Genomic DNA, 57,671 nt, shown 5'->3' with positions numbered 1-57,671 from the left:
CGAGTTTGGCGAGGGCCTGGACGGCGTGCTGCGCGAGCGTTCGTACGCTCTGCAGGGTATCCTCAACGGCATTGACGTTGTGGGTTTTGATCCGGCGACCGACAAGCGCATTGCCGCCAACTACACGGTTGATGACCGTGCGGGGAAGGCCGCATGCAAGGCAAAGCTGCAGGAGGAGTTGGGGCTCGAGATTCGCGACGACCGCCCGCTTATGGTGATGGTCACGCGCCTGACGCGACAGAAGGGCATGGACCTGGTCATGTACGCGCTCGACCGCATCCTGTCCGGTGGCGTTCAGGTGGCCGTGCTGGGTACCGGCGACCGCGACTACGAGGACGGCCTGCGCTACTTCCAGGGCAAATACCCCGGCACCATGGCGGCGCGTATCGAGTTTGACCCGGCGCTTTCGCAGCGCATGTACGCCGCCGCCGATATGTTCCTGATGCCCTCGAAGTTTGAGCCCTGTGGCCTGTCGCAGATCATCGCCATGCGCTACGGCACCCTGCCCATTGTGCGCGAGACCGGTGGTCTGAAGGACACCGTGCAACCGTACAACGAGTTTACCGGCGAGGGCACGGGCTTCTCATTTAGTCACTTTAACGGCGACGAGATGGGCGACGCGGTGTTCCGCGCGGCTCGCCTGTTCTGGGATAACCACGAGGCCTGGAATCAGCTGGTCACGCAGGCCATGAGCCAGGACTTTAGCTGGACACGTTCGGCCGATAAGTATCTGGACCTGTACTTCTTTATGCACCCGGAGATTGAGAGGCCGGTGGCAGTAGAGGCTGCTGCGGCTGTGGAGGAGCCGGTTGCCGCCGAGGCCGAGCCTGCGGCACCCGTTAAGGAGCCCGCTGCCGCTGAGGCCGAGCCTGCGGCACCCGTTAAGGAGCCCGCTGCTGCCGAGGAGCCCAAGGCCGAGGAGAAGCCGGCTGACGACGGCGAGGTAAAGCCCACGGCGAAGCCTGCCGCCAAGAAGACGACGACCCGCAAGACGACGGCTAAGAAGGCCACGACCACGAAGGCCGCTACGAGCAAGACCACCGCTGCCAAGGCAACCACCACGCGTAAGCGTACGACCGCCGCTGCCAAGAAGGCCGTCGAAGCCGAGGCCGCTCCCGAGGTAAAGGCCGAGGCCACCGCTGAGGCTACCACTGCCGAGGCTAAGACCGCGGCAAAGGCTCCGGCCAAGACCGCTGCCAAGAAGACGACCGCGACCAAGACCGCGACCGCCAAGAAGGCCACGGCTACGAAGTCGCCGGCGACCAAGGCTGCTACGACGAAGGCCTCCGCGAAGACGGCCCCGAAGGCTGCTGCAAAGCCCGCCGTCAAGGTCGAGGAGGCGCCCTCCGAGACCAAGGCCGAGGCAACGGTCGAGGCAAAGCCGGCCGCCAAGACCACCACACGCAAGCGCGCCACGACAACGGCCAAAAAGGCTACGACCAAGACAGCCGCTCCCAAGGCAGAGGCTAATGCCAAGGACAAACCCGCAGTAAAGGCCGAGCCGGAACCGAAGGCCGCCGAGGTCAAGACCGCTCCAAAGGCTTCGGCAAAGACCGAACCCGCCAAGAAGGCCCCGGTCTCCCCCGCCGCTCCAGCCGAGGAAAAGGCTCCGACCAAGAAGACCTCCGTCCGCAAGGCAACGGCCACCCGTAAGCGCCGCTAGCCCACAGACGATCTAAAACCTAATAAAAACCCTAAACAAGGGGCGCTCCAACCGGGCGCCCCTTCTCTGTAGATAGTTGGTAAAACGATTTTCTAGGACAACCGTTCGCCGATAGTGAGCGACTGTAGTTTATACAACTAAAGTGCAACGGATATACTTATGCACTGTGCGTTAAGCCCATGACCCGCTGGCCATGATTGTATAGAACTGGACCGTACTATGAGATTGATACACAACAGCCGCCTGACGCAGTTTCGCACTCCTTTTGGCGCTGTGAGCACTGGAACTTCCGTTTCGCTTTCGGTGATTTTGGAGGATGCCGACCCCAACCAGGCAACGCTCACCCTGCGCACCTGGGTTGACGGCATCGGAGAGACCTTGATCCCCATGGAGCACAAGGGCGATGGCATCTTTACCGGTGAGCTCAACTGCGCCGAGCCCTGTCTTGTATGGTACAGCTTTATATGCAATATCGAAGGCCAGTCCGAGGTCCGCTTGGGTGCACCGCAGGGTCGCACCGGCGGCGAGGGCGTTGTATACAACTACGCCGAGGTTCCGTCCTTCCAGATTACCGTCTACAAGCACCGCGAGAACCGTCCCACCTGGTACGAGCACGGCATGGTCTACCAGATCTTCCCCGACCGCTACGCCCGCGACGAAAACTGGCGCGAACGCACGCTGGCCGAGGTCGAAAAACCGCGTAAGGGAATCCAGCGTCGCATGGTCGAGGACTGGAACGAGCCGCCCGTGTACGAGCGTGCCGAGGACGGATCCATCAAGACCTGGGATTTTTACGGCGGCTCTCTCAAGGGTATCCAAAATGACCTGCCCCGCATCGCCGAGCTGGGCTTTACGGTCATCTACCTCAACCCGATCTTTGAGGCCGCGAGCAACCACCGCTACGACACAGCCGATTACACCAAGATCGACCCGATTCTGGGAACCGAGCAAGACTTTACGGAGCTATGCGAGGCGGCCGAGAAGCTCGGCATTTCCATCATCCTGGACGGCGTCTTCAACCATACGGGCGACGACTCAATCTACTTTAACCGCTACGGCAACTATCCCGGCGTCGGCGCGTGGCAGAGCGAGGACTCCCCGTGGCGCGATGCGTTTACCTTCCACGAGGACGGTTCGTATGACTGCTGGTGGGGCGTGAGCAATATGCCCGCCCTCAACGAGAATTCCGAGCTCGTGCGTAAAAAGCTTCTGGGCAAGGACGGCGTCATTCGCAAGTGGCTGCGCGCCGGTGCCCACGGCTGGCGACTCGATGTGGCCGACGAGCTTTCCGATGACTTCCTGGCCGATATCAAGGCCGCCGTGCTCGAAGAGAAGCCCGATGCGCTGCTGCTCGGCGAAGTCTGGGAGGACGCCTCCAACAAGATCAGCTATGGCCATCTGCGCCGTTATCTGCAGGGCTCCGAACTCGATTCCGCCATGGACTACCCCTTCCGCGACATGGTCATCGGCTTTTTGATGGGCTACAGAGATGCCTATCAGGCTGCCGAGGACATCGAGACACTGCACGAGAACTACCCGCGCGAGGCACTGGCCTGCGCGCTCAATCTGCTTTCGAGCCACGACCGTCCGCGCATTATCTCGGTGCTCGGCGGTGGTCCCGACGAGTCGCAGCTACCCGAGAGCGAGCGTAGCAAATGGCGCTTGGACGAGAACTCTATGGACCTGGCCAAGAGGCGCTTTTGGTTGGCGACGCTCATGCAGATGACCTTCCCCGGCGTGCCCTCGATCTATTATGGCGATGAGTACGGCCTGGAGGGCCTCACCGATCCGGGCAACCGCCGTACCCTGCCGACAAAGGACCAGCTCCACGATTTCGATACGTTGGCCATCGTGAAGAACGCATCCGCCCTGCGCCGCGCGTTGCCGTTTATGGTTGACGGCGAGATCAAGGCCTTCGCGCTTAACGACGACGTCCTAGCCTACACCCGCACGGGCAAAGACGGCGAGGCTGCGACTGTTATCGTCAATCGCAGCCTGCGCAATTCGCACCGCGTGACGATTCCGGCGCTCGGTGAATGCGCGAGTGACGTGATCAGCGGCCACGAGTGCGAGATCCACAACGGTACGGTCACGCTCGACCTGTACCCGCTGGGCTCTTCGATCATCTATCACCATGCCGAGAGGCGCCTGCAGGAGCCGCTCGATCATGGCGCGGGCGTCGTGTGCCACATTACCTCGGTGCCGACTGACGATGGCAAGCCGGGTACGATCGGCGCGCCCACGCGCCGCTTTATCGACCACCTGGCCGCCATGGGCATGCGCTACTGGCAGGTCCTGCCCGTCAACCCGACGGATTTCTTCCGCTCCCCCTATGCCGGACCCTCGGCTTTTGCGGGTAACATCGACCTGCTGCCCGAAAGTCACGAGGAGCTGGCCGCCGACTTCGCTTCTTGGAAGGCCCACGGTGGCGAAGATGCCGACCCGCTGTACACCGCGTTTAAACATCGCAATGCCGATTGGCTCGAGAAGTACTGCGTCTACATGGCCGTTAAGAAATATTTTGAGGGCGAGTCGCGCCACAATTGGCCGGCAGATGTCGCGCGCTACAACGAGCATCTGATCGACGACAAGCGCTTCCACGACGAGGCCGAGCTTCAGGCCTACATGCAGTACCGCTTTGACCTGGCTTGGTGCGAGCTCATGAACTATGCGCACAAGAAGGGCATCGAGGTCATCGGCGATATCCCGATGTATGTGTCGGACGATTCGGCAGATGCGTGGAGCGAGCCCGAGAACTTCTGGCTGTCCGATACCGGCAAGGCAATCGAGATCTCCGGTGCGCCACCCGACAACTTTGCGCCCGAAGGTCAGGTGTGGGGAAACCCCACCTTCCGCTGGGATCACATGAAGGAGACCGGCTATCGCTGGTGGCTCGATCGCCTGCGCCGAGCGTTCGCGCTCTACGACCGCGTGCGCCTGGACCACTTCCTGGGCTTCCACAACTACTTTAGCATTCCCGCTGGCAAAGCCTGTGCCGACGGCCGCTGGCTTGCTGGTCCGGGCAAGGACCTGTTCCAGACCGCCTACGACGAGCTGGGTCCCCTCAATTTTATTGCCGAGGATCTGGGCTATCTGACGCCTGGCGTTCGCGCTATGGCTTCGACCTGCGGTTTTCCTGGCATGGACGTACTGGAGTTTAGTGACTACGACGTTCGCTGCGGAATTCATCCCACGCCGGACAAAATCCTGTACACCTCGACGCACGACACTTCGACGCTCGCTGGCTGGTGCACGCGCTCCTTTGCAGGCGGCGACGAGCCGAGCGGTGCTGAGGTGGCGGCCAAGCTGATGGGCGACGCGCTCGCAAGCGACGCCCCCCTGGTGATGATGCCGCTGCAGGATGTGCTGGGGCTGGGCGATGACGCACGTATGAACGTACCGGGTGTAGCCACAGGCAACTGGACGTGGCAGGCACAAGAGGCAGACGTTGCGGAGGCCGAAGAGAAAACTGCGAAGCTCCTGCGCAGCACCCATAGATTCTGGGGCGAAGCGTGATAAAACCCCCGATATGGGGTACAGTTACAGCTGTTTGAATTTTTGCGGGCAGAGCGATCTGCCCGCTTTGTGCTGAAAAGGAAGTATTATGGCGCGCTACGAATATAAGTGCACGAGCTGCGGCAACGTTTTTGAGGTTGAGCACCCCATGTCCGAGACTCCCGAGGTTGTATGCCCCAGCTGCGGCGCCCCGGCATCCAAGACGTTCTCGGCCAGCGGCATTAAGTTCGACGGCAGCGGTTTCTACAACACCGACCAGCGCAGTGGCGGGTCCAGCACCAGCGCCACAAGCGGTTGCTGCGCCGACTGCCCACATAACCACTAGCGACAAGCGACCCCGCGTTCAAGCCCGATCGCGGGGTCGAATTTTTCAGGAATGTCCCACGCCCCGGCGACTGGTCTGGGGTTGCGCCACGAAAACGGCCTATCTACTACGTTTGACCCGTATGGTCCGAGCACACCTGCGTTTTTACAAAATCGACGAGCCGTCTACCTGCGGTTTTGATTTCGCTAAATTTGGCATGGTTGAGGGTAATGGGTTTAATGTAGTAGATAGGCCCATTTCGTGGCGGGCAGGTCATCTTGAAACGTAGGGTAGCTAATTTGGGACGGGGCTTTTTTAGCTGCCCCAGCTGATAACGCAAATGTTTGGCCGACTGGCGGCCAGGGCAGCTAAAAAAGCCCCGTCCCAAATTAGCTACCCTTGGAATCCGTTTTACTTGCGGACCAGTCTGGCGCAGAAGTGGCCGTCGTAGGAGTCCGCATTAACGGGCACACTTTGGAAGAGGCCTCGAGCGTTTTGGCGCAGGGTGACGAGGCTCTTGGCATGATCGTACTCGGGGAGCTGCAGAATCTGGGCTTCGGAGAGCGGCGCCACGGTAAAGCCGGCGCCCTCGGGAGAGGCTAGGAAGGCATCAACGACCTGCGTGTTCTCCTCATCGAAGACCGAGCAGGTGGCATAGATAAGCTCAGCGCCGGCAGCCACGCGCGCGGCTGCTTCCTTGAGCATCGACAGCTGCAGGCGGGGCAACTCAGTCGTAACGTCGTTCTCGGTCAGACGCCAGGGAATCTCGGGATGACGGCGCATGGTGCCGGTGCCCGAGCACGGAGCATCGATAAACACCGTGTCGAACAGGACAGGCTCGCCAAGCATCGCGTCAAAGGACGCGAGCACCTCATTGAGCTCGCAGGCATCGCCCGACACCGTACGAACACCCGTAATACCCGCCTTATGCAGACGCGCGAGATTCTGGTCGCACTTGCGGTCGTGCAAATCGAGTGCGGTGTGCTGACGGTCGTAACCGGCACGTTTGGCCTGGCACATCATCACATAGGTCTTGGTGCCACGACCGGCGCCAATCTCTAGACAACGCCCGGGACGGGTCGCCGCAGTAGCGATGAGCTGGGCGTTAAGGTCCGAGGCCACGGCAGCTGCGCGCTCAAACACACCCGACGCAACCGTGGCCTGCGCGTCGACCGGCGCATGGCAACCCGGGAACACGGGTGCCACAAGCTGCGAAATGTACGGATCGGGTTTTGTTGCAAAGGCATTCTCGTGCAAAGCCAGCGGCGCGGGCGCCAGATTGCCGGCAAAGCCGAGCGCGCCCTCGGGTGTATCGAACGACGCCATAATGCGAGCGCACAGCCAGCGCGGCATGCCCATCAGGCGAGATAGGCGAACCAAACGACGCTCGGACTCATCGGCATCCGCCGCAGTGGCAAAGTCCTCGACGTTGTCCGCAACCTTATGCAGCACGGCGTTCGCCAGGCCGGCGGCAGACTTAGCACCGCTGCGCACGAGCTCAACGCCCTGACTCACCGCAACGCGACCCGGGGTATGCAGGTAGAGCATCTCGAAGGCCGAGATACGAAGTGCCATGCGCACACGAGGCGCGACCTTTTTGGGCTTATCGAGAAACTGGTCGAGCAGCTCATCCAAAATGCCCTGGGTGGCTGCAACGCCCAGTGCCAAACGAGCGGCTAAAGCAGAATCGCGCTGGTCAATGGCCTTGGCCGAGGCGCGGGACGAGAGCACGTCACGCGCGTACATGCCGCGGCGATCGGCCTCCATCAAAACATCAAGCGCGAGCTTGCGCGCGGGGGAAAGCTTACTCATGACAAAACACCCCACGAAAGATCCGCACCCTGCAGGCCAGCAGCCCAGGCAGAAGCAGCCATAGCACGCTTACCATCGGGCTTAACCTCAAGCAGTTCGACCGCGCCATCGGACAGGCCCAGGTAAACGCGCTTGGCCTGAACGGCGACGAGCCCCTCGCCAAGCGATACATCTGCCGGCGCGGCATCGAGCACGCGCACGGTCTTGCCGGCAATCACACAGCGAGCGGGAGCGGTGTCGGAAGAGGCAAGCACATGACGCACGCAATCAAGCGCCCCCATCTGCGGATCCAGACGCATCTCCTGCTTGGAAATCTTGGCAGCATGCGTGACAAGGAACTCATCCTGCTCAGTCCAAACAGCCGAGCCATCGGCAAGCGAGGGAAGCGTATCGGCAAGCAACTTACCGCCCAGCTCACCAAGCTCCATGGTCAATGCCTCGGCATGTTTACCGGCAACCGAGGTCGACACCTGCGCGCAATAAGCGCCCGTATCCACGCCATGCCCAATGCGCATAATGGAAACGCCAGCAACCTCGTCACCAGCAAGAATGGCACGCTGAATGGGAGCAGCGCCACGCCAACGGGGCAGCAGCGAAGCATGAACATTCACAATACCGAGCGGCGCCATATGCAGCACCTCATCGGGCAAAATGCAGCCATAGGCAGCCACACAGAAAATATCGGCATCAGCAGCCTTAAGCCGATCAATAACATCCGGCGTCATACGATTTGTCTCAACAACGGGCAGACCAAGCTCAAGCGCCTTGGCCTTAACAGGAGACGGCTCCAGCTTTTTACCACGCCCGCGAACAGCATCGGGACGCGTAATTACCAGCGTAATCTCATTCCCAGCCTCAACAAGCGAAGAAAGCGACGGCACCGCGAAATCGGGCGTACCCATAAACACAATACGCATAAAGAACGTCTCCCCTCAAACAAAACCGAGACGGCTCCAAATAACAGCGGAAAGCCAAGTCGCCAGCCCATCCGCAATAACAATTCAACAAGAACAAATATACCCAAAACCAAAGAAAGAGCCGCAATAAAAGCAGCTCTTCCAACAAAGCAATTATCAGCGAAGACGCCCCTCCCTGGCCCAATGGCACCCGGGCGAAAAGGAGCACGAAAACGCAGTCCCCTTCCGCCGCAGGGCTTAGGTTGTTGCTCCACGCGCAGTTCCGCACGAGCCGAAGAGCACTTAATGTGCTCTTCGTGCGAGCAGGACTGTTTGAGCATGGAGCAAAACCTAAGCCCTGCGGCGGAAGGGGACGGTGGGACCTACTCCGTCTCGCCCGGTCGAGCGCCGCGGGCCAGGGCGTCCTGGTACTCCTTGACGGCCTTGATGCGCTGCATCGGCTTGAGTCGCTCGAACATGGTGTTGCCGTGCAGGTGATCGATCTCGTGCTGCAGGCACACGCAGAACAGGTCGCCCGAGGCCTCATAGCGAATAAGGTTGGCGTCCAAATCGTATGCCTCGACAACGACATGGTCGGGACGCTCGATCTCGCAGCTAATGCCAGGGATGGAAAGGCAGCCCTCGCTAAACGGCACCAGATGGTCACTCTGCTCAACAATGACAGGGTTGATGAGCACGTAGGGATCGTAGTCGTTCTTGTCGGTGTAGTCGCAGTCGATGGTGACGAGCTGGATGAGCTCGCCGATCTGCGGGGCGGCCAGGCCGCAACCGCCGTTGTCGAACATCATCTTCTTCATCTTCTCGGCAAGCGCCTCGATCGCCGGGGTGACCTCCTCGATGACGGCGCACTCCTGGCGCAAACGAGGGTCGGGCGAAAGTACGATTCCGTTGGCTTCCATGGCCATCCTTTCGGGTTGTTACATCAAATCATAAGCGTCGACGTCAACGCTCACGCTCACGCCGCGCACGGAGCCCACCTCTTTGAGGCAGGCGTCGATATCATCAGAGACATGGTACCCTACCGGCGACTTGACAAGCAGATGGAAGCGATAACGGTCTTTGGCTCTCTCGATTACACACGAAGCCGGGCCCAGCACCTGCGGCACGACACTTCCGGCCCGCAAAAAGTCAGGCGCGGCGGCATGCCAGCGGCGCTTGAGAAGCTTTGCGATGTGCCCAATGTAGTCCTGCGCGTCATCCGCGTTCGTCGACCATACCAAGATGTTGGCCAGGCGCACGAACGGCGGATACAGGGCGTCTCGGCGCTGGTCCAAGTCGTAGTCGGTAAAGATCGAACGATCGTGCTCTGCGACGGCGCGAATGACCGGGTCCTCGGGCAGATACGTCTGGATGATAACCTCGCCGGGACGATCGCCGCGACCGGCGCGGCCGGCGACCTGTTCCAGCAAATCGTAGGCGCGCTCCCCCGCCCTAAAATCGGGCAGCTTTAACGCAAAGTCGGCATTGACCACGCCCACGAGCGTGACCTCGGGAAAATCGAGGCCCTTGGCAATCATCTGGGTACCCAGCAGCACCGCGCAATCGGCGGCATCGAACTGCTCGAGTAGTTTTTTGTGCGCATCCTTGCCGCGTGTGGAATCGGCGTCCATGCGAATGATGGCGACATCCTCGGGCAGTATCTGGTGTAGGGCGTCCTCGATCTGCTGCGTACCCAGCCCCATTTTTGCCAGGTAGCGGCTGCCGCACTTGGGACAACGACTCGTGGGCGCCGGATAGGGCTGCACGCGCCAAGACGATCCGCAGGTGTGGCACTGCAGCGTGTGCGTGCGCTCGTGGTACGTGAGCGCGGTAGAACAGTGGTTGCAGGTGGGGACGCAGCCGCACTCACGGCACATCAAAAACGGCGCAAAACCGCGGCGGTTGTGCAGCAGTACGGCCTTCTCGCGGCGCTCGACCACACGCTCCAGGCCTTCCATCAGCGGTTTAGAGAACATGGAGCGGCTACCGTGCGCGAACTCGCGGCGCAGATCGGCAATGCGGACCGTGGGCAGCACGGCGTGTCCCGGGCGCTCGGGCATCTCGACACGCGTCCAGGTGGCACCGTTGTACATACCGCGGCGACAGCGGTCGAGAGCCTCGGCCGAGGGCGTGGCGGAGCCCAACACGAGCGGGCACCGATAGCGGCGCGCCATCTCGGCAGCCACCTCGCGCGCATGGTAGCGCGGGCTGGAGCCCTGCTTGTAGCTGGTCTCGTGCTCCTCGTCGATGATGATGAGACCAAGATCGCTGAGCGGGCAAAAGAGCGCCGAGCGGGCGCCCACGACCACGCGCGCGGCACCGCTGGCAACCATATCCCACTGGTCCAGACGCTCGCCGGCCGAAAGACGCGAGTGGAAGACCGCGACCGTCTCGCCAAAGCGCGAGCGAAAGCGGCCGACGGTCTGGGCCGTCAGCGAAATCTCGGGCACGAGCACGCAGGCCGAACGGCCGGCCGCCAGCACGCGCTCAATCGCCGAGAGGTAAACCTCGGTTTTACCGGAACCGGTGACGCCATCGACAAGGACCACGTCGCCATGGGCATCAAGGCGGGCGCGTTCAATCTGCGCGAGCGCCTGCTGCTGGCCGTTGGTGAGAGAGACCGGCGCCTTGCCGCTTGCCGAGGACAACGTGGTCTGCTCGCTGCACCCACGCCAGGCGCGGCGCTCCTCCACCACCACGACGCCGCGTTTTTCGAGCGCTTTAATGGTTGCCGACATGCTGTTGTAGAGCAGGTTGAGGTCGCGCGTCGTGACCGGGCCGCATTGGAGCGCGTCGATGAGCTGACGCTGACGGACCGCTGTCTTAGGCGGCGTGTAGTCGAAACCCTCGGGCGTGAGCATGACCCAACGGTTTTGGATGGGTTTTACGGCGGGGCGCTCAACGGTCCACACGCCGTCATCGCCCTTCACGACACGCGGGCTGCCGCCCGGAGGCAAGAACAGACGCAGGCACTCGGAAAGCGTCGCGACGTACTCGTGGCTCATCCAGCGCGCAATGCGTGCAGCCTCGGCGGTAAAGAGCGGCTTGCTGAGGATGGCCTCGATGGGCTTGATGCGCAAGGGGTCGAGGGTGTCGTTGCCTTGCAGGTCGCCCAGCTCGGGCGCGATATCGACAATATAGCCCGCGGCCGCACGGTTGCCAAAGTGGACCAGGACCGTGGATCCGATCTGGGCATCGTTGGCAAGGGACTGCGGGATGCCGTAGTCGAAGGGCTCGGAGAGCGCACGAGTCGGGATGTCGAGGACCACGCTCGCGTAGGCGGTGACGGGTTCGGGTGCGGGCTCGGGCTGCGCCGGGGCGGCGGCAGGGACCGCGGACTTCGGAGCTTCATCCGGTTCCGGCGAACCAAACAGCGACAGTTGCTCGGCCATGGTCTCTGTACCTCCCATCCCATACGTCTTTAGAAACAAGAGCCCCGCTCGGGTGAACGGGGCTCGGATACATGCGTTTACGCAGCTGCTACAGCGCCATCGTGCGGGCGCGGTCGATACGCGCCAGGCAGTCGTCGCGGCCGACGAGCGCCATGGTCTCGCCCAGCGGGGGGCTCACCATGTTACCGCAGACGGCGACGCGCACAGCCTGGAACACCACGCGCTTCTTGAGGTCCATCTGCTCGGGCAGCGGCTCAAGCGCGACGTCGATGTTGGCAGCCGTCCACTCATCCACGCCCTCGAGCGCGGCCTTGGCGGCATCCAGAATGGCGCCCATGCCTTCCTTGGCCAGACCCTTGTTGACAGACTTCTCGTCATACTCGAGCGTCTCGGCCGTGGCAAAGATGGGAGCGGCGACGGTCACGGCGTCGGCCGGCATCTTGGTGCGCGGCTTGACGATGGCGGCAAGCGCGTCGATCCAGTCCTCGCCGTACTCGATGTTACCCTCGATCATACCGGCCTCGTGCAGCTCGGGGACCATGATCTCGTCGGCAAACTGGGCGTCGGACATGTTGTTGATGTACTCGGCATTGACCCAGTCGAGCTTTTTGGGGTCGAAGGTCGCCGGGTTCTTGGAAATGCGGTCGAGCGAGAACTTACGGGCCAGGACATCGCGCGGGATGATCGTGGTCTCGCCGTCGAGCGACCAGCCGAGCAGCGCCAGGTAGTTAACGAACGCGTCGGACAGGTAGCCGGCGTCGCGGTACTCCTCCACCGAGGTGGCGCCGTGGCGTTTAGAGAGCTTCTTGCCGTCGGCACCCAAGATCATGGAGATGTGGGCGAACGTGGGAACGGGCGCGCCGAGGGCCTCGTAAACCATGACCTGGCGCGGGGTGTTGGACAGATGGTCATCGCCGCGGATGACATGGGTGATCTTCATCATGGCGTCGTCGACGACAGTCGCGAAGTTATACGTGGGCGTGCCATCGGAGCGGAAGATGACAAAGTCGTCGAGCTCCTTGGCGTCGAAGGTCACCTCGCCGTGGACGGCGTCGTGAATGACGACATCGCCGCGGTCCTCGGGCACCTTGATGCGAAGGACGTAGGGCTCGCCGGCCTCGATGCGGCGGCGTGCCTCCTCGGGATCGAGATCGCGACAGCGGCGCTGATAGCCCTGGAAGGGGTCTTTACGCTCCTGGGCGGCCTTACGGTCGGCCTCGAGCTGCTCCTTGGTGCAGAAGCAGGGATAGGCCTTGCCCTCGTCCCAAAGCTTCTGGGCGGCCTGCTTGTACAGGTCCAGGCGCTCGGTCTGGGCATAGGGGCCAAAGTCGCCGCCAACCTCGGGGCCCTCGTCCCAGTCCAGGCCCAGCCAACGCATAGCGCGCAGAATGATCTGCGTGTTCTCGTCGGTAGAGCGGGTGGGATCGGTGTCGTCGATGCGCAGGATGAACGTGCCACCGTTTGCGCGGGCAAAAGCCCAGTTATAGATAGCGGTGCGGGCGCCGCCGATGTGCAGCTTGCCCGTCGGTGAGGGTGCAAAGCGGACGCGAACGTCTGATGCCATGGAAATCTCCTCGATTGCAGGATGGATGTCTAACCGCACCAGTATAAAGCAACAATGCCCACCTCCGCACAAAGGGCACCGACCCAGTCATCGAAGCCGGGTAGCTAATATGGTAGCTAATTTGGGACGGGGCTTTTTTAGCTACCCCGGCTGATTGTCTGCTGGTTTAGCCGATAGCCTGCCGGGGTAGCTAAAAAAGCCCCGTCCCAAATTAGCTACCTAATGAGTAGGTGCGGAAAGGGTGTGAATGTTGGATTTACGCGCTATGATGTGCCCCTGCATAGAGAGCCCAGCGGAATGGTAACGGTCGCTGGGACACGTTATTCGAAAGGACAATCATGTCAGAAGAGCTTCGTTCCATCCCGCCCCAGCAGGGGTCTTTTGTGTTTACGTCGGAGTCGGTGACCGAAGGCCATCCCGATAAGATCGCCGACCAGATCAGCGATGCCGTCCTCGACGCAATCCTCGCCAAAGAAATAGAGCTGCAGGAGCAGGGCTATATTGCGCCCAACGGCGTGCCCGCCAACGTTGAAAACGTCCGCTGCGCCTGCGAGACCCTCGTGACCACCGGCACCGTCATCGTCGCCGGAGAGATTCGCACCCAGGCATACGTCGACGTGCAGGAAATCGCCCGTGGCGTCATCCGCCGCATCGGCTACAACCGCGCCAAGTTTGGCTTTGACTGCGATACCTGCGGCGTCATGAGCCTCATCCACGAGCAGTCCCCCGATATCGCCCAGGGCGTCGACGAGTCATTTGAGACCCAGACCGGCGCCACCACCGACCCGATCGACCTGATCGGTGCCGGCGACCAGGGCATGATGTTTGGCTACGCCTCCAACGAGACCAAGACCCTCATGCCCATGCCGCACTACCTGGCAAGCCGCCTGGCGGAACGCCTGTCCGCCGTGCGCCACGACGGAACCCTGCCCTATCTGCGCCCCGACGGCAAGACCCAGGTCACCGTGCGCTACGAGGACGGAAAGCCCGTGGAGGTCACAACCATCGTCATCTCCACGCAGCACGCTGCCGAAGTTGAGGACATGGGCAAGATCAAGGCCGACCTCATCGAGCATGTCATCGCACCAGTCATGGATGCCGAGAACATGCCGTGGAATGGCGCCGATATCTATGTGAACCCCACCGGACGCTTTGTCGTGGGCGGCCCCATGGGCGACACGGGCCTGACCGGCCGCAAGATCATCGTCGACACCTACGGCGGCTACGGCCGTCACGGCGGCGGCGCCTTTAGCGGCAAGGACTGCACCAAGGTCGACCGCTCTGCCGCGTACGCCGCTCGCTGGGTCGCCAAGAACGTAGTCGCCGCCAGCCTGGCCGATCGCTGCGAGGTCGAGCTGGCCTACGCCATCGGCGTGTCCAAGCCGCTGTCGATTATGGTCGACACCTTTGGCACCGCGCATGTTGCCGAGGACAAGATCGTCGAGGCCGTGGAGAAGACCTTTGACCTGCGCCCGGGCGCAATCATCCGCGACCTGGACCTGCGTCGCCCCATCTATGAAAAGACGGCAGCCTACGGTCACTTTGGCCGCGAAGACGCCGACTTTACCTGGGAGAAAACGGACCGCATCGACGAACTCAAAGCAGCCTGCGGCCTGTAAGCTAACGAGAAAAGCCACAGCCAAATAAAAACGCACCAAAAAGAGGTACCGGAACAACCGGTACCTCTTTTTTATTAACCGGTGGTGAAGATATTTCGTTATGCAATGCATGACGCATCACCAGCTAATGAATTTTGCGCACGCGCACTTCTACCATGTATCCTTAGTCCCGAGGGGCGGGGCATAAGGTCGATCGCGAGTTCCGCACGAGCCGGAGAGCACTTAATGTGCTCTCCGTGCGAGCAGGACTGTCCGAGCAGGCGACCTTATGCCCCGCCCCTCGGGACGACAGGATAGGAAAGGAGCAGCCATGGCAGGCAAGCCGCAAACACTAGCTACGACCTCGGCATTCGAGATCTTGGGCCCCATCATGGTCGGCCCCAGTTCATCGCACACCGCCGGCGCCCTGCGTTGCGCCCAAGTTGCCGCCAGTCTGCTGGAAGGCCGCATCACCAAGGTCACCTTTGGCCTGTGGAACTCCTTTGCCCACACCTACCGCGGCCATGGCACCGACCGCGCACTCGTCGCGGGCATCTTGGGCCTCGACACCGACGACGAGAACATCAAGCAGGCCTTTGACCTCGCGCGCGAGCAGGGCCTCAGCTATCACTTTGACATTAAGGGCGACGACGCCTCCATCCACCCCAACACCGTCGACATCGACATGGTCGATGACACGGGCGCCACGGCGCAGGTCCGCGGCGAGAGCCTTGGCGGCGGCAAAATGCGCATCAGCCGCATCAACGGCGTCGGCGTCGATATCTCGGGCATGTATTCCACCCTGTTTGTGGCGCACCAAGACGTCCCCGGCGTTCTCGCCGCGCTCACGAACCAGCTCGCCTACGCACACGTAAACATTGCCTTCTGCCGCACCTACCGCACCGAGGTAGGCGGCCAAGCTTATTCCGTATTTGAGACCGACGGCACCCCCGATGACATCGTCGTTCCCATGCTACGCATGCTCGACCATGTCGATTATGCCACCTTCATTGAGCTTCCCGGCTCGGCCTCATCGCTCTCCCCCGGCGTTTCCGCCAAGGAAATCTTCGACGATGGCGAACAGCTCCTCGACGCCTGCGCCGAACTGGGCCTCAACATTGGCGCCGTCATGGCCGTACGCGAAGCCCGCCTGACCGGCGAGCAGCACGCCATCGCCGCCATGCGCCGCGTACTCGAGGTCATGCGCGAGGAGACAACGGCGCCCATCGCCGCACCGCAGCGCTCGCTCGGCGGGCTTATCGGCGGCGAGGCAAAACTCGTCGACGCCACACGCCGCAACGATCTGAGCACAAACCTGATGGGCGCCGTCCAAACCGAAGCCGTAGCCCGCGCCATGGCTGTGCTTGAGCGCTCTGCCACCATGGGCGTCATCGTCGCCGCCCCCACGGCCGGCTCTGCGGGCGTCGTGCCCGGCTGCGTGTTGGCGCTCGCCGACCATCTACAGCTCGATGACGAACAGGTCATGGACGCACTCTACTGCTCTGCCGCGATTGGTCTCAACCTCACCACAAGTGCCTGCGTCGCCGGTGCCGAAGGCGGATGTCAGGCTGAGGTGGGCAGCGCCGCCGCCATGGCCGCTGCCGCGTTAGTCCAGATGCTGGGCGGCACGCCCGAGCAGGCACTCGACGCTAGCTCTATCGCACTGAGCAATCTGCTTGGTCTTGTATGCGATCCCGTGGGCGGCCTTGTCGAAGTGCCATGCCAAAACCGCAACGCGATCGGCGTGGCGGCCGCATTTAGCTCGGCGCAGCTCGCCCTTGCAGGTATCAAAAGCCTTGTGCCCTTCGACCAGATGGCACACGTCATGCTCTCGGTGGGCCACGCGTTGCCGGCCACGCTGCGCGAGACGGCAAAGGGCGGCATCGCGCAGGCTCCGGCCGCGCTTTCGGCTTGCGCTAAATGCGGCGTGTGCGGATAAAGAACAGTCCAAAACAAGAGGTGGGACAAATGTCCAACCTCTTGCCAATGCCACCGTTTCAATACCACAAACAACAGGGTAATCGCTATAATGCAAGCCCAGTAAAAACACGATGAGCCGCAAGGCGAAATTCGAAGGATATGCATACGATGTCGCAAAACGACCGCACCCAACTGATTCCCGATCCTAAACAGCCTTCTAGGCCTACCGACGGCATCCAGTCGCCGCGCCCCATTACGCCAACGCGTAGCACAAAGCATGGTTCGGGAAACACCTCACAGCGCCAGAACCCCCATGCGTATCAGCAGCGTCAGAGCAATAAAGCGACTAAGCACGCGCCTTCACACACGCAAAACCATCACAAGGGCCCCCGTGGGTCAGAGAACCACGCCAACGGAAAAAAATCCGGGGCCAAAATGACCCTTTTCGTTGCTCTGGGCCTCATTGTTGTCGTTTACATTGTTGGCGTTGTCGCATTTTCGCAGGTAGCCTACCCCAACACCACCATTGCCGGCGTCGACGTCTCGTTCTCCAACGCTTCGTCTGCTGCCACTAAGGTCAACTCGGCATGGAAGCACTATAAGCTCACGGTGACAGGCGATGACTTTAACTGGAGCTATCAGCCCGAGTCCGATGAACCCATCGTCGACGGCGAAGCTGCCGCAAAAGAAATCATCAGCCGCAACGAAGCCTTTATATGGCCGGTCCGCCTTGTGGAATCCTTAAGCGGCAAGACCAAAACAATCGCTACCTCCAACGAAGTCGATCTTGAACAAGACGTCGACCTGTCCATGCTCTCTGACACCTTTGACCAAAAGAAGTTTGAGGAGGATCTGGGCGCCGCCATTGACGAGTTTAACGAGGGCCGTTCGGGTACGTTCGAGGCCAATAGCTCCTATGACGAGCAAGCCGGCAAGTTTACCGTCGAGAAGGCGCGCTCCAACGAAAAACTCAACCGCGAGCATGTCATTAAGTATGCCGAGCTCGAGCTTGCCTCGCTGGCCGAGACCGTAGATCTTTCCAAGCTCGGCAACGATGCCTATGAGCCGCTCAATGAAACGCTGACCAATGATCAAATTCAGGCCGCATGCGATGCCGCCAACAACTTCTTGGGCGTCAACGTGACCCTCAAGCTCAACGGCGAGGATGCCGGCAAGGTCGACGGCAGCTCCGTGTTGCAGTGGATCAGCTTTGCCGATCCGGCCAACCCCACACTCGATACGTCGCAGATCGGTAGCTGGGCAGCCGAGCTCGCCAATAGCTTTAATACCGTGGGCACTACCCGCTGGTGGACGCGTGCCGATGGCAAAGAATGTGCCGTCGAGGGCGGTGACTTTGGCTGGTCCGTCGATAGCGACGCACTCGCCAAGCAGGTCGAGGACGCCATTAACAACAAGCAGACCGGCGAAATCGAGATTAAGTACTCCCAGAAGGCCGACACCTATACCGCAAAGGGAGAGCCCGACTGGAAGGCGTATATCGACGTCGACCTGTCCGAGCAGCACGCGCGCTACTATGACGAGAACGGTAATATCGTTTGGGAAGCCAACTTTATCTCGGGCAAACCGGGAGAGGATGCCACCCCCGAGGGCGTTTGGCAGATCAATAGCAATGACGGCGGCAGCACCCTGATCGGAGCCAAGGACCCCGAGACCGGTAAGCCCAAATACGAGAGCCCGGTGAGCTACTGGATGCCTTTCGAGGGCAATATGATCGGCTTCCACGACGCTACATGGCAAAACGACAAGAGCTTCGATAATGCAGAGTCGTACAAGTGGTGCGGCAGCCACGGTTGCATCAACCTGCGCCTGGCCGACGCCAAGGCACTCCACGACTGCATCAGCGTCGGCCTGTGCGTGGTCGTGCACTCGTAGGGAAACACGCCTTCGCACAACGGGGAACTGACGCTCCAATCTAACAGTTCCGAAAGAATCCGCCATATGCGCCCGCTTCTCGCGACGGGCGCATATACTTATCGAAGAACTTTCTATAAAGGATACGCTATGTCGAATGTCCCCACCATCACCCCGAGACCGAATGATACCGAGCGAGCGCCCGAGGGTGCCACCGAAACGCTTCCCCTCATAACAAACGTGCGCGCCACACAGCAAAACGGCAGCACAAGCGATGCAACCGAGATTTCTGACGAAGAGGCCTACGCCAAGCTCAAGGCGAAGCGTGCCGAGCGTCGGCGCAAAAAGCTCATCCGACGCGGCATTGCGGCCGGCGTCGTTGCCGCCACTGTGCTCATCGCCGTAGTCGTAACCTTCGTCATCAACGCACGGCCCGCAGGTACCAACGGGCCGGTGACCGACATGGTCACCGAGGGTACATTTACGACCACCGTCGAGGCTAAAGGCCAGCTCAAGCCTATCTCGGCTTCGGTGGTCTCCCCTTCTGTCGACGGCACGGTGGCATCGATCAACGTATCAGCCGGCCAGTCCGTTAACGAGGGCGATGTGCTCATGACCATTAAAAATGACGAGCTCGATCGCAACGTTGCCGAGGCGCAGCGCGCGGTGGCGGCGGCACAGGAAGACCTCGCCAACGCGCAGAAAGCGGTAGCTGCCGCCCAAGCCGCTCCGGCGACTGACACAGATGCGGCAGGCGCAAGTGGCGCCAGCGGCGGCGCCGACACGAGTGCCGACACGAGTGCCGACACGAGCGCCATCTCGAGCGCCCAACGTAACCTGGCCTCGGCCCAGGCGACCCTGGACCAGGCCAACGCCAAAGCCGCCGAGCGCACCGTGACCGCGCCCAGCTCGGGCAGCATCGTCGAGCTCAACGCCAAGGTCGGCGCCACGGTGACGGGCGGCATGATTATGGGCGAAGGCGATACGACCGGCGGCAAGCAGTGCATGCAGATCGCTGACCTCTCCAAGATGAAGGTCACCGTTCAGGTGGGCGAAAAGGATATCGCCAAGATCGCAGTGGGCCAGAGCGCCAACGTTACCTATCCGGCCTTTCCCGATATCGTGAGCCAGGGAACGGTCACGACAATCGCATCGGTGGCAAACTCCGACTCCACCTACGGTGGCGGCGCTAGCGTGACCTATAACGTCGATATTTTGATCGACGCGCCCGACGCGCGCCTCAAGCCGGGCATGACCGCCGAGGTCTCGGTGGTAACCGAGCAGCTCGACGATGTGGTGATGGTGCCGACCATGGCGCTCATGACCGAGGATGGCGAGCACTATTACGTCAACGTGGCAACCGACGGTGAAGGCAAGGAGATGCGCCGCGTGAAGGTGACCATTGTGACGCAAAACGATAACGACGCCGTGGTCGGCAAGACGCAGGTCAAGCGCGACGACCAGGGCAATGAGATCAACGCAGACGTACCGGTTACCAAGCTGCGCGACGGCGACACCCTCATCGTGGACACCGGCGCAGGCATGACGGCCGACGGCGACGACTCTGGCAGCATGTCTGCCGACGAGGGCTTGTAATGCGTCCCGTCATCAACATCCGCAACGTGCATCGCATTTTTGAGAGCGAAGCCGGCTGCGCCCATATCCTGCATAACGTGAGCCTGGCAGTGAATCCCGGCGAATTCGTGGCCATTACCGGCCCTTCTGGCTCGGGCAAGTCAACGCTCATGAACATCCTGGGCTGCCTGGACAAGCCAACGGCAGGCGATTATTACCTGCAGGGCCTCAACGTGGCGGAGCTCGACGATGACGAGCTCACCGAAGTCCGTGCCCTGAGCATCGGCTTTGTCTTTCAGAGCTTTAACCTGCTGCCGCGCCTATCGGTCATCGAAAACGTCATGCTGCCGCTGTCGTACACCAACGTGCCGCTGGCTCAGCGTGAGATGCGCGCCGTTCATGCGCTGCAAGCCGTCACGCTGCCGGTCGACCACTGGGACCACCGCATCTCCGAGCTCTCAGGCGGACAGATGCAGAGGGTTGCCATCGCGCGCGCCCTCGTCAACGACCCGCCCATCATCCTGGCGGACGAGCCGACGGGAAACCTGGACTCCACAACCGGGGCGCTCGTCATGGAAACCTTCCACAAGCTCCAAGAGAGTGGCAAGACCATCGTGCTCATCACGCATGATCCCGGTATCGCCGCCGAGGCCGACCGTGCCGTAACCATTCGCGACGGCCGAATCCACGACGGCGCGTACATCGCGCACGCACCGCAGACCCTGCACGGCGCCATTGATAACCTGCCCATGATTTCCGCACACGCCAATCCGACGAAAGGAGTGAAGGCATGAGCACGCGCGACCTTATCCAAGAAGCCCTTCACTCCCTCGAGGCCAACAAGGGACGCAGCCTACTCACCATCCTGGGCATTGTTATTGGCATCGCCTCCGTCATTGCCATGACCTCGCTTATCGGCGGTATCCAAAACAGCCTGGTCAACAGCCTGGGCCTCAACGCCGCGCGTATGGTGCAGATTTATTCGTCGCAAGAGCTCACCGAGTCGGACGTTGAGAAGCTTCGCAAGATGGTGCCGCAGATCGAGCAAATCGGTATCGTGGACAGTGCCTATACCGAGTACAAGGCCGGTGACAAAAGCTATAACGTCATGGCGCAGGGCGTCGATAGCGACATGCTCGACGCAGTGGGCGCCAGCAAGCTCGTCGCGGGGCGCACCTATACCCAGGCTGAGTCCCAATCTGGCGCACGCGTGGCGCTCATCAGCCGCGGCGGCGCGGACCAGCTGTGCGGCAACGAACAGGACGCGCTCGGCAAGACCATCAAGGTGTCGAACGGCGAGGTGCAGATTATCGGCGTTATCGACGGCGGCAGCGACTCCATGGGCTCACTCACGCTCTACATGCCGCGCGAGACCATCTCGGGCCTCTTTGGCGACGAGAACCCGTCTTTTCCCAGCGTAACGGCGCTCACCGTCGAGGGTACGGACATGGATGAGCTGTGCAAGACGATTGAATCCAAGGTGCGCAGCATGAAGGACATCGCGGATGACGACGAATATAACAGCGTGTCGGCGACCTCAATGAAAAGCGCCATCGACGCCCTCAACTCCTTTATGGGCGCGTTTTCGCTCATCATGGGCGCCGTTGCCAGCATTTCGCTGCTCGTGGGCGGTATCGGCATCATGAACATGATGCTCACCAATGTGACCGAACGCATCCGCGAGATCGGTATTCGTCGAGCCTTGGGTGCCAGCCGTCGCGATATCACCGCACAGTTTTTGGCCGAGTCTTCGGCGTTGTGCATCACCGGCGGTCTGCTAGGTGTCCTGATTGGCTACCTGCTTGCCTGGGGCCTAGCGATGTTCGCCGCGGGTTCCGGCGTGCTTGGCGAACTCGGTGCCAGCGGTACCATAACGCCGAGTTTTTCGATCGCCACGGTGCTGCTGGCCTTTGCGGTCTCCGTCGGCATCGGCGTAATCTTTGGCTTCTACCCCGCCCGCCGGGCCGCAAAACTCGACCCCGTGGAGTGCCTGCGCTACCAGTAATGCAATCCCCCCCCCTGAGTTGCGGTGAAATAGGGAGTGTTTTAGCCGTTAAAAGGCCTATTCAGTCCTTATTTCACCGCAACTCGGAGGGGATAAGGCGCTAGTGCTATTCGAAACGAGATTCCAGACTCGATAGCCCGTTCAACGTCAGATTGTTAGCGACCTCCGAAATGCGCTCGATGGGCACCGAGCCATCGGAGAGTGCCCACGTGCGGTAAATGCCGATAATGCCCGAAAGCAAAAACGCCAGATAATAGTCGAACAGCTCGTCCTTTAAGCCATCGGGCAGCAGGTCGCGCTCGGCAATCTCGTGCTCGAGCGGCACACGCAAGCGCGTCATAAAGTCGTCGAGCGGAATGTTTTCAATCAGCTGGCGGTTGAGCACCAAATTGTTACACAGCGCCTCGTTAACGGTTTTGAAGAAGGTCGCCGCCGCTCCGAGTGCGCGCTCGTTGGTGTTACCGCCCATAGAGGAAAGCGTCTTCTCGACTGAGTCGACAATCATCTCGACCACATCCACGGCAATGGCATCGAGCAAGCCGTCCACCGTGCCAAAGTGCACGTAGAAGGTCTTACGGTCGACATTTGCCTCGCGCGCGATGGCGCTCACCGTAATATCGGCGAGGGGCTTTTCCATCAGCAGTCGCTCGAATGCCGAAAGAATCGCATTGCGACTGCGAACGATGCGGCGGTCAAGGCGCGGTTTAGTGGTGGCCATAGACGTGTCCCCTTCATGTCAACTGCCCACCTATAGCTCCTGTACAAGTGGGAGATAATCAACGTAAGAGGATTATCCTACATCTAGCATCGCAATGACGAGCATCATTAAGAACGCACGACTCACCAACTGGGCTCTAGGGCCGCTTCTTTTTATTGAGCGCCGCAGGGGAAACGCGGATACCGTCGCCAGTCTGACGAACATAGGTCTTCCGTGCCGGTTTAGAGGCCACAGCAGTCTTTTGAGCATGCTGATTGGGGTCCACGGTAACCTGCTGAGAGGCTGGATGTGCCTTAACGGACGCAGAAGGCTTCTGAGGAGTGCGCCCGAGCTTGCACATCATACGGTCCCAGCGTGCATGGATACTCTCGTTATGAGCGCTCTTAAGGCCCAAAAGAGGGGCGGCCAAAATGGTCGGCGCGATAAAGGTGATCAGACGCCAAAGCAGATAGCCGGCAGTCGCTGCCGTGCCAAAAAAGTGACCCAGGAACAGCGCGAAGCCGCCCTCGGCACCACCGGTGCCGCCAGGCAGCGGGACGGCGGAACTCAACAGCTGTACAAAAGCACTCGCCGCCATGACCGAGAAAAAGTCAACGTCGTACTGACCAAAGGCAAGCATCAAAAAATACGGAACCAGGTAGAAAAACGCCAGCTGCAACATGGTGATGACGACCGTGAGCAGCATGGACGAAAAATGGCCGGCAGAGAGTTTGAATTTCTCGGAAAACGAGTAGATCTCGCCATCGACAAAGGTACGCCAGCCCTCGATCTTAGTAGCGGAAACGCCCATGCGCTCGAGCCAATTGATAATACAATGTGCGACGCGCGTGACGGTCTTGGGCATCAACGCCACGGCAAAGATGCCGAGAAGAATGCAGCAGTGGCCGCCAAAACTAAAGACGCAAAGCAGCGTCATGTCGCCATAGCGCTCGGCGAAAAACGGCATGCGGGCGAGCAGCAGAATGGCACCCCATGCCACCAAACCAAACTGGTACACGATAAAGCGGGTGAACTGCGTGGCACCCGCTTCGCCCACATTTTGGCCGGCTTTGGTCAGGCGATAAATCTGGGCAGGCGTGGAGCCCATCATCATGGGCGTCAGGTTGCCAAAGAAGATGCCGCTCGCCTCGACCGAAATGAGGTCGCGGATGCCGACAGGCGAATTGGGATCGAGCCATACGGCAATCGCGTACGCCACGATGCCAAAAAACAAGTATAGGAACATGCAGAAGCACGCGGCAGCGAGCCACGGCGCCTGAACGCTAGCCATGGCGGCCCAGAACTGACCCATCTGACCGGTCACGACCAAATAGACGATATAGCCCACCAGCACAATGCCAATAAAGATGGCACCACGACGTGCGCTCTTGTTGTCATCGCCGCCCGAAACATCGACTTGAGGCTTTGGGGTATGCTGAGAGGACTCCGTCATGAGGCTCCTTCTGACCGTCAATGTATCTGGCCTATTGTACCCGTCCGGGAGATAAGCAAAACGTAAAGCTATGGGGCAAATGGGATTAACAGACAAGCCCGCATGTAATATAAAACCCGACCTTCGAAAAGAAGGTCGGGTATCCAAAACTTGGTAGCCCGTACCAGATTCGAACTGGTGATCTCCGCCTTGAGAGGGCGGCGTCCTAAACCGCTAGACGAACGGGCCATAAGCCTCAGCAGAAAAGAAGTGGTAGCCCGTACCAGATTCGAACTGGTGATCTCCGCCTTGAGAGGGCGGCGTCCTAAACCGCTAGACGAACGGGCCACATGACATCTGCACTGCCGTGCTGCGAGGACATATATTACGGGACAAAAAACGCGAGCGCAAGAAGAAATTCCAAATTGGCCAAATTTTGTCGTGAGGTTATGGAACACACAGGTCAACCTGGTAGCTAATTTGGGACGGGGCTTTTTTAGCTACCCCTGCCAGAATCACGATTGTTCGTCCTATTGACAGCGGGGGTAGCTAAAAAAGCCCCGTCCCAAAAGAGCTACCCCAGGTTGAGGTGGGCCAGAAGGGCTTCGCGGGTATTGGGGACGTTGTCTTCGATCACGGCGTCGAGGGCAACGTTGAGAAGCTGTCCCAGCTCAGGCCCCGGTTTGACGCCGGCGCGAATCAGGTCCCCTCCGTTGATGCCAAGCATCTTAAGCGTATAGGGCTCCCCAGCTTCCAACAGTTCGTGGGCGAGCGAACGCATCTCCTCGATCGTCTCGACGTAATAGAAGCACGACGGTGCCTTACCCAGCGTATCGGCACGCTTAAGGTCCATAAGCTCGTCAATCAAACGCGGTGTGTCGACGCCCTCACCCGAAAGCGAGCGCATCATATTGAGCAAACAGGAGCGTTCGGGGCGCAACGGCTTATCGTGATACCTGATAAGCAGACACACGTCGCGAACCAAATCGTGCGAAAGCGCCAAGCGATCCATAATAGCGCGCGCTTTCTTGGCACCAAGCTCAGGATGACCGTAAAAGTGGCCGCTGCCCGCATGATCGACCGTAAAGCAATCGGGCTTGGAGACATCGTGCAAAAACGCTGCCCACATTAAGCTCGACGAAGGCGCCACGCCGTCACACAGCGCCAGCTCCCCCGCTACCGTCAAAACGCGAGCGATATGCTCGTAGACATTAAAGGCGTGGTAGACGCTGCGCTGGTCAAACCCACGAGCCGGCGCAAGCTCGGGCACGGCGGCGCAAACAAGCTCGGGATAGCGTAGCATCGCGTCTCCCCCATGTCCGGTCGATAGAATCCCCTCGAGCTCAATGCCCACGCGTTCGCGTGCCACGGCATCGAGCAGCGGCGAGCACTCGGCAAGCGCCTGTTTGGTCTTAGGCTCGATCATAAAATCCAGACGGCAGGCAAAACGCACGGCGCGCAGCATGCGAAGCGCATCCTCGTTAAAGCGACGCTTGGGATCTCCGACGGCACGAATCAGCTTACGCTCCAGGTCGCCCTGGCCATCATAACGGTCGACAAGACCTCGCTGGGGATGCCAAGCCATGGCGTTAACGGTAAAGTCACGACGTGCCAGATCGTCCTCAAGCGACGCCGCACGCTCCACACTCTGGGGATGGCGACCATCGGTGTAAAAACCGTCCAGGCGATACGTCGTGACCTCAATACGCTCATCGTCACAAAGGGCGGTAATGCCGCCAAATTTTATGCCCGACTCAACTACCGCAATGCCGGCTGCCTCGAGCGCCGCCTTGGACTCTTGCCACAGGCCGCTACAGCACATGTCAACATCGTGGCTGGGACGTCCCATCAGGGCGTCACGCACCCAACCGCCTACGAACCAGGCCTCGAGACCGGCGTCCTCAAGCGCACGTAGCACACGCAGGGAGGCATCTGTGGGCTGCGCACCGTTGAGCGAAACATTACACATACCTATGGCCTCCTACGCTTGCGAGTGTTAACGATGGTTCTCAAGCAGTCTAGCAAGAAACAACCGTGAGCGCACATGAAATCACATCGTCGATTCGCGCGAACGAGACAGTAGAGCCCATGCGGCCAACAGATAAAAACACCCGCCTCGGAGATCCAAAGCGGGTGTTCGGCAACGATGTGTCTAAACGGTTAGCAGACCTGGCGAACGTCGATGAGCTTCTTATATTCGTCCACCTTGGCAAAATCGCCCAAACCAGGGCACTCGACCACGTTGGCACCGGTTGCCATCGAGAGGCGCAGGGCATCCTCGACGCACTCGGGGGCATCGTGCCACACGGACAGGAAGGCGGCAAGCGAGGAATCGCCGGCGCAGACCGTCGAGAGCAGCTTGACCTCAAAGGTGCGTTTGGCAAACCAAATGTGCTCGCCGTTGGAGAAGTACGCGCCGTCGCCACCAAGGGTCAGCAGCACATTCTTAGCGCCCTTGGCGTGCAGCTCAGCCATAGCGCACTTAACGGACTCGTCGTCGCCACCGCTCACCTTAATGCCAAAGATGTCGAGCAGCTCGTCGTCGTTGGGCTTAATGAGCAACGGCTCCATGGCAATGAGATCGGCCAGCTGATGGCTCGAAATATCGAGCACGAACTCGGCACCCTTTGCCTTAACACGGCGAAGAACCTCGGCCAGGAAACCCTCGGAGGTGTTGGGGGGCAGCGAGCCGCTAATGACCAGGCAGGTCATGTCGTCGAGCGAGTCGATGAGCTCAAACATCTCCTGCTCGTTGGCAGCATTGATGGCAGCGCCTGCATTGACCATGTTGTACTCGGTATCGGGACCGGCGTTGAGGAAAACGTTGACGCGCGTGATGCCGTCAGTCCACACGGGCTTGACGGGCACACCCAGGGCCTCGGCGCCCTTGACGATATACTCGCCTGAGAAGCCGGCAAAAAAGCCCAGGATCGTGGTGTCGACACCGTAGTGATCGAGGGTGAACGAGACGTTGAGACCCTTGCCATTGGGCGTATAGACCGCGTTGCGCGTGCGGGTGACGGTGTTGGCGGAAAGTCCGTCGCAGGAAATGTTGTAATCAATGGCGGGATTTGCAGTGAGCGTGTAAATCATGAATGTTCCTTTCATAAAGCAACGTGATAATGAAAGTATATTCCACGTCTTGTGAAAAGACCATAGCAACTCGGCGAACGGTGTAGAACGCGTGCAGGTCGACAGAAAAGCAGCAAGGCGGGGCAAAAAAATCAGGAGTGCTTGCCCTGAAGCTCATTTGCAATTTACAAATAAGCGCCCCGGCTTAAACCGGGGCGCCATATAGCCACGAATATGTAGCGTTTCGCTTACTTGCGATCGAGCTTGCGGACAGCAACGCGCTTACTATACTCATCGACGTGACCGAAGTCGCCGATGCCCACGGACTCGGCAACGTTGGCGCCGGTGGCCATAGCGAGCTTCATGGCCTCCTCGACGTTATCGCGATCCCTGTACCACTTGTGCAGGAACGCAGCGAGAGTGCAGTCGCCGGCGCAGACGGAAGAGACCAGCTTGATGTTGAACTCACGCTTAGCGTACCAGATGTCCTCGCCGTTGGAGAAGTAAGCGTCGCCGCGGCTACCACGGGTGAGCAGCACGTTCTGGACGCCGGCATCGTGAGCCATCTTCATAGCAACGCGGACCTCGTCGTCGGTGTCGACCGGCACGCCAAAGATGGCCTTCATCTCGTGATGGTTCGGCTTGATGAGCAGCGGCTTCTTGTGAGCGAGCTCCTTGAGCTTGTCGGAAGACAGGTCCAGGACGACGTCGGCGCCACGAGCCTGAGCGTGATCCATGACCTGAGCCAGGAAGTCGGGCGTAGCTTTGGGAGGCACGGAGCCGGAGACGATCAGGCACTCAAGATCGCCCGCGGTGTCCAGGATGTTGTAGAGCTCCTTCTGGTGCTCCGGCGTAATCGGGGCGCCGGGGTTAAGGATGCCGTACTCGTGCTGGCCATCGTTGACATAGGTGTTGATACGCGTGATGCCGTCGGTCCAGACCGGGCGGCACAGGCAACCCAGGTTCATGACCTCCTCGACGATGAACTTGCCCGTGAAGCCGGCGAAGAAGCCGAGCGCGACGGTGTCGACGCCCATCTTCTTAAAGGCGAAGGACACGTCGAGGCCCTTGCCGTTAGCCGTGTAGCTGGCCGAGCCGGTGCGGACGTTCTCGTCGGGCTCGAGCGGAGAGCTCGAAACCGTCATGTCGACAGCCGGGTTAGCGGTTAGCGTGTAGAACATTTACAGTACCCCCTGTATATTTGAGGGCCGCGCGGCCAGCCCATTCCAACCACGCGGTTACCTCTGATACCAAATTAGCGAGCGGCAGCCTCAAGCAGCGCCTTGACCTCTTCGGCAGTGTTGCAGGCGAGCGCCTTCTCGGCGAGATCGTCGCACTCGGCCTTGGTCCACTGGCTGATGGTCTTGCGGGCGCGAAGGATAGACGGAGCGCTCATCGAGAACTCCTCGAGGCCCCAGCTGATCAGCAGCGGCTCAAGCAGCGGATCGGCAGCGGCCTCGCCGCACATACCGACCATGATGCCAGCCTTGACGCCGCTCTCGATGATGTTCTTGAGCGAGCGAAGCACGGCGGGATAGTACACCTGGTACAGGTTAGAAATGGTGTCGTTACCACGGTCGGCACACATGGTGTAGCCGATCAGGTCGTTGGTGCCGATCGAGAAGAAGTCGGCGACCTCGGCCAGGCGGTCAGCGAGCAGCGATGCGGCAGGCGTCTCGACCATAATGCCGACCTCGATGTTCTCGTTGAACTTGCGGCCCTCTTCGGTCAGCTCGGACTTGCACTCCTCGACGAGCTCCTTAACGGCCAAGACCTCCTCGACGCAAGTGACGAGCGGGATCATGATCTTGATATCACCGAAGGCGCTGGCGCGCAGCAGAGCGCGGAGCTGTACCTTGTACTGGTCGGGGTTGGCCAGGCAGTAACGCACGGCACGGAAGCCCATGAAGGGGTTCTCTTCCTTGACCATGTGCAGGTACGGGATCTCTTTGTCGCCACCCACGTCGAGCGTGCGGATGATGACCGGAGCGCCATTGAGCGCGCTGGCAACCTTACGATAGGCGTTGAACTGCTCCTCCTCGGAAGGAAGCTCGGCGGAGTCCATGAACAGGAACTCGGAGCGGAACAGGCCAATGGCCTCGGCGTCGTGATCGAGCGCATTGGGCACGTCATCGGGGTTACCGATGTTGCAGGCAATGATCTTCTTGATGCCATCGGCAGTCACGGACGGCTTGCCACGGAAAGCCTCGAGGGCTGCCTTCTCGGCAGCGAAAGCCTCGGCCTTAGCGGTATAGGCGGCGAGCGTCTCCTCGTCGGGATCGGCCTCGACGATACCCTTGCCACCGTCGACGACAACGGTCATGCCGTTGCGCAGCGCGGTGCAGCTGTTGGCAACCGAAAGGACAGCCGGAATCTCGAGGGCGCGAGCGATGATCGCGGAGTGCGACGTGCGGCCACCGGTCTCGGTGACGATACCGGCAACGTGAGCCTTATCGATCGTGGCGGTCATGGACGGCGTAAGGTCGTGCACGACAACGACAGTGTTTTCGGGCAGGACGGAGAGATCGACGACCTCCTTGCCCAAAAGCTCGGCCAGAATACCGGTGCGGATGTCAGCGATGTCTGCCGCGCGCAGGCGGAACATCTCATCGTCCATGGACAGGAACATGTTCTCAAACATGGTCGAGGTGTCCATGAGCGCCTGCTCGGCGCAGGTGCCGCCGTCAATGGCGGCGTTGATGGCGTCGGTCATGCCCGGGTCCTGAGCCAGGACAATGTGTCCGCTCATGATCTCGGCCTCGGCCTCGCCCACCGTCTCCTTCATGTGGTCGGCCTGAGCCTGGGTCTTCTCGCAGAAGACCGAAAGAGCGGTCTGGTAGCGCTCCTTCTCTGCTGCAGAATCAGCAACCTCGTGCGGCTCAAACGTCAAGTCGGGTTCGACGGCAACCATGACGGTGCCGATACCGATGCCCTCGGAAGCGTTGACTCCCTGATACATTCCTATTCCTCTCTCCGTGTCATGTGATAAAGCGTTTTGCCATATCCATGACAAAAGAGCGCAGTTCCCTTTAAACAGGTCACTGCGCCCCCAAATATGAACTTAGTTGTTCAACATGCGACCCGTTTGAGTTCTACTCGCCAAGACCGCTCTTGATGAGCTCGATAGCAGCAGCCAGAGCCTCGGCCTCGTCAGCGCCGTCGCACTTGACCTCCACCTCGGTACCGCAGGGGATGCCGGCAGCCATGAGGGCCATCGGGGACTTGCCGTTGACCTCCTTCTCGGGGGTGACGACCGTCACGTCGCAGGCGTACTTGCCCATGGTGGAGGCGAAGAGGCCAGCCGGACGCATGTGAAGACCCTGAGGATTAACGAGGGTAGCCTTCTCAGAAACCATAATTGACTCCTTTTTTGTGTTTAACCCCTATCAGCCATGCGACAGGAGCCATATTCACGACGTTGATTATATTAACTCACATCAAACGGTTTTTCATTATGTTTCGCACGAATTGTTGGACAGATGTCGTTCCTGCACGCTCGACTGCCGGGCGGGGCGGTTAAGTTTGCTGCTCTACAGTCCTGCGCAAGACGGAAAGCGCATTAAGTGCTTTCCTTTGCGTGCGGAACTCGCGACAAACTTAACCGCCCTGCCCGGCAGTCGAGCTGCGGAAACTCGGTCGGTCCAGTGCAATATCGTGCGAACGGAATTCTGGCTGATTTTTTGTTCGCCTGGTTGATCTGGTTGATGGGGCTATCTATGCCCTCTTGTGAACTGAGGAATATGCCGAACTGTCGGCAGGAAGGAAATGTCCCTCAGTACCGGGTAACTTGAAAAAAGGCGGGGACCCCTGATGGAGTCTCCGCCTTATATACAGGGGGCGATGTTATTCGCAAGCTGCGGGATTAGACCAGACGGGCGTTGATCGTCTTAGCGATCTCGGCAGCGTCGATGGAACCCTTAACGGTGGCACGGAAGCCCTCGTCCATGAGCGCCTCGGCGACCTTGGACAGGATCTTGAGGTGCGTGGTGCCGGCCTGGGCACCGGGGATGAGCAGGGCAATAGCCACGTTGACGGGAGCGCCGTCCATGGTGTCCCAACCGGTCACGCCAGAGTCGTCCTTGACGACGATGACGGCGGCCTCGGTAATGGCATCAGACTTGGCATGCGGAATAGCGAAGCCCTCCATCATGCCCGTGGTGCCCTCGGCCTCGCGGGCCAGGAAGGCGTTCATTACGGCGTCGGCGTCGTCAGCGATACCGGCCTTGACAGCCTGGTTGGAGACAAAGCTCAGGGCCTCGTCACGAGAAGCAAAATCCTCGGCGACAAAAACGTTCTCGACCTTCACGAAGTCGGAAGCCTCAGCCTTGGGGGCCTCGACGGCAGCGGCCTTGGGAGCCTCGACCGGCTCAGCGGCAGCGGCGGGAGCGGTCTTCTGTTTCTTCTCGAAGTCATACTTCTTGAAAGCAACGAACAGGATGCCACCGACCACGGCGCCGATGAGGATCGCGAGGACCCACAGCGGACCGTTCTCGACAACGGGCAGGACCAGGAAACCACCGTGAGGCGCCGGATCGTGGACGTTGAACATAATGGTCAGGATCGAGGCGATGGAGGAACCGAGCATCATGATGGGCATGACGGGCCAGATGTTCTTGGTCATGAACGGAATGGCGCCCTCGGTGATGTGGGTGCAACCAAGGATGAGGTTGACGATACCGGCGTCATGATCCTCCTGGCTGAAATACTTCTTGCCGACGATAACGGCAAAGGTGGTGATCAGCGGCGGAACGATGCAGGCGGCGGAGACGGCAGCCATGAAGTTGGTGCCGAAGTTATAGGTGTCGGTGCCGACACCGGCAGCCAGGGCCTCGGTAAGCATAGCGGTACCGGTGACGTAAGCAGCCTTGTTGACCGGGCCGCCCATATCAAAGGCGCACATGCAGCCAATGGCAAGACCCAGGACAACAGCGCCAGAGGCAGACAGACCCTTGAGGAAGTCCATCATGGCGGTGTTAATGGCAGCCATGGGGCCGGAGATGCCGAGCATGACCAGGCCGACGATGGCGGTCGAGAACAGCGGGTACAGGAAGATAGCCTTGAGGCCGTCCAGGTTCTTGGGCAGCTTGGCAAAAACCTTCTCGAGCAGCAGGATGACATAGCCAGAGAGGAAGCCGCCGACGATGCCGCCCAGGAAGCCGAAGCCCACGCCGGCACCACCGGCATCGATCATGCCGGTCTCGGCATTAACGGGCAGGCCCTGGATGGCGATCATACCGGCGACAAAGCCGGGAACGAGCGCCGGGCGCTTGCCGATGGACTCGGCGATATAGGCGGAAAGCACGGGAACCATGAGGTTCATGGCGATGCCGCCGATGATCTTGAGCATAGCGGCAAAGCTGTTGTAGTCGGCAGCCGTCGAGTCGAAGGACGTGATGCCCCACAGGAACGAAACGGCGGTCAGAACACCACCGGCAACGACGAAGACCAGCATGTGGCTGACGCCGTTCATGAGGTGCTTATAGATGATGTGACCGATGGACTCCTTCTCCTCGACCTCATCCTCGACATCGGCAGCAGCCGCAACCGTGTCGTCGCCCTTGGCGGCGAGAGCGCGGTCGATCAGCTTACCGGCAGCCTCGACGGACAGTGCCTTGGAAACACCGACGGAAACCATGGGCTTACCGGCGAAACGCTCCGCCTGGACATCCTTATCGGCTGCGACGACGACGGCCTTGGCACCGGCGATCTCACCCTTCGTGAGTTCGTTCTCAACACCGACCTGGCCATGAGTCTCGACCTTAATGGTCAGACCGCGCTCGGCAGCTGCCTTCTCCAGCGCCTCCTTCGCCATGAAGGTGTGCGCGATGCCGGTCGGGCAACCGGTGGCGGCGATGATGTCAAACTTAGCCATGTGTCCCTCCTTCTTGAGTACTGCGCCCGCGGGCGCTCCCCTACACGCGCTACGGTGCGCGTTTTTCCACTCCTGAAAGATACCAAGCCACCGCTTATATGAGAAGCAATCAAGCCTATTTCTCCGGTGAAAGGTTCTTTCACAACCGTAAACGGTCGATGAAAGTTTACCATCAACTTTTGAAACAGCAAGGTGTATCTTGTAATTGATTTCCCCGTATACTAGAGCGGCACACAACAAGACAGCTTTTAATGCCAACTAGGAGTCATTCATGTCCGATAGCAGCAAGAGCGCACTCTCCCTTATTAGCACGCACAAGGGATACAGCGAGTCCGAGCAGCGCATTGTCGACTATATCCTAGAGCACCAGTCCGAGGCACCGCTCCTAACAGCCGCGCAACTCTCGCGCGCCGCCGCAACCTCCGAGGCCACCGTCTCGCGCTTCTGCCGCAAGCTGGGCTTTGGAAGCTTTCGCAGCTTTCAGTTTTCGCTGGCGCGCGATCTGGAGAGCCAGCGCAGTGAAGGCCTCACAGACGAGGTCTCGCTCGATAATATGGAGCAGAGCCTCAAAAACATCCTCGCCGCAAAGGTCAGTGAACTCAATGCGACCATCGATGGCATTGATCACGATACACTGGCAGCCGTCGTCCACGCGTTTAAGAACGCAGGGGCTATCGAGTTTGCAGCCGTAGGTAATACCAACGCCGTTGCGCTCGACGCGACGTTTAAGTTTTCGCAACTGGGCCTTCGCTGTATGTCAAGCACCATCAGCGAGACATCAATCGGCTTTGCGCTCACGTTGCGCCCCGGCGACGTTATCGTGCTGATCTCGAACTCTGGCAAGTCGCGTCGACTGAATCGCATGGCAAAAGCGGCTCGAGGCTGTGGTGCCACCGTAGTCGTCATCAGCAGCGACAGCAAGTCTCCGCTTGCTCGCCTAGCCGACTACACCTTTAATACCGTGAACCACGAGGCGCTGCTCACCACGGGCGACTTTGCGTTCTCCAAGATCAGCGCCACGATGATCATCGAGGTTATCTACAACTTCCTGCTGCCCGAAATCGAGGACGCCCGAGAGCACATTAGCTACTACGAGGAGCTTATCCAGCCGGATAAGGTCGTGGAATAGAAATTTTGGCGAGCCGACAAACGCCACTCGCCACGAAACCGGCCCATCTACTACGTTTTATCAGTATGGCCCAACCACAAACCGAAAATAGAAAAACCGCAGGCGTTCTACCTGCGGTTTTCTTTTTGCAATTCAAGGCGTGGTTGCCGATAGCCTATTAAACGTAGTAGATGGGCCGGTTTCGTGGCGGCCGGGTCGAACATACATGTAACGGCTCGGCCTAAGCACGCGCTTCCTCGAGCATCTGCTTAGCGTGGGCCAAGCTCGCCTCCGATTGATCGCCGCTCAGCATACGGGCGATCTCTGCGGTACGGGCGTCCCCGGTCACCTCATCCAGATGGGTTTGGGGAACGTCGCCGGGCTCTTTGCTCACCACGTAATGTTTGTCTGCCATGACGGCTACCTGCGCCAGGTGCGTTACGACAATCACCTGATGCGTTGCGGCAAGATCTGCCAGAACGCTCGCAAGGGCGCGTGCAGTAGAGCCACCAACACCGGCATCGACCTCGTCGAACACCAACGTATCCACGCCGTCCGCGTTACCCAAAACAACCTTGCTCGCCAACATGACACGGCTCAGCTCGCCGCCGGACGCAATGCGGCGCAGGGGGCGCGGCGTCAATCCGGCACCGCTACGATACAAAAGCTCGTAGCTCGAAGGGCCCGCCGGCGTCCACTCGGCGCGCGGAAGATCGCGCGAGTCCCAAACGAGCTCGGCGCCGCCCATCTCCAGGCGCGCCATCTGACGGCCAACCTCGTGGCAAAAGCGCGGGGCTGCCGTATTGCGTGCGCGCTTAAGTGCCTTGGCGGCGGCGAACAGTTCGCGCTCCGCCGCGCCAAGCGCTTCGCGCGCCTTCTTAATCTGCTCATCACCATCGTCTACCAGCGACAACAGCTCTCGCGAGCTATCGCGCATGGCAAACACGTCGTCCATGGTGGGACCCCACTGACGCAAAAGTACCTTAAGATCGGAATACCGCTCGCGCATACGAGCCAGCTCGCGCGGATCGAAGGCGACCCCATCTCGATAGGCACGCAGCTCGTTGGCACAATCCTCGAGCGAGATGCAGGCATCCGAAAGCGCATCGGCGATATCACCCAACTTGCGATCGACAGTAGCCATGCGCGAAAGCTCCGAGACGGCACTGTTCACGGCATCGAGTGCTCCCCCTTCGGCAGCAAGCGACGCATGGGCATCGTTGGCCGTTGCCACCAGCACCTCGGCATGCTCGGAGCGTGGCAGCAGCTCCTCGAGCTCCTCATACTCACCCGGCTTGGGGTCGACCTCGGCGATGCGCTCCAGAGCAAAGCGCGCCTCCTCGACACGACTCCCCTGCGCACGCGAGGCCTCTTCGACGCGACGGACCTCTTTGGCAGCCGCGCGAGATGCCTTAAGGCAAGCACGATAGCGATCGAGCGCCTCGAGCGCCGGGCGCCCCGCCCATGCATCGACCATGGCAACATGATGCGCAGGGTCGAGCAGGCGCTGGTGTTCGTGCTGGCCGCAAAGATCCATCATCACGCCGACGCGCTCCGAAAGCTCGCGCACGCTGGCGATACGGCCGTCAATTTTTACGCGGCTGCGACCCTCGGCAGAAAGGCTGCGCTGAACGGTGAAGCCCTCCGTGTCGTGTGGGCCGTCAAACAGGCGCGCCTCGACGTTGGCAAGCGTCTCGCCCTCGCGCACCGTCGACGAATCCGCGCGCTCGCCCAGAATGAGCTTAAGTGCCGAGAGCAACGCAGTCTTACCGGCGCCGGTCTCGCCGGTCAGAACCGTTAAGCCCGCGCTCGGAACCAACGTCGCCTCGCGAATGAGGGCAATGTTGGAAACCTGCAGCTCATCGATCATGACGCACTCCGTAGAACACGCGGCTCACCGAGTTATAGAAGCTCTCGGGGCCGTAATCCAGCAGCAGTACATCGCCGGGACCGCGACGCACAGCCACGCTCTCGACCGTGCCATCGCAGGTAATAAACTGTCCATCGATGGCGATCGCAGGCACGCTCGGGCGGTCATCGGACATAAAGATCTCGACGACGTCGCTTGGCGAGGTCAAAAAGGCGCGAGCCTGAATGGTATGTGGGGCGATAGGCACGCAAACCATGCCCGTGTAATCGGGACTGACGATGGGGCCGCCGGCGGAAAGCGCGTAGCCGGTGGAACCGGTCGCTGTCGAAACGACGACGCCGTCACCGCGCAGGCGGTCGATATGATGGCCGGACACCGTGATGTCAAACTCAACCATATCGGACAGGGGCCCGCGCGTAAGCGCCATATCGTTAAGGGCAAACGTGCGCACGACATCCTTCGTGCCATCTTCGCGCACCGAAACGATATCCGCGGCGAGGGTGGCGCGGCGGCTCACATGGAGCTCACCGGAAAGGGCATCGCTCACGACCTGCAAAATATCGCGATCCTCGGGGCTCGCAGCCGTCAAAAAACCCAAATGACCATAGGAAAGGCCCAGAATGGGGATCTCGCGGTAGTTGAGAATGCGGGCGGCACGCAACAGCGTGCCGTCGCCGCCGAGCGTAATGACCAGGTCGGCATCGTCAACATCGGGCGCACGCTGGATCTTGGAACGCTGATCGGCAGCCCATGCGACCTCGTAGCCCTGGCGCGAAAGCCAAAGCTCGAGCATCAGGCCACTCTCGACCGCCTCTTGCTTGTAGTAATTGGGAACCAGAAAGACCTTCATAGCGTTGCAGCTTTCTCGCTCAAAGCCGTTACCTGTGATTGCAGCTCATCGTCGGCACGCTCGCCAGAGGCAAACCTCGTGCCGTACAGGAAAAATTCGACGTTGCCCTTGGCGCCATGGATGGGCGACACGCACACGTCGAGCGGAAACAGGCCCTTGGCGGCAAAGAGCTCAATCGCCGCCACAAGCGTATCGCGGCGGACGGAGGGGTCGGTCACGATACCGCCCTCGCCCACCAGCGCAGCCGGCGCCTCAAACTGCGGCTTTACGAGCGTGCAGAACGAACCCGAAGGCTTCAGGCACGCCAACACGGCGTCGATGATATTCGCGATACTCGTAAACGACACATCGCAGACAGCCAAGTCGATAGCGCCGCCGTATCCAAGCTCGGGCAGTTGTGTCACGTTGGTGCGCTCATGGAGCCTCACGCGCTCGTCTTGGCGCAGCGACCAATCAAACTGAGCGCGACCCACATCGACCGAAACGACCGTTGCGGCGCCACGCTTGAGCAGGCAGTCGGTAAAGCCGCCCGTGGAGCAGCCCACATCGAGGCAAGCAAGTCCCATGGGATCGATCCCAAACGCATCGAGCGCGCCCTCGAGCTTGAGCCCGCCGCGCCCCACGTAGGGAATACGGCCCTTCACGTGCAAGGGCAGACCGGGCGTCACCTTAAGGCCCGGCGAGGTCAAACGCTCGCCGCCACTCGAGACCAAGCCGGCCATAAGAGTGCGAAGGGCATCCGCGCGATCGGCGCAGATGCCCTGTGAAATCAGTTCGTCATCGAGACGCACGCGTTTCATGAATGCCATCAACCATTCGTATCCGGAGACGCGGCCTGGCTATCCTGGGATTCGTTTGCCGCATCCTCATCGTATTCCTGCTCGAGCTTATCGGCCTCACGAGGCGTCAACTCAAACTTGTCAACCATATCGACCGCACGGGAGCCAAGTTCGATCGCCTCGTCAAACAAATCGAGCGAACGCTCCAAGGACGTATCCTTGGAGCGAACGGTAGCGATGATCTGGTCCAAGCGGTCCGAGATCTCGTCGAAGTTGCGGACGGAACCCTCTGGCATGGCTACTCCTCGACGGTACCGGTCTCGACCTCGGCGACCTCGGCATCCTCGTCGAGAACGCCGGCCGCAGCCTGAGCGGCGGCAACCTTGGCGGCAGCCTCGGCGGCCTGGGCCTCCTCGCGGGCGCGGTCCTCGGCCAGCAGCTCCTGATACAGGTCCTCGCCCGGTAGCTCCTCGCTACGCGCGATCTTGCCCAGCACGCCATTGACAAACGACGCGGACTGGTCGGTGCCATAGGCCTTGGCAAGCTCTACAGCCTCGTTGATCACGATGGCGTCCGAGACCTCCTCGTCGGTGAGGAAGCGCATCTCATAGACGGCGATACGCAGCAGATTGCGATCGGCGCCGGGCATGCGCATAAGATCCCAGTTCTTGGCGATGGAGCGCAGGGCGCAGTCGATGCGGTCGATATACTCGTAGGCACCGCGACACAGCTCCAGAGCGTAGGGGTCGAGGGGACCCTTCGAGATCAGGAAATCGCCCTCGAGGACGCGCTCGAGCGGGCTGTCCGTGGCCTCGGCCTGGAACAGCAGCTGCAGCGCCTGACTGCGGGCAAGCGTACGCCCGCGATAAACCTTAAGGCTCAAAGGTTACTCCTTGGGGAAAACGAGGCCGTCGATGCAAACGTCAACGCGCTCGACCTCGACGCCTACCTGGGCATCGATAGCTGCGACCACGGCGGAGCGAACGGCCTCGGCGAGTTTCTTGAACGGATAGCCAAAGAACACCACGACGCGCACGGTGAGTGCGAGCTTGTCGCAGATGACCTCGGCCTCTACCGCCGGATCGGAAGCCGGGGACTTGGACGAAAGCATCATGGAGACAAGGTTGGTGGCAAGGTCCTTGACGCCCACGGAGGCGATGCCCTCGACATCCGTGACGGCGCGCGAGACGATGGCGGTCAGAACATCGGGCGAAATACCGATGCCGTCAATCTTGATTTCCTGGGGCATGAGTCCTCCTAGAAGAGTTGGTTGCTAGACGCGGGAGACGAACTTGCCGTCGCGGGTGTCAACCTTGATGACCTCGCCCTCGTTGAGGTACATCGGGACCTGGATGACAGCACCGGTGTCGATGGTGGCCGGCTTGGTGGAACCCTGAACGGTGTCGCCCTTAAAGCCCGGGTCGGTCTGGACGATGGTGGTCTCGATGAACATCGGCGGGGTCACGCCCATGAGCTCGTCGTCGGCGAAGAGCAACTGGCAGGTGTCGTTCTCGCGCAGCCACTTGGAGTTCTCGCCCACCATGTCCTCGGGAACGGGAACCTGCTCGTAGGACTCGTTGTCCATGAAGATGTAGTCGGCGCCGTCGTTGTAGAGGTACTGGAACTCACGGGTGGTGAGCATGACGCTCTCGAACTTGGTACCGGCGTTGCAGGTGTTCTCGACGACACGACCGCTCTTGATATCGCGGGTCTTGTAGCGCACAAAAGCACCGCCCTTGCCCGGCTTGACGTGCTGGAACTCGACGATGGTGTAGACCTTGTCCTTAATGCGGAGACCGAGGCCGTTCTTGAAGTCGGCGGTAGAAATGGTAGGCATAGCGACCTTTCTTGTTATGGGTAGAACGCACAAGCGTCCAAATTACATACGAGCGAAATTATACACTTGCAGGCGGCGCCTGCGGCGAGCGCATAAAAAGAGAACGCGGGGCGCCCGAATCATTTCGGACGCCCCGCTTCCAAAATCAAACTGAATGGCTTAGCAGTCGATGACGTGCAAGTCATGCGGGGTCTTGGTGAAGGGCTCATAGCCGTTCTCGGTGACAACACCGTAATCCTCCAAGCGCACGCCGCCCACGCCGGGCAGGTAGACGCCGGGCTCCATGGTGACAACCGAGCCGACCTCGATGATGTTCTTGCTGCGGTTGAAGTTGGGCAGCTCGTGGATGTCGATACCGACACCATGGCCCAGGCCATGGTTGTAGTAATCGCCATAACCGGCATCGCCGATGATCTTCTTGGAAAGCTTGAAGATATCGTTACCCTCGACGCCCGGATGGATAGCGGCGACGCACTCCTCGTGGGTGCGGCGCACGAGCTCGTACAGGTCGAGCTGTTCCTGCGTGGGCTCGCCCATCACGACGGTACGCGTCATATCGGAGCGATAGTCGCAGTAGCCCGCGCCATAATCCATGAGGACGAAATCGCCCTTCTCGATGACACGGTCGCTCGGGACGGCATGCGGGTTGGCGGTATTGGGACCGCTCGCGACGATGGAGCCAAAGGCCAAGCTGTCGGCACCGTTGGCGAACATAAAGTTCTCGAGCTCGTTGCGGACCTGCTTCTCGGTCATACCGGGCTTAATAAAACCGAGCATGTGCTGGAAGGCGGCATCGGTGATCGACTGCGCGTGTCGCATGAGCTCGATCTCCTCGGCATCCTTGATGGCGCGCATCTTACGAATGTCGTCATGCATCAGCGGCAGCATGCAGGCGACGGAGCGATCCTCAAGACCACGCTGAATACCCTGGTAAAAGTTAATCTGCATGTCATCCTCGACGGCGCAGACACGACACTTGTTGGCCGCGATCTTGTCGGCAACCCAACCGGGGATGGTGCCCTCGTCCATGTCGTAGACCCAGGGGCTGCCGGCGGGCGTGTTCTCCTCAAAGCTGTTGAGATAGCGCGAGTCGGTATGGAACAGGCACTGATCGGCCGTAATAAATGCGGCGTGCGGAAACTCGAAGGTGTAATCGAAGACGCCCTTCACACCCGTGAGCCAACGGAGGTTGGCCTCATCGCGCACGACGATGGCATCGTAGCCGCGCTCGACCATCAGGGCACGGACACGCTCGATACGACCGGCAGGACCGGCAGCAAACTCAGACATTCAGATTCCTTTCTTATTGTCCTCAAAAAGAGCAGGACGGGCTTCAAACGAATAGCCGAACCACAAGCGATTCGCAACCGATTGAAAACCCGTCCCTCAAAATGATACGAAAGACGATGGATGTCAATAAAGTTAAAAAAGTTCCTTGCGAGAAGCCAGATACGCCTGCGCATGGCGTTCGAGAATCTCGTCCTCGACATTTGTCAGGCGAATGGCGCCGAGCGCCGCGGGCAGCGGCAGCATGCTGCGGTTTGAGCGGGCAAACTGCTGCTTGCGGAACTCCTCGATAAACGCGGTGGGCTCCAAGTCGAAGGCAAGCTCTTCGATGCCAAAGTCCTCCAGGCAATCGTCGACCTCAAACACATTGTCGATATCGAAGTCGCAGGCATCATGTGCTAGGCGCGCCTCAAAGCGCATACCCTCGGAAAGGAGCTGGTATGCGGGAACGTTAGCCGCGGCCTCGCCCAGGCAGGCGCGAAGGGTGCGCTCCCCTGTCTTACCAAAATCGAGTGCATGGCGAGCACTGGGGTTCGTGGCCATGAGCACATCTTTGCGCGCGGTCTGGGACCATTGCACAGCATTGACGAGCGCGACCTCCTCGCCGGAAAGAATCTCGGGAACAGTCTCGGTAAACTGATTCCAGCGGGACTTGCTGCTCGAAAGCATGGTGCCAACAAGCACCACATAGCCGAGCTTGAGATCCTCGGGGTCCGCCTCGCGAACAAGGTCGAGGTCACACACGACCAAGCCCGATTCGGGACGGAACGCGATAGCGGGAAGCGCATTCGACGACGAGGCGACGAGCGGCTTCATGGTCGTCGCGACCGTGAGCATGGCGTCGAACGTTGTCGGCAGCAAGGCGCACTCGGTGCGACCGCACCACTGATTAGCACACCAGCTACCAACCGAGCAGGTTGCGGCATCGCCAACGGCGACAACCAGATCGTCGCAGGTAATGCCGTTGGCAGATAGGGCGCCAAAGATGGCATCGGCATCGGCCAGCGTGGCACCAGCAGGCAAAACCTCGAGTGGGAGCTGCGACACGACAAAACCGGCATCAACCAGCGCATGCTCGACGACCTCGCCAAAACGCTCTGACGTGGCGTCGTTCCAAACCACCAACGCGCGCTTAGGCTTGCCCACAGCCGAGGCAAACATGCGCGACAGCTCCTCGAACGCGCCCAATCCGACGCGGACATCGACACTGCGGTTTTGGAAATTGATCAGTTGACGGCGAATCATAGCAGCCCACGCTCCAAAAGCATCTCGGCACAAAGGTAGGAAACGTCCTCGAAGGACTTGTTGCGAATATCAAGGGTAATATCGGCGGCCTGGCGATATAGCGGACGGCGATGCTCAAACAGGCGCGCGGCATGCTCGGGCGAACGGAAATCGGGACGCGTGTCGGACCGACGAATCTGGCGAATCGAATCCTCAAAGTCACCTTCGAGATACACACAGATACCCATCTGGTGCATAAGCTCAATATTCACCGGAGTCTCGACGATACCTCCGCCGCAGGAAACCAGCAGGCTGCGCTCGCTTTGGAGCGAACGGAGCGCCGAGGTCTCGAGCTCGCGAAAACGTTCCTCGCCCTCGGTCTCAAAAATCTCGGTCACCGATTTACCGCAACGACGCACGACAAGGCGGTCGGTATCGATAAAGCGACGTTTGAACATAGTGCCCACGTTGCGCGCAAGCGTCGATTTGCCCGCGCCCAAAAAGCCGATAAAGAAGATATGGTCGCAGCCGTGTTTGGTGTGCTGGGACATAGCGAGACCTATTCCTCGCAGGGAAGGTCGCGCAGGGCCCGGCGCTCAAAGATACGGAAGATCTGCGTATACCACAGGTCCTGAGTGGCCTGAGGCTTTACCAGGATGGTATCGACGCCGGCGAAATTGCCGCTCCACACGTCCGTGTAGAGCTGATCACCGATCAGCACCGCCTCGTCGGCCGTGGCGCCGAGGCGCTTAAGACCCGCCTTGAGGGCAAACGGAGCCGGCTTCATGGCGTGGCTAATAGCCTCGAGTCCCAGCTCGCGTGCCGAGCTCATGACCTGGTCGCGATGCCAGTTGTTAGACACCATGCACAGCTTAAAGCCTTTGGCGCGGGCGGCGTCGAGCCAAGCGGAAACCGCGGCGGGAACCTGCTCGGTGTCGCGCGGCACGAGGGTGTTATCGCGATCGAGCAGAATGGCGCGTTTGCCGTCGGCCCACAGGGTATCAAGGTCGATGCGGTCGACGGATGCAACATATCGTTTGGGGCTGAAAATCCTCATGTTTAATTCCAAGACTGTTGGTGCTCTTCGTAGGTTTGCGAGAAGTACTCCTCGTCCTGCGTAATGTAGAAATACAGGTCATCGGAGTCGGTCGGCTCAAGCGTGGCCTTGAGTGCCTCGAGCGACGGGGAGCAGATGGGCGTGGGTGGCAGACCCTCGTGCTTATAGGTGTTGTACGGACTATCGCTCTGCAGGTCGTCGGCGGAAACCTCGCCACCGGTGACATACATCATGGTCGCATCGCTGTTGAGATAACGCAGACCGTCGAGCTTGCCGGCAAGGCGGTTGTAGAAGACCGAGGCGACATGTGCGCGCTGCTCGGCGTTGAGACCCTCGCGCTCAACGATGGAAGCGAGATTGATGATGTCGTAATCGGACATCTCCACGCCGTAACGCTCTTTGATCTTGGCCTCGCAACCGGCAAAATCGAGAGACTTGTACTCGGTGTTGAACTGATCGAGCATGGCACGGATAACGTCATCGGCGCTCGGGTCCTTGCCCAGCGAATAGGTCTTGGGGAACAGAAAACCCTCGAGCGAATCGTTGGCGGCGCCCTTAAGGAAGCTATAGTCGTCCACGTAGTTGGAGGCCTTGGCCTGGTTGAGGAAGTCTTCCTTAGAGATGCTGTCGTAGGCCTGGGCCACACGGTCGGCGACTTGATCGACCGTTAGACCCTCGGGAATAGTAAGCGCATTGGAGCCCGCATTGGGGCCTTCCATGAGCTGCTGAACAACCTTGGTCGCATCCATGAATGTGGTGAACGAATAGGTACCAGGCTTGAGCGACATATCGGCATTGAGCTTTTTGACCGCCGCATAGTAATCCTTGGGATTTTCGACGATATGGTTCTCGGAGAGGATCGAGGCGATGGTGTCGCCCGAAGCACCGTCGGGAATGGTCACCGTAACCTGCTGACCAGCCGTAACCTTCGTATCCTCACCGGCAAAGAAGCCCTTGACGGCCGGCACGACAAAGAAAGCGATCGCAGCAAGCGCGAGCACCGCCACCACAACGCCGATGATCATGGGAACCGGAGAACTCTTCTTTTGAGCACCGCGACGAGCACGCGTGTCGTAGCTCGAGCGGGTCGCCGGAGCAACGCCATGCAAACCGCGAGCATGATGCGAATGCGATTGGGTAGCCTGCGTTCGCCGGACAGGCGCCTGCTGCTTAAAGCGGGTACCGCCTGCAGGCTGGGCCGTACGAGCAGTGGGCTGCTGAGCCGCGCGAGAAGCCGGATGCTGAACCGAACGAGCAGAAGGCTGCTGACCCGTCCGTTGAGCAGGTTGGGCCGAACGAGCGAAGGACTGCACCGGGCGCGCGCCAGGCTGAGCTGCGCGCTGCGTCGGCTGTGCCGGACGCTGGCCAGGCTGGGCAGGGCGCGACGCGGGCTGACGTGTACGATTCGGCTGGCGCGGATCGGAAGCGCTAGGCATGCGAAACCTCCTCGTTTTTACGATCGAGCCACGTCTGCAAAAACAGGCTGGCGGCAATCATGTCAATCTTGCCCCTCATCTGCTTTTCGTTGAGGCCCTGCTCGCGCAGGATGCGCTTGGCCTCTTGCGAGGACAGACGCTCGTCCTCAAACTCCAACGGAAGATCGAGCTCGTCGGCGATCTTTTGTGCCACGGCGGCAACGCGCTCGGCTTGAGGGCCAGGCTCACCGGCCATGGTCAAGGGACGTCCGCTTACCAGGATGTCGGGCTCATAGTCCTCAACCAGGTAACGGAACGTCTTGGCCATGCCGGTGACCTCGGCGGCCGGGAGTACCTTGACGGGCATTGCCATCTTGCCATCACGGCTCGAGACGGCAATGCCAATCCTGGTCTCCCCTATGTCCAGCGCGAGCGCGACCACAGCGACTACTTCGGTTCTTAGGCGCCCAGCGCGGTCTTAGCGGCCGCGAGGGCATCGGCGATACCGGCGGCGTTCTTGCCACCGGCCTGGGCCATGTTGGGACGGCCGCCACCGCGACCATCGACCAGGCCCGCGATCTGCCTGATCACGTTGCCGGCGTGGAAACCGGCCTTCACGGCGTCATCGGAGCCGGCGGCGAGCAGCGCCGGGGTGCCCTTCTCGGTCACGCTGGCGACGACGCAGGCGACAGGGCCGGCGACCTTCTGGTGCACGGTATCCCAGACGTTGCGCAAATCGGTTGCCTCAAGGCCCTGGAGCTGAGCGACGACGAGCTTGTAGCCGTCGAGCTCGACGGCTCCCTCGATAGCATTGGAGATAGCGTCGGAGGAGCCACCGGTCAGGGCCTTCTTGAGCTTATTGGACGTCTCGCGCAGCTCGGCCTGCAGGTTTTCCACACGGGCGGGAACCTCGTCGACGCGGCACTTGAGCGCAGCGGCAGCGGCGTCAACGAGTGCCAGGCGGTCGGCCATGTAATCGAGAGCGCCCTTGGAGGTCACGGCCTCGATACGGCGGACGTTGGAGCCCGTGGAGGACTCGGAAATGATCTTGAACAGGCCGATCTCGGCAGTGTTGGCGGCATGCGTGCCACCGCAAAGCTCACGGGAGAACGGCTGGTCCTCGGCGCCCACGGAGACAACGCGGACAACGTCGCCGTACTTCTCGCCAAAGAGGGCGACAGCGCCGGCGGCCTTGGCCTCATCGATGCCCATAACGCGGGTCACGACCGGCTTGGAAGCGAAGATCTGCTGGTTGACCAGGTCCTCGACAGCCTTGAGCTGCTCGGAGGACAGGGCCTCAAAGTGCGTGAAGTCAAAGCGCAGGTGCTCGGGCGTCACCAGCGAGCCGGCCTGGGAGACATGCTCGCCCAGGACCTGCTTAAGGGCGGCGTCGAGCAGGTGCGTGGCGGTGTGGTTGCGGCGCAGGAAGCCACGGCGCTCGGCGTCGAGCGCGGCGGTCACGGTAGCGCCGACGGTCAGCGTGCCCTCGGCAACGTGGGCGACGTGAGCATACAGGCCGTTGTGGTTCTTGGTATCGGCAACCGTCAGCGTAACGCCCTCGGCGGATAGCTTACCAGCGTCGCCCTGCTGGCCACCCATCTCGGCATAGAACGGGGTGCGGTCGAGCACAACCTCGACATCTTCGTCCGCAGCGGCGGACTCTACGGACTCGCCGTTGCGAACAATGGCGACAACCTTGGAGCCCTCGATGACGTCGTTGTCATAGCCGTCGAACTCAGTCGCAGCGACCTTGTCGGAAAGCTCGACCCACACGTCGTTGAAGCTGCCCCAAGCGTCGCCCTTGGCGTTGGCGCGGGCGCGGGCCTTCTGGTCCTCCATGCAGGCGGTAAAGCCGTCCATGTCGACGTCGTGGCCAGCGGTGCCGGCGATCTCGACGGTCAGGTCGATGGGGAAACCAAAGGTGTCATGCAGCTTAAAGGCAACATCGCCCGGAAGGACAGCGCCGTCGGCGAGCGCGGCCAGGGCCTCGTCCAGGTAAACGCGGCCGTTGTCGAGCGTCGTGGAGAAGCGCTCCTCCTCGGAGGCGACGATACCCTTGACGAGCGCGACGTTCTTGAGCAGCTCGGGATAGGCCTCGCCCATCTGAGCGTTGACCTCGTCGATGAACTTGGTCAGGAAGGCGCCCTCGATGCCCAGCAGGCGACCGTGGAACACGGCGCGGCGGAGCAGGCGGCGAAGGACGTACTCGCGGCCCTCGTTACCGGGGAGGATGCCGTCCGAGATCATGAAGTCGACGGCACGGGAGTGATCGGCGATGATACGCAGCGAGCGGCTGGCACCGGAGTAATCGTCGGCGTCATAGGTCTTGCCGCTGACCTCCTCGCCCAGCTTGATGAGGTGCTGCATCAGATCGCCGTCGTAGTTAGCGGTCTTGTGTTGCATGATAGCGGCCATGCGCTCCAGGCCCATGCCCGTATCGAGGTTGCGGTGCGGCAGCTCCGGCATGGAGCCGTCCTCCTGGCGGTCGTACTGGGTAAAGACGAGGTTCCAGAACTCCAGGAAGCGGTCGCAGTCGCAGCCGGGCTTGCAGTCGGGGCTGCCGCAGCCAACCTCCTCGCCCATGTCAAAGTAGATCTCGGAGCACGGACCGCAGGGGCCGGTGGGGCCGGCGGCCCAGAAGTTGTCGTCCTCGCCCAGACGCGAGATGTGATCCTCGGCAACGCCCAGAGAGCGCCACACGTCATGGGTCTCGTCGTCCTCGGTAAAGACGGTGAAGTACAGGCGGTCGAGCGGCAGCTTGAACTCCTTGGTGATGAGCTCAAAGGCCCAAGCGCAGGCCTGCTGCTTGGAGACGCCGCCAAAGGAGAAGTCGCCGAGCATCTCAAAGAAGGACAGGTGACGGCCATCCTCGCCGATGCAGTCGATGTCGTTGGTGCGGACGCACTTCTGGCAGGAGATAGCGCCGATCTCCTTCATGGTCTTCTTGCCCTGGTAATACTCCTTAAACTGGTTCATGCCGGCGTTGGCAAGCAGCAGCGAAGGATCGTCGGGGACGAGGGACGAAGAAGGATAGAGCTTAAGACCGCGCTCCTCAAAGAAGTTGAGGAACTTAGAGCGAATCTCAGCCGTAGTCATTGACGGGTAGTCAGCACTCATAGAGGGAATCTCCTCGGTTTCACATCGAAACAGTTCAAACGTTACGATATTACCATCCCACCGCGCAAGTGCAAAAAAGAGGGTCGCCAAACAGCGACCCTCCAGCGAATTTGCACGTTATTGCCTATGAACTTGAACTTGAAATGACTTACTGCTCATCATCGTCCATGGAACCGTCGATGCCGGTATTGGTATCGTCGTCCGAGTTGGAATCGTCGTCTTTGGCGAAGGGATTCTTGAAAAAGCCCGTAGCATCGGGCTGAAGGCCCGAGAGCTTGATCCTGGGGTTATCGAGCTCGGGCCTGGGCATGGCCTGGGCCTCGGGCGCAGTCTCGTTACCGATGAGCTCGGACTCATAGATGAACGTATCGTCTCCAAGCGCGTCATAAGCGGCGACCGGGTTGCCCTCGGTATCGCGATACGGCGTGCCCTTAAACACGGCGCCGTCGTATGCCACGAGCTGACGGCCGGTCTCGTTCTCAAAGTAGTAGACGAAAATGCCCTTGAGGGCCGCGCACAGCGGAATGGCGATAACCATGCCGATGGCGCCCATAAGCGCCGAACCGATAACGAGTGCCGTCAGGCTCATGATGGGATGCACCTGCACCGAGCTCTGCATGACTTTAGGCGAAATGACGTTGTCAGTGACATTTTGCGCCACCATGGTCACGACCAAGGTCCACAAAGCCAGCATCGGGCTGAACATAAAGCCGAGCACCGTGGCGATCGCCGCGCTCACCCAGGGACCGACAACCGGAACCAAGTGCATAATGCCCGTAAAGATGGCCATGAGCGCCGCGTAGGGATGGCCAATGAGCGTAAAGCCGATAAAGGCCAGGATGCCACCGCAGATGGACGTCACGACCATGCCACGCATATAACCGCCGACCGAGCGCGAAAGAATCGCGACCATAAAGCGGTACGAGGTCTCCTTTTCCTGACCAATGATGGTGCAGACCTCGTGGTGCATACGGGGATAGTCGCAGGCCAACCAATAGGCAAGCACCAGACCGAGGAAGATGACGAACAGCTGCGAGGCCGTATTGGTAATGAACGGGAATACACCGCGACCAAGCTCAGCGGCAATCTGAGACACATACTTGGACGCCACGGTAACCAGCGAAGAAAGATTATCGTCCAGATACTCTTTGAGCGGCGTGTTGTTGAGCGTCTTGGCATGCGAGACCATCTCGTTGAGATCACCGCCCGCAACACGAAGCTGCTCAGGCAGGCGGCTCAAGACTTCCATGATCTGACCAAAGAGAATCGGCGACAAGATGCAAACAACACCGACGAGCACAGCAACGACCACGATCAGCGCGATAAGCGAACCAATGCCACGGTTGACGCCGTGATGCTCGAGCCAGTTAGTAATCGGCGACATCACAAAAGCGATGATGGAACCGACAGCTAGAAACTCGATAACCGGCGCCAAGATACCCATAAGGTTAAAGATGACGGCGGCGATGACAATGCAGCCGACGACGGCCCAAATGCGAAGCGTCAGAATACGGGTATCGCGCAGCGCGCGATCGGTTTGTTGGGGGTGTTCACTCATGAACGAACCATCACTCCGTCGGGGTCGATCTTGTCCTGAACCTTCTTAAGGGTACGGCGCAGCAGGCGCGAGACCTGCACCTGCGAGATGCCCAGCTTCTTGGCGATCTCGATCTGGGTCATGCCCTTTACGAAACGCAGCTCGATAACCTCGCGCTCGCGCGGCGAGAAATCGCGGATGGCCTCCTCAATCACCAGGCGGTCATCGGTAAAGTCGAGCTCGTTGTCGTCGTCGGCGTAGCGGTCGAGAATTGAAGGCGCGTCGTCAGAATCGGACGCACCGGGGGCCTCGATGGGCACCGAGGTATAGGCCGAGGACGATTCCATGGCCTCCAGCACCTCGTCAACGGTCACGTCTAGGTACTCAGCGATTTCCTCCACCTTAGGCGAGCGCTGCAGCTCGTTAGTGAGCTTGTCGGTGGCCTGGTTAACCTTGGCAGAGAGCTCCTGTAGGCGACGCGGAACGCGCACACTCCAACCCTTGTCGCGGAAGTGACGCTTGATCTCACCCAAGATGGTGGGCGTGGCAAACGTGGTGAACTCAAGTCCGCGCTCGGGGTCAAAGCGGTCGATAGCCTTGAGCAAACCCAGATAGCCGACCTGCATGAGGTCGTCGAGCAGCTCGCCGCGATTCTTAAATTTGTTGGCAAGAAACCTTACCAGGTTCATATGGGACATGACGAGCTGCTCGCGGGCGTCCGGATCACCGGTCTCTTTGTAGCGACGAAACAGCTCGCGGGTTTTCTCCTTGTCCCAAGCGGTCTTACCGCTCCGGGAACGTTCGGTCATATTAGATATCCGCCTTGAGATCGAGGGAAAGCGTCAGAGGCGCCGCAGTCTTTTCGTAGGAATCGCACACGCTTGCCAGAATGAGCTCGGCATATACGGCGGCCTGGTCATCCTCATCGACAGTCGCCTGGTCGCCAAAGGTGAAGGTCATGCCCACGTGAGACTCGTCGACATCGAATTTGATCGAGATAACGTCAGAATAAACGGCCGTGCAGCCAAAGATGAAGGCCTCCTCGGCAGCCATACGAATGTCCTCGATGCGATCGACGGACATGGAACACAGCGCGCCGACATTAGCCGCCGTCATGCGCACCAAGCGTGCCAGACGCGGATCCCCGGCAACAGTCAGCGTGATAGAGCAAGTTGCTTCACTACTCATCGCAGGACTCCTCAGAGGTCTCGGCGGGCGTGTAGGTGTAATACCGGGCTGCTTTAGCAGCAGGCTTCTGTGCATCATCGTCACCAGCAGCGGCATCGTCCCCGGCTTCGCCAATCAGGACACGCTCGGTCGGCTGCTCGGCTTCGGCGGCAGCGGAAAGATTATGCTCGGCGTCGACCGCGGGAGCCTTTACCTTGTTAAAGAGTTTCTGAACGGCACCGGCCGCAGAGTCGGTCACACTCGACACGGCATTGCTGGCCTCGGCCATGCTGCCCGTAACCTCGGAAATGTCGCGAACCACGGCTTCGACCTCTACGAGATTGGAGGTAAGGGCGTCGACGGCGGTCTTGCTCGACTTGAGGAGCGGCTCAACCTGCGCCAGCGCGGGGGTGAGCTCATCGACGGCGCCATCGAGCTTTGCTACCACGGGCTGAGCCTCGGCGATGGTGTTGTTAAGGTCGCTCACCGTCTTGTCGAGCGAATCAACGACAGTGCGGGTCTTTCGCAGCGTGAGCGCGAGCTCGATGACAGCCCACACGCCGGCAACGGCGAGCAGCAGCAGGGCGATTTGGATGGGACTCATACAAGCCTCCCGAAGGAATCGAAATACAGACGCTGTTCATGGTACCCCAAAGGGGACCGAACATGCCAAAAGCAGCAACGTGAGACAAAATTACCAGCAGCTACTTCGGTGCATTCCCGCTACGGTCGCGCTCGCTTTGCTCTACACGCCACTCTTCCCAGCCGCGGCCGGCAGGCTGCCAAAACGCACCGCGCTCCAGCCCCTCGGGCAAATAGCGTTGATCGACCCAGCCTTCGGGATAATCATGCGGATACTTATACACACCGTATTCGTCGCTGCCCGGGCGATGACGATCGCGTAGATAGCTCGGCACCTCGCGCAGCCCACTTGAATGAATATCGGCCAACGCCGCATCAATCGAGGCCTCACACGCGTTGGATTTTGGCGCCAAGCACACATAGAGTGCAGCCTGAGCCAGATTAATGCGGCACTCGGGATAACCGATGACCTCGGCAGACTTAAACGCGGCATGGGCCACCAATAGCGCCTGCGGGTCGGCGTTGCCAACATCCTCAGAAGCCTGAATCATAATACGGCGAGCGATAAACTTAGGATCCTCCCCCGCATCGATCATGCGCGCGAGCCAATAGATCGTGGCATCGGGGTCGCTGCCGCGCATAGACTTAATAAACGCACTGATGATGTCGTAGTGCATGTCGCCGTTTTTGTCATACGAAAAACCACGGCGCGGATTGGCAATCTTTACGTCATCCACGGTAATGGGATAACGCTCCCCCGCCGCCGGCGCTGGCGTCCCTTCCGTATCGGGACGCGTGACGGCAATCTCGCTCGCAAGCTCGAGCGTCGTGAGTGCCGAGCGAGCGTCACCCGCAGCCAGCGTGCAGATGGTCTTAACCGTATCCTCATCGGCCGAGAACTTGCCGTTCAAACCCTGCGGCGCCTCGAGCGCACGCTCGATAAGCGTGGCGATATCCTCGTCCTTTAAATGTTCAAGTTCCACCACGCGACCGCGCGAGAGCAACGCCGAGTTGACCTCGAAGTACGGGTTCTCCGTCGTGGCGCCAATCATAATGACGGTACGGTTCTCAACCGCATGCAGCAGGGCATCCTGCTGCGACTTGGAGAAGCGGTGAATCTCGTCGATGAAAAGAATGGTGCGACGGTCGTACGTATTCAGGCGCGTCTTGGCCTCGTCAATCACGCGGCGCAGGTCCTTCACAGTGCCCGTCACGGCGCTGACCTCGACAAACTCGCTCTTGGTATGGTTGGCGATAATGTGGGCCAGCGTCGTCTTGCCCGTACCGGCCGGCCCATACAGAATCACACTCGACAGCACGTCATGCTCAATCGCGGCACGCAACCACAAGCCCTTACCGACGGCCTTTTGCTGGCCCACGTACTCGTCGAGCGAATTGGGCCGCATGCGCACCGCAAGCGGCGCATTCTGAAAGGAACGCTCACGCGCCGAAGCAGAAAAAAGGTCGTCCATAGCCATCCCGTGCATCAATCAAAAACGTTTTCCATGAACAGTATACAGAATATATACGAACTACCGTTCGTTAATATAGGTACGGTGCGGAAACATCAATCCCGGGAACAGCTTGCTCGTGAGCTCGCAGAAATAACCGTCCGTCATGCTCGCAATGTAATCCACGACCGTCTGGTCCTTATCGTCCTGCCATGCATAGGTGCGATCGTAGTAGGAAAGCTGCTGTTCAATGCGAGAAATGTGGTGCTTAAAGATATACGAGGACTCGTCGCCTTCGTTTATATCCCGCAGGCAACGGTCATAGAGCTTTTCGAAGGCCTCGCGCAGCTCCGCTTCGGAGTCGCCTTCTATGCCGCCCTTGCTATAGATCTTCTCGTAGTTCTCGCGCTTGGCCCGGCGGATCTCCTCAAACAGGTCCTCGCTCATCTCGATGCGCGGCTTGCCATAGCTGTGCTCGACGATATCGATAGAGGCATGCGTAAGGATCCAGCTGTTGTATGCACCGCCCAGGTCATCGTCAAAGGCGTCGGGTGACAGCAGGCCCGCCGCAATGGCGTCTTGCCGATCGCGCCCAACGTAGGCAAGGATATCCGAGATGCGAACCACGCAGCCCTCGAGCGTCATGGGGCGCAGGTGCTCAATTGCGCTATAACCCGTGGCAATGCATTCCTCGACGGTTCGGTCGAACTGGTCAAAGGAACCCATGTCCGAAAGCTCAAAAACACGCTGTTCGTACTCGCCGTTGTGGCACAGTACGCCATCGAGCGTCTGGAGCGACACGTTGCGGCCGTACAGCGCGTCGAGCACGCGGACCGACTGCACATTGTGGAAAAAATAACGCCCCGTGCGCTCATGATAGATGTCGTTGAGGAAACGCTCACCGGCATGGCCAAAGGGCGTGTGGCCCAAGTCGTGGCCTAAGCCAATCGCCTCGATCAGATCGCAGTTGAGGCCCAGAGCACGCCCGATATCGCGAGCGATGCGCGAGACAAGCTGCACGTGCAGGCCGCGGCGCGACAGATCGTCGTTGCTGCGAAAACTGAAGACCTGCGTTTTGCCTGCATAACGTGTGTATGCTGGCAGATGCAGAATCTTTTCGATATCGCGCATAAAGGCCGGACGCATAAGCGTGCCCTCGTCTGCGGCCCGATCGACACGGCGGATGACCTGGTCGTCACCGCATCGATAGGGATTAACGACACCCGAGGCGCGGTCGGCGGCAATGCGCTCGACCAGCTCGGGCGACAACGCCGCGGGAATGCGATCCAGGCGCGCCTTGATGGCGGCTGTCTGTTGATTGATTGCCATGGCATGCTCCTTAAAAAGGGCGCGCAAACGGTTACAGCGTACTACCCACGAACTCGATTATGGCAAATATTGGCACCAAAAACGGCAGCAAAGGCAGCGAGCGCGATTTTGCGATGAGACAGGCGGCGGCAAGGGTCAGAAGCGCAACCGCAAACGCGACGACGCCGCCCAGGGGATCGAAGGTGCAAAGGGCAAAGAGCGCCTTGGCATCCCCCATGCCAACGCCAGGGGCATGGCGAAGGCGACGCCAGAGTGACTCAGTAAGCACAAGGGCAAGGTAGACGATGACCGCAAGACCGGCGTGGTCAAGCGCCATGTTAACGCCCTTGTCGAGCCAGACGCCTGCAAACGCCGCCACCGCACACGCGCCGGCAAGCTCATTGGGAAACCGCCGCTCGCGGGCATCAATCGCGGCGCCGGCAAAGATGCAAATCCAAAACGGGATATAGAACATCGAAACCCCTCAACTGAGCGCTCAAACGTAAAAACCACCGCAAAGGTTCTATCCCCTTTGTGGCGGTTTTGATGGTGGTTATTTGGCGCCCTGCATGACCTCGTCGAGGGTAACGCTTACGGCGTGCTGCGTCGGCACCCAGTCGACCTTCAAGAACAGCGCTGCCACCGTAATGGGGATATAGCTGAACATAAAGATCGGGAAGGTAAACAGGTTGGTTACCAGACGCCACTTTTGCGCGCAGTGAATATGCTTGTATTCAAAGATAGTCGTGAGCAGCGCCAGGATAAAGAAAGTCTGATACATCATAGCGAAGGTCATGATGAGCGAAGCGGCACACGCCTGCATCTCGACTTCGGTAGCCAAGAAACCGTGCGAAAGGCCGCCCACGATGAGGAACGTCGCATTAGCGAGCATCGAGATCAGAGAGAGCAGCATGCCCGGTGCAATCGTCATAAACATGTCGTAGGCGGCAAAGCGATGATAGCGGAAGGTCGATTTGACCAGGTGCTTACCGTACGTAAAGAACACCTGGTAGAAGCCCTTGGTCCAACGCATACGCTGTTTCCAGGATGCCTTAAACGTCACGGGCTGTTCGTCAAAGAACTCCGCCGGCGCATAGCCAATGCGAATGCCGTGAATGGCACAGAACGTGGTGAACTGAATATCCTCGGTCAGCGTGTGGAACTGCCAGCCGTGCATACCCTCGATAACGCTGGCGGAGATGAGGTAGCCCGAACCCGAAACGGCGCAAGACGTCTTACAGATGTTGCGCGCGTTGTTGAGAAAGCGCGCCTCGCGCAGGTACCACGTGGCATTAGCTGCCGAGATCCACGAGCTGCCAAAGTTCTTGGAATTGCGATAGCTCGTAACAACATGGAAGCCCTGGTCAAAAGCATCGTTCATCATGGACACGTAATCGCGGGCGATAACGTTATCGGCATCGAAGATAAAGTAGCCTTCAAACGTATCGGGATACTCGTTAAGGATGCGGTCGAAGCCATAGTCCATGACCCAGCTCTTGCCTTTACGGGCCAAGTCATTGCGCTCATAGACGACGGCGCCCGCCTCGCGCGCGAGCTGCGCCGTGTTGTCGGTGCAGGCATCGGCGACCACGAAGACCTCGATAAGCTCGGACGGATAATCTTGGTCCTTAATGGAGCGCACGAGGTTGGCGATCACGGCCTCCTCGTTATGCGCCGCGATAAAGAAGGCATAACGATGGAGCTTCTTGGCCTTGGGAGGCGCGACCTCACCACGGAGAGCACCGATGACAAAGAAGACCACCTGGTACAGAAAGCAGACCGTAAGCAGCGTGACGACAATCTGGTTGAAGATCACGATGGGTGTGTTGGTTTGTAAAAAGGCGAGCATGCAGGCTCCCAGGAACGCGTGACGTAAACAACCGTATATCTTACCGCAGGCTTACGGAGTTCAAGAAACCACCTAATACTGGCTAGGCCTCGAGCAGACCGAGCTGAGGGACGATTTCATTGCCAGCGGCAGTGCGGCCGAGCGAACGCGGGGCCAGATCATCCAGAACCGCCGCAAGATCCCATGGCAGCTCGTCACGGCACTCGATGTGCTCCCCCGTCACGGGATGATCGAACGCCACACGCCAGGAATGCAGGAACTGCCTGGTCAAACCCTGATCGGCACGAGCATCGCACTTGCCATAGAGTGGATCGCCCACGCAGGCGTGGTTGATATGGCGCATGTGAACGCGAATCTGATGCGTGCGGCCGGTAAACAGGTGACACTCGACAAGCGTGTAGCCGTCGTCGAAGCGCGTGGAATCAAAGCGCTCAAGGACCTTAAAGGTCGTGATGGCCTGGCGCGCAAAGGGGTCATCGGAAACCGCCATCTTCACGCGGTCGCGCGTCGATCGGGCAATACCGGTGTTGATAGTGCCCTCGTCCATGGCGATGTGCCCGTGAACGAGCGTAATGTAGCGACGGTCGAGCGTGCGCGTACGAATGAGATTTTGGAGCGCGCGCTGGGTGTCGTCGTCTTTAGCCGCGAGCATAAGACCCGAGGTATCGCGATCCAGACGATGCACGATGCCGGGGCGGTCCTCGCCCTGCACGGTACCAAGATGGTCGATGCCGCAGTGATAGACCAGAGCATTCGCAAGGGTGCCGCTCTCATGACCATGCGCAGGATGGCACACCAGGCCGCGCTGCTTGGAGAGCACCATAAGATAGTCGTCCTCATAGCGAATGTCGAGCGGGATGGCCTCGGGGATCACGTCGGTCGGGTCGTGCGGCTCGGGCAGGTCGACCGAGATGCGGTCACCGGAGCGTACGACATACTTTTTAGATAGGCAGGTCTCGCCGTTGACGGCAACGGTGCCTCCCTCGATCAGATGCGCGCAGGCAGAGCGCGTGGGGCAGCCATCGTTGGCGCCCAGATAGGCGTCGAGACGTTGACCGGTGCAATCGTCGGCAACGAGAATATGGATGTCGGCCATTAGCGCTCATTCCTTTCGCGAATCTTGCGGGCACGCTCCCCACGCTGCTTAGCTTTACGTTTGGCGCGGGCCTCGTCACGGGCGTTGAGCTCGGCGGTCGCATCGACCTCGCGAGCGGCGGGACTCAAGAACATGTATCCGATGATCGCCAGCACGACACCGGCGGTAATGCCGATATCGGCCACGTTAAAGACGGGGAAATCAATGAAGGTAGTGGCAATAAAATCAGTCACAAAGCCCATGGCCAGGCGATCGATCGCGTTGCCGATGGCGCCGCCCGCAACCATGGCCATACCCACGACCTCTAGGCGAGCGAGCTGAGGAGCACGGAGCAAGTACACGGCAATGGCGACAATGGCCGCAAGCGCCAGCACGGCAAACGCTATGCCATGGCCCTCGCCCATGCTAAAGGCAGCTCCGATATTGCGGACAAACACAAAATCGATCACGCCGGGGATAGCGGTCATATGCAGGGTATCGCCCACGGCACGAACCGCAAGCTTGGTCAGCTGGTCAACAAGCAACACAAAGAGCGCCACCCCACCAGCAACACCCAACCGCCAACGCAAAGGCGGCGTCATATCCGCACCACGACCCAAAGAAATCCCCTACCCTCAAAACAATCGAATTCCATTTAACGCAAATAACCATCTTATATTGCCATACGCAGAACGCACGACATATCCACCAATGCGACAAAGGGGCTGTCCCCTTGTCCCTTCACCGGGTAGTCTTTTTGGGACGGGGCTTTTTTAGCTACCCAGTCCAGCGCTTTCGAAGATTAAGTCCTTATTTGAGGTAGGGCAGCTAAAAAAGCCCCGTCCCAAAAAGACTACCGACAGACACTATGACCCAATCCGAGGGCACTAAAAAGATAGGAGCCCCCGCTCGTGACCGCGGGTCGGGGCTGCGACAATGATGTTGAAGTGCCATAGGCGCAGCCGCGC

At 60.0% G+C, this 57,671-nt stretch carries 47 protein-coding genes and 2 tRNA genes (1 of these 49 running past the window's edge); 10 read left to right on the top strand and 39 right to left on the bottom strand.

Annotation, left to right across the window (positions count from 1 at the left end):
* The 3 genes from glgA to ACTM82_RS05790 form a co-directional block, all read left to right on the top strand.
* A protein-coding gene (glgA, locus tag ACTM82_RS05800; RefSeq protein ID WP_441054981.1) for a glycogen synthase GlgA crosses the window boundary here: on the top strand, nt 1–1,663 show its 3' portion. Its footprint begins 704 nt before the window's first position; only the last 1,663 of its 2,367 coding nucleotides appear in the window; its start codon lies off the left edge, out of view; the stop codon is at nt 1,661–1,663.
* Between the two features lie 219 nt (nt 1,664–1,882).
* Nucleotides 1,883–5,179, top strand: a complete 3,297-nt coding sequence (locus tag ACTM82_RS05795) for a 4-alpha-glucanotransferase (protein ID WP_441054983.1) — start codon at nt 1,883–1,885, stop codon at nt 5,177–5,179.
* Between the two features lie 88 nt (nt 5,180–5,267).
* Nucleotides 5,268–5,504 (top strand): FmdB family zinc ribbon protein, encoded by a 237-nt coding sequence (locus ACTM82_RS05790; RefSeq protein WP_154518065.1) that lies wholly within the window; start codon nt 5,268–5,270, stop codon nt 5,502–5,504.
* 390 nt (nt 5,505–5,894) lie between these two features.
* Here the strand turns inward: ACTM82_RS05790 and ACTM82_RS05785 are convergent, their stop codons facing one another.
* The 5 genes from ACTM82_RS05785 to gltX all read right to left on the bottom strand — a co-directional run bounded on the left by ACTM82_RS05785 (nt 5,895) and on the right by gltX (nt 13,147).
* A complete protein-coding gene (locus ACTM82_RS05785) occupies nt 5,895–7,295 on the bottom strand; it encodes an RsmB/NOP family class I SAM-dependent RNA methyltransferase (RefSeq protein ID WP_441054985.1) in 1,401 nt (466 codons plus the stop codon).
* Nucleotides 7,292–8,212, bottom strand: coding sequence for a methionyl-tRNA formyltransferase (gene fmt / locus ACTM82_RS05780; RefSeq protein ID WP_441054987.1), 921 nt, complete (start codon nt 8,210–8,212; stop codon nt 7,292–7,294). The genes ACTM82_RS05785 and fmt overlap by 4 nt, the downstream gene beginning before the upstream one ends.
* A gap of 362 nt (nt 8,213–8,574) precedes the next feature.
* Complete coding sequence (gene def, locus ACTM82_RS05775) at nt 8,575–9,111, bottom strand: peptide deformylase (RefSeq protein ID WP_441054988.1); 537 nt, start codon at nt 9,109–9,111, stop codon at nt 8,575–8,577.
* Between the two features lie 18 nt (nt 9,112–9,129).
* Nucleotides 9,130–11,601 (bottom strand): replication restart helicase PriA, encoded by a 2,472-nt coding sequence (priA, locus tag ACTM82_RS05770; RefSeq protein ID WP_441088521.1) that lies wholly within the window; start codon nt 11,599–11,601, stop codon nt 9,130–9,132.
* 70 nt (nt 11,602–11,671) lie between these two features.
* Nucleotides 11,672–13,147 carry a glutamate--tRNA ligase gene (gene gltX, locus ACTM82_RS05765; RefSeq protein ID WP_441054992.1) on the bottom strand — a complete coding sequence of 492 codons (1,476 nt, stop codon included), beginning with the start codon at nt 13,145–13,147 and terminating at the stop codon, nt 11,672–11,674.
* A 338-nt stretch (nt 13,148–13,485) separates the two neighbouring features.
* Here gltX and metK point away from each other — a divergent pair, with 338 nt between their 5' ends.
* The 6 genes from metK (at nt 13,486) to ACTM82_RS05735 (ending at nt 22,117) form a co-directional block, all read left to right on the top strand.
* Entirely contained in the window at nt 13,486–14,766 is a 1,281-nt protein-coding gene (gene metK, locus ACTM82_RS05760) for a methionine adenosyltransferase (RefSeq protein WP_441054993.1), read from the top strand.
* A 310-nt stretch (nt 14,767–15,076) separates the two neighbouring features.
* The gene (sdaAA, locus tag ACTM82_RS05755; RefSeq protein WP_441054995.1) at nt 15,077–16,684 is read left to right on the top strand and encodes an L-serine ammonia-lyase, iron-sulfur-dependent, subunit alpha; all 1,608 of its coding nucleotides are present in this window, start codon (nt 15,077–15,079) and stop codon (nt 16,682–16,684) included.
* A gap of 416 nt (nt 16,685–17,100) precedes the next feature.
* Entirely contained in the window at nt 17,101–18,558 is a 1,458-nt protein-coding gene (locus ACTM82_RS05750; RefSeq protein WP_441054997.1) for a L,D-transpeptidase, read from the top strand.
* A 129-nt stretch (nt 18,559–18,687) separates the two neighbouring features.
* Nucleotides 18,688–20,133, top strand: coding sequence for an efflux RND transporter periplasmic adaptor subunit (locus ACTM82_RS05745; protein ID WP_441054999.1), 1,446 nt, complete (start codon nt 18,688–18,690; stop codon nt 20,131–20,133).
* A complete protein-coding gene (locus ACTM82_RS05740) occupies nt 20,133–20,906 on the top strand; it encodes an ABC transporter ATP-binding protein (protein ID WP_441055001.1) in 774 nt (257 codons plus the stop codon). The genes ACTM82_RS05745 and ACTM82_RS05740 overlap by 1 nt, the downstream gene beginning before the upstream one ends.
* Nucleotides 20,903–22,117, top strand: a complete 1,215-nt coding sequence (locus ACTM82_RS05735) for an ABC transporter permease (protein ID WP_441055003.1) — start codon at nt 20,903–20,905, stop codon at nt 22,115–22,117. The genes ACTM82_RS05740 and ACTM82_RS05735 overlap by 4 nt, the downstream gene beginning before the upstream one ends.
* Before the next feature lie 106 nt (nt 22,118–22,223).
* Here the strand turns inward: ACTM82_RS05735 and ACTM82_RS05730 are convergent, their stop codons facing one another.
* The 10 genes from ACTM82_RS05730 to ACTM82_RS05685 all read right to left on the bottom strand — a co-directional run bounded on the left by ACTM82_RS05730 (nt 22,224) and on the right by ACTM82_RS05685 (nt 33,190).
* Entirely contained in the window at nt 22,224–22,835 is a 612-nt protein-coding gene (locus ACTM82_RS05730) for a TetR/AcrR family transcriptional regulator (RefSeq protein ID WP_441041102.1), read from the bottom strand.
* Between the two features lie 136 nt (nt 22,836–22,971).
* A complete protein-coding gene (locus tag ACTM82_RS05725; RefSeq protein ID WP_441055005.1) occupies nt 22,972–24,267 on the bottom strand; it encodes a lysylphosphatidylglycerol synthase transmembrane domain-containing protein in 1,296 nt (431 codons plus the stop codon).
* 151 nt (nt 24,268–24,418) lie between these two features.
* A tRNA-Glu gene (locus ACTM82_RS05720) sits at nt 24,419–24,495 on the bottom strand.
* Between the two features lie 22 nt (nt 24,496–24,517).
* Nucleotides 24,518–24,594: transfer RNA gene (locus tag ACTM82_RS05715), tRNA-Glu, on the bottom strand.
* 226 nt (nt 24,595–24,820) lie between these two features.
* Nucleotides 24,821–26,215, bottom strand: a complete 1,395-nt coding sequence (locus tag ACTM82_RS05710; protein WP_441055007.1) for a CCA tRNA nucleotidyltransferase — start codon at nt 26,213–26,215, stop codon at nt 24,821–24,823.
* A 191-nt stretch (nt 26,216–26,406) separates the two neighbouring features.
* Nucleotides 26,407–27,339: a 1-phosphofructokinase family hexose kinase gene (locus ACTM82_RS05705; protein ID WP_441055009.1), complete on the bottom strand. Its 933-nt coding sequence runs from the start codon at nt 27,337–27,339 to the stop codon at nt 26,407–26,409.
* Nucleotides 27,340–27,566: 227 nt separating this feature from the next.
* A complete protein-coding gene (locus ACTM82_RS05700) occupies nt 27,567–28,499 on the bottom strand; it encodes a 1-phosphofructokinase family hexose kinase (RefSeq protein ID WP_154515554.1) in 933 nt (310 codons plus the stop codon).
* Nucleotides 28,500–28,573: 74 nt separating this feature from the next.
* Complete coding sequence (ptsP, locus tag ACTM82_RS05695) at nt 28,574–30,277, bottom strand: phosphoenolpyruvate--protein phosphotransferase (protein ID WP_441055011.1); 1,704 nt, start codon at nt 30,275–30,277, stop codon at nt 28,574–28,576.
* A 133-nt stretch (nt 30,278–30,410) separates the two neighbouring features.
* The gene (locus ACTM82_RS05690; RefSeq protein ID WP_022094575.1) at nt 30,411–30,674 is read right to left on the bottom strand and encodes an HPr family phosphocarrier protein; all 264 of its coding nucleotides are present in this window, start codon (nt 30,672–30,674) and stop codon (nt 30,411–30,413) included.
* 506 nt (nt 30,675–31,180) lie between these two features.
* A complete protein-coding gene (locus ACTM82_RS05685; protein WP_427795870.1) occupies nt 31,181–33,190 on the bottom strand; it encodes a fructose-specific PTS transporter subunit EIIC in 2,010 nt (669 codons plus the stop codon).
* 271 nt (nt 33,191–33,461) lie between these two features.
* Here ACTM82_RS05685 and ACTM82_RS05680 point away from each other — a divergent pair, with 271 nt between their 5' ends.
* Nucleotides 33,462–34,319 (top strand): MurR/RpiR family transcriptional regulator, encoded by an 858-nt coding sequence (locus ACTM82_RS05680; protein WP_427795869.1) that lies wholly within the window; start codon nt 33,462–33,464, stop codon nt 34,317–34,319.
* 220 nt (nt 34,320–34,539) lie between these two features.
* On the opposite strand, the gene ACTM82_RS05675 is transcribed toward ACTM82_RS05680, so the two are convergent.
* The 24 genes from ACTM82_RS05675 to lspA form a co-directional block, all read right to left on the bottom strand.
* Nucleotides 34,540–36,168: a DNA repair protein RecN gene (locus ACTM82_RS05675; RefSeq protein WP_441055013.1), complete on the bottom strand. Its 1,629-nt coding sequence runs from the start codon at nt 36,166–36,168 to the stop codon at nt 34,540–34,542.
* A complete protein-coding gene (locus ACTM82_RS05670) occupies nt 36,158–37,018 on the bottom strand; it encodes an NAD(+)/NADH kinase (RefSeq protein WP_427728169.1) in 861 nt (286 codons plus the stop codon). Before ACTM82_RS05670 ends, ACTM82_RS05675 begins: the two co-directional genes overlap by 11 nt.
* Nucleotides 37,015–37,818 carry a TlyA family RNA methyltransferase gene (locus ACTM82_RS05665; RefSeq protein ID WP_441055045.1) on the bottom strand — a complete coding sequence of 268 codons (804 nt, stop codon included), beginning with the start codon at nt 37,816–37,818 and terminating at the stop codon, nt 37,015–37,017. The genes ACTM82_RS05670 and ACTM82_RS05665 overlap by 4 nt, the downstream gene beginning before the upstream one ends.
* 8 nt (nt 37,819–37,826) lie before the next feature.
* A complete protein-coding gene (locus ACTM82_RS05660; protein ID WP_154515533.1) occupies nt 37,827–38,093 on the bottom strand; it encodes an exodeoxyribonuclease VII small subunit in 267 nt (88 codons plus the stop codon).
* A gap of 2 nt (nt 38,094–38,095) precedes the next feature.
* Nucleotides 38,096–38,680: a transcription antitermination factor NusB gene (gene nusB / locus ACTM82_RS05655; protein ID WP_441055015.1), complete on the bottom strand. Its 585-nt coding sequence runs from the start codon at nt 38,678–38,680 to the stop codon at nt 38,096–38,098.
* Nucleotides 38,681–38,683: 3 nt separating this feature from the next.
* On the bottom strand, nt 38,684–39,046 hold the full coding sequence (locus tag ACTM82_RS05650; protein ID WP_441055017.1) for an Asp23/Gls24 family envelope stress response protein: 363 nt from the start codon (nt 39,044–39,046) through the stop codon (nt 38,684–38,686).
* 24 nt (nt 39,047–39,070) lie between these two features.
* Complete coding sequence (gene efp / locus ACTM82_RS05645) at nt 39,071–39,634, bottom strand: elongation factor P (RefSeq protein WP_154515524.1); 564 nt, start codon at nt 39,632–39,634, stop codon at nt 39,071–39,073.
* A gap of 159 nt (nt 39,635–39,793) precedes the next feature.
* Complete coding sequence (locus ACTM82_RS05640; RefSeq protein ID WP_427717316.1) at nt 39,794–40,924, bottom strand: M24 family metallopeptidase; 1,131 nt, start codon at nt 40,922–40,924, stop codon at nt 39,794–39,796.
* A gap of 132 nt (nt 40,925–41,056) precedes the next feature.
* Nucleotides 41,057–42,166, bottom strand: coding sequence for a hypothetical protein (locus tag ACTM82_RS05635; protein WP_441055019.1), 1,110 nt, complete (start codon nt 42,164–42,166; stop codon nt 41,057–41,059).
* Nucleotides 42,163–42,696, bottom strand: coding sequence for a shikimate kinase (locus ACTM82_RS05630; protein ID WP_154515515.1), 534 nt, complete (start codon nt 42,694–42,696; stop codon nt 42,163–42,165). Before ACTM82_RS05630 ends, ACTM82_RS05635 begins: the two co-directional genes overlap by 4 nt.
* Before the next feature lie 8 nt (nt 42,697–42,704).
* Nucleotides 42,705–43,202: a YqeG family HAD IIIA-type phosphatase gene (locus ACTM82_RS05625; protein WP_117646451.1), complete on the bottom strand. Its 498-nt coding sequence runs from the start codon at nt 43,200–43,202 to the stop codon at nt 42,705–42,707.
* Nucleotides 43,203–43,204: 2 nt separating this feature from the next.
* Nucleotides 43,205–44,638: an endolytic transglycosylase MltG gene (mltG, locus tag ACTM82_RS05620; RefSeq protein ID WP_441055021.1), complete on the bottom strand. Its 1,434-nt coding sequence runs from the start codon at nt 44,636–44,638 to the stop codon at nt 43,205–43,207.
* Complete coding sequence (ruvX, locus tag ACTM82_RS05615; protein WP_035138185.1) at nt 44,631–45,059, bottom strand: Holliday junction resolvase RuvX; 429 nt, start codon at nt 45,057–45,059, stop codon at nt 44,631–44,633. Before ruvX ends, mltG begins: the two co-directional genes overlap by 8 nt.
* Nucleotides 45,060–45,076: 17 nt before the next feature.
* Nucleotides 45,077–47,734, bottom strand: a complete 2,658-nt coding sequence (alaS, locus tag ACTM82_RS05610) for an alanine--tRNA ligase (RefSeq protein ID WP_441055023.1) — start codon at nt 47,732–47,734, stop codon at nt 45,077–45,079.
* Nucleotides 47,735–47,882: 148 nt separating this feature from the next.
* Nucleotides 47,883–49,292, bottom strand: coding sequence for an AI-2E family transporter (locus ACTM82_RS05605; RefSeq protein ID WP_441055025.1), 1,410 nt, complete (start codon nt 49,290–49,292; stop codon nt 47,883–47,885).
* On the bottom strand, nt 49,289–50,080 hold the full coding sequence (locus ACTM82_RS05600; protein ID WP_441055027.1) for a SigB/SigF/SigG family RNA polymerase sigma factor: 792 nt from the start codon (nt 50,078–50,080) through the stop codon (nt 49,289–49,291). The genes ACTM82_RS05605 and ACTM82_RS05600 overlap by 4 nt, the downstream gene beginning before the upstream one ends.
* Before the next feature lies 1 nt (nt 50,081).
* Nucleotides 50,082–50,459 (bottom strand): ATP-binding protein, encoded by a 378-nt coding sequence (locus ACTM82_RS05595; RefSeq protein WP_441055029.1) that lies wholly within the window; start codon nt 50,457–50,459, stop codon nt 50,082–50,084.
* A complete protein-coding gene (locus ACTM82_RS05590; RefSeq protein ID WP_441016303.1) occupies nt 50,452–51,042 on the bottom strand; it encodes a hypothetical protein in 591 nt (196 codons plus the stop codon). The genes ACTM82_RS05595 and ACTM82_RS05590 overlap by 8 nt, the downstream gene beginning before the upstream one ends.
* A gap of 100 nt (nt 51,043–51,142) precedes the next feature.
* Nucleotides 51,143–52,492: a replication-associated recombination protein A gene (locus ACTM82_RS05585; RefSeq protein ID WP_441055031.1), complete on the bottom strand. Its 1,350-nt coding sequence runs from the start codon at nt 52,490–52,492 to the stop codon at nt 51,143–51,145.
* A gap of 60 nt (nt 52,493–52,552) precedes the next feature.
* Nucleotides 52,553–53,800, bottom strand: a complete 1,248-nt coding sequence (locus ACTM82_RS05580) for a deoxyguanosinetriphosphate triphosphohydrolase family protein (protein ID WP_441055033.1) — start codon at nt 53,798–53,800, stop codon at nt 52,553–52,555.
* Nucleotides 53,801–53,831: 31 nt separating this feature from the next.
* On the bottom strand, nt 53,832–54,254 hold the full coding sequence (locus tag ACTM82_RS05575; RefSeq protein WP_441055035.1) for a prepilin peptidase: 423 nt from the start codon (nt 54,252–54,254) through the stop codon (nt 53,832–53,834).
* A 78-nt stretch (nt 54,255–54,332) separates the two neighbouring features.
* Nucleotides 54,333–55,628: a glycosyltransferase family 2 protein gene (locus ACTM82_RS05570; protein WP_441055037.1), complete on the bottom strand. Its 1,296-nt coding sequence runs from the start codon at nt 55,626–55,628 to the stop codon at nt 54,333–54,335.
* A gap of 82 nt (nt 55,629–55,710) precedes the next feature.
* Nucleotides 55,711–56,724 carry an RluA family pseudouridine synthase gene (locus ACTM82_RS05565; RefSeq protein ID WP_441055039.1) on the bottom strand — a complete coding sequence of 338 codons (1,014 nt, stop codon included), beginning with the start codon at nt 56,722–56,724 and terminating at the stop codon, nt 55,711–55,713.
* A complete protein-coding gene (gene lspA, locus ACTM82_RS05560) occupies nt 56,724–57,305 on the bottom strand; it encodes a signal peptidase II (RefSeq protein WP_441055041.1) in 582 nt (193 codons plus the stop codon). The genes ACTM82_RS05565 and lspA overlap by 1 nt, the downstream gene beginning before the upstream one ends.
* Nucleotides 57,306–57,671: the final 366 nt, after the last annotated feature.

The sequence above is a fragment of the Collinsella sp. HCP3S3_E5 genome (assembly GCF_052067635.1).
Lineage (GTDB): Bacteria > Actinomycetota > Coriobacteriia > Coriobacteriales > Coriobacteriaceae > Collinsella.
The sequence above is the reverse complement of the archived record's forward strand: the minus strand, read 5'-3'. Positions and strand labels throughout refer to the sequence as shown.

Bases quoted from the DNA above. Each gene is read 5' to 3' on its own strand.
- ACTM82_RS05795 (WP_441054983.1), top strand. From the start codon at position 1,883: ATGAGATTGATACACAACAGCCGCCTGACGCAGTTTCGCACTCCTTTT.
- ACTM82_RS05790 (WP_154518065.1), top strand. From the start codon at position 5,268: ATGGCGCGCTACGAATATAAGTGCACGAGCTGCGGCAACGTTTTTGAG.
- ACTM82_RS05785 (WP_441054985.1), bottom strand. From the start codon at position 7,295: ATGAGTAAGCTTTCCCCCGCGCGCAAGCTCGCGCTTGATGTTTTGATG.
- fmt (WP_441054987.1), bottom strand. From the start codon at position 8,212: ATGCGTATTGTGTTTATGGGTACGCCCGATTTCGCGGTGCCGTCGCTT.
- def (WP_441054988.1), bottom strand. From the start codon at position 9,111: ATGGAAGCCAACGGAATCGTACTTTCGCCCGACCCTCGTTTGCGCCAG.
- priA (WP_441088521.1), bottom strand. From the start codon at position 11,601: ATGGGAGGTACAGAGACCATGGCCGAGCAACTGTCGCTGTTTGGTTCG.
- gltX (WP_441054992.1), bottom strand. From the start codon at position 13,147: ATGGCATCAGACGTTCGCGTCCGCTTTGCACCCTCACCGACGGGCAAG.
- metK (WP_441054993.1), top strand. From the start codon at position 13,486: ATGTCAGAAGAGCTTCGTTCCATCCCGCCCCAGCAGGGGTCTTTTGTG.
- sdaAA (WP_441054995.1), top strand. From the start codon at position 15,077: ATGGCAGGCAAGCCGCAAACACTAGCTACGACCTCGGCATTCGAGATC.
- ACTM82_RS05750 (WP_441054997.1), top strand. From the start codon at position 17,101: ATGACCCTTTTCGTTGCTCTGGGCCTCATTGTTGTCGTTTACATTGTT.
- ACTM82_RS05745 (WP_441054999.1), top strand. From the start codon at position 18,688: ATGTCGAATGTCCCCACCATCACCCCGAGACCGAATGATACCGAGCGA.
- ACTM82_RS05740 (WP_441055001.1), top strand. From the start codon at position 20,133: ATGCGTCCCGTCATCAACATCCGCAACGTGCATCGCATTTTTGAGAGC.
- ACTM82_RS05735 (WP_441055003.1), top strand. From the start codon at position 20,903: ATGAGCACGCGCGACCTTATCCAAGAAGCCCTTCACTCCCTCGAGGCC.
- ACTM82_RS05730 (WP_441041102.1), bottom strand. From the start codon at position 22,835: ATGGCCACCACTAAACCGCGCCTTGACCGCCGCATCGTTCGCAGTCGC.
- ACTM82_RS05725 (WP_441055005.1), bottom strand. From the start codon at position 24,267: ATGACGGAGTCCTCTCAGCATACCCCAAAGCCTCAAGTCGATGTTTCG.
- ACTM82_RS05710 (WP_441055007.1), bottom strand. From the start codon at position 26,215: ATGTGTAATGTTTCGCTCAACGGTGCGCAGCCCACAGATGCCTCCCTG.
- ACTM82_RS05705 (WP_441055009.1), bottom strand. From the start codon at position 27,339: ATGATTTACACGCTCACTGCAAATCCCGCCATTGATTACAACATTTCC.
- ACTM82_RS05700 (WP_154515554.1), bottom strand. From the start codon at position 28,499: ATGTTCTACACGCTAACCGCTAACCCGGCTGTCGACATGACGGTTTCG.
- ptsP (WP_441055011.1), bottom strand. From the start codon at position 30,277: ATGTATCAGGGAGTCAACGCTTCCGAGGGCATCGGTATCGGCACCGTC.
- ACTM82_RS05690 (WP_022094575.1), bottom strand. From the start codon at position 30,674: ATGGTTTCTGAGAAGGCTACCCTCGTTAATCCTCAGGGTCTTCACATG.
- ACTM82_RS05685 (WP_427795870.1), bottom strand. From the start codon at position 33,190: ATGGCTAAGTTTGACATCATCGCCGCCACCGGTTGCCCGACCGGCATC.
- ACTM82_RS05680 (WP_427795869.1), top strand. From the start codon at position 33,462: ATGTCCGATAGCAGCAAGAGCGCACTCTCCCTTATTAGCACGCACAAG.
- ACTM82_RS05675 (WP_441055013.1), bottom strand. From the start codon at position 36,168: ATGATCGATGAGCTGCAGGTTTCCAACATTGCCCTCATTCGCGAGGCG.
- ACTM82_RS05670 (WP_427728169.1), bottom strand. From the start codon at position 37,018: ATGAAGGTCTTTCTGGTTCCCAATTACTACAAGCAAGAGGCGGTCGAG.
- ACTM82_RS05665 (WP_441055045.1), bottom strand. From the start codon at position 37,818: ATGAAACGCGTGCGTCTCGATGACGAACTGATTTCACAGGGCATCTGC.
- ACTM82_RS05660 (WP_154515533.1), bottom strand. From the start codon at position 38,093: ATGCCAGAGGGTTCCGTCCGCAACTTCGACGAGATCTCGGACCGCTTG.
- ACTM82_RS05650 (WP_441055017.1), bottom strand. From the start codon at position 39,046: ATGCCCCAGGAAATCAAGATTGACGGCATCGGTATTTCGCCCGATGTT.
- efp (WP_154515524.1), bottom strand. From the start codon at position 39,634: ATGCCTACCATTTCTACCGCCGACTTCAAGAACGGCCTCGGTCTCCGC.
- ACTM82_RS05640 (WP_427717316.1), bottom strand. From the start codon at position 40,924: ATGTCTGAGTTTGCTGCCGGTCCTGCCGGTCGTATCGAGCGTGTCCGT.
- ACTM82_RS05635 (WP_441055019.1), bottom strand. From the start codon at position 42,166: ATGATTCGCCGTCAACTGATCAATTTCCAAAACCGCAGTGTCGATGTC.
- ACTM82_RS05630 (WP_154515515.1), bottom strand. From the start codon at position 42,696: ATGTCCCAGCACACCAAACACGGCTGCGACCATATCTTCTTTATCGGC.
- ACTM82_RS05625 (WP_117646451.1), bottom strand. From the start codon at position 43,202: ATGAGGATTTTCAGCCCCAAACGATATGTTGCATCCGTCGACCGCATC.
- mltG (WP_441055021.1), bottom strand. From the start codon at position 44,638: ATGCCTAGCGCTTCCGATCCGCGCCAGCCGAATCGTACACGTCAGCCC.
- alaS (WP_441055023.1), bottom strand. From the start codon at position 47,734: ATGAGTGCTGACTACCCGTCAATGACTACGGCTGAGATTCGCTCTAAG.
- ACTM82_RS05605 (WP_441055025.1), bottom strand. From the start codon at position 49,292: ATGAGTGAACACCCCCAACAAACCGATCGCGCGCTGCGCGATACCCGT.
- ACTM82_RS05600 (WP_441055027.1), bottom strand. From the start codon at position 50,080: ATGACCGAACGTTCCCGGAGCGGTAAGACCGCTTGGGACAAGGAGAAA.
- ACTM82_RS05595 (WP_441055029.1), bottom strand. From the start codon at position 50,459: ATGAGTAGTGAAGCAACTTGCTCTATCACGCTGACTGTTGCCGGGGAT.
- ACTM82_RS05590 (WP_441016303.1), bottom strand. From the start codon at position 51,042: ATGAGTCCCATCCAAATCGCCCTGCTGCTGCTCGCCGTTGCCGGCGTG.
- ACTM82_RS05585 (WP_441055031.1), bottom strand. From the start codon at position 52,492: ATGGACGACCTTTTTTCTGCTTCGGCGCGTGAGCGTTCCTTTCAGAAT.
- ACTM82_RS05580 (WP_441055033.1), bottom strand. From the start codon at position 53,800: ATGGCAATCAATCAACAGACAGCCGCCATCAAGGCGCGCCTGGATCGC.
- ACTM82_RS05575 (WP_441055035.1), bottom strand. From the start codon at position 54,254: ATGTTCTATATCCCGTTTTGGATTTGCATCTTTGCCGGCGCCGCGATT.
- ACTM82_RS05570 (WP_441055037.1), bottom strand. From the start codon at position 55,628: ATGCTCGCCTTTTTACAAACCAACACACCCATCGTGATCTTCAACCAG.
- ACTM82_RS05565 (WP_441055039.1), bottom strand. From the start codon at position 56,724: ATGGCCGACATCCATATTCTCGTTGCCGACGATTGCACCGGTCAACGT.
- lspA (WP_441055041.1), bottom strand. From the start codon at position 57,305: ATGACGCCGCCTTTGCGTTGGCGGTTGGGTGTTGCTGGTGGGGTGGCG.